56 protein-coding genes, 6 tRNA genes and 1 pseudogene (1 of these 63 running past the window's edge) are annotated in these 57,671 nt (G+C 34.3%); 41 read left to right on the top strand and 22 right to left on the bottom strand.

All coding sequences use genetic code 11. The features are described 5' to 3' along the window. The 3 genes from B8977_RS12635 to B8977_RS12625 form a co-directional block, all read right to left on the bottom strand. Positions 1 to 474, bottom strand: partial view of an SRPBCC family protein gene (locus tag B8977_RS12635; RefSeq protein WP_084018085.1) — the 5' portion only. Its footprint begins 57 nt before the window's first position; 474 of the gene's 531 nt are visible here — the first part of the coding sequence; the start codon lies at positions 472 to 474; its stop codon lies off the left edge, out of view. 42 nt (positions 475 to 516) lie between these two features. Further along, on the bottom strand, positions 517 to 2,211 hold the full coding sequence (locus tag B8977_RS12630; protein WP_084018084.1) for an amino acid permease: 1,695 nt from the start codon (positions 2,209 to 2,211) through the stop codon (positions 517 to 519). 93 nt (positions 2,212 to 2,304) lie between these two features. Next, positions 2,305 to 2,820, bottom strand: a complete 516-nt coding sequence (locus tag B8977_RS12625) for a GNAT family N-acetyltransferase (RefSeq protein WP_084018083.1) — start codon at positions 2,818 to 2,820, stop codon at positions 2,305 to 2,307. 375 nt (positions 2,821 to 3,195) lie between these two features. Between B8977_RS12625 and rpsA the strand changes: the two genes are divergently transcribed. After that, positions 3,196 to 5,007: a 30S ribosomal protein S1 gene (gene rpsA / locus B8977_RS12620; protein ID WP_084018082.1), complete on the top strand. Its 1,812-nt coding sequence runs from the start codon at positions 3,196 to 3,198 to the stop codon at positions 5,005 to 5,007. Between the two features lie 261 nt (positions 5,008 to 5,268). Here the strand turns inward: rpsA and B8977_RS12615 are convergent, their stop codons facing one another. Beyond that, positions 5,269 to 6,393 carry a DNA polymerase III subunit gene (locus tag B8977_RS12615; protein WP_084018251.1) on the bottom strand — a complete coding sequence of 375 codons (1,125 nt, stop codon included), beginning with the start codon at positions 6,391 to 6,393 and terminating at the stop codon, positions 5,269 to 5,271. Between the two features lie 56 nt (positions 6,394 to 6,449). Between B8977_RS12615 and B8977_RS12610 the strand changes: the two genes are divergently transcribed. From B8977_RS12610 to B8977_RS12560, 11 genes are all read left to right on the top strand, one after another. Further along, positions 6,450 to 7,763, top strand: a complete 1,314-nt coding sequence (locus B8977_RS12610) for a hydroxymethylglutaryl-CoA synthase family protein (RefSeq protein WP_084018081.1) — start codon at positions 6,450 to 6,452, stop codon at positions 7,761 to 7,763. A gap of 18 nt (positions 7,764 to 7,781) precedes the next feature. Beyond that, positions 7,782 to 9,884, top strand: a complete 2,103-nt coding sequence (locus B8977_RS12605) for a prolyl oligopeptidase family serine peptidase (RefSeq protein ID WP_084018080.1) — start codon at positions 7,782 to 7,784, stop codon at positions 9,882 to 9,884. A 6-nt stretch (positions 9,885 to 9,890) separates the two neighbouring features. Then, on the top strand, positions 9,891 to 10,868 hold the full coding sequence (locus tag B8977_RS12600; protein WP_084018079.1) for a DUF3667 domain-containing protein: 978 nt from the start codon (positions 9,891 to 9,893) through the stop codon (positions 10,866 to 10,868). A gap of 74 nt (positions 10,869 to 10,942) precedes the next feature. Next, positions 10,943 to 11,155 (top strand): hypothetical protein, encoded by a 213-nt coding sequence (locus B8977_RS12595; protein ID WP_084018078.1) that lies wholly within the window; start codon positions 10,943 to 10,945, stop codon positions 11,153 to 11,155. 17 nt (positions 11,156 to 11,172) lie between these two features. After that, positions 11,173 to 11,493: a thioredoxin gene (trxA, locus tag B8977_RS12590; protein WP_084018077.1), complete on the top strand. Its 321-nt coding sequence runs from the start codon at positions 11,173 to 11,175 to the stop codon at positions 11,491 to 11,493. 106 nt (positions 11,494 to 11,599) lie between these two features. Beyond that, positions 11,600 to 11,673, top strand: a tRNA-Asp gene (locus tag B8977_RS12585). Positions 11,674 to 11,855: 182 nt separating this feature from the next. Further along, positions 11,856 to 13,070 (top strand): site-specific integrase, encoded by a 1,215-nt coding sequence (locus B8977_RS12580; RefSeq protein WP_084018076.1) that lies wholly within the window; start codon positions 11,856 to 11,858, stop codon positions 13,068 to 13,070. A gap of 131 nt (positions 13,071 to 13,201) precedes the next feature. Beyond that, on the top strand, positions 13,202 to 13,975 hold the full coding sequence (locus B8977_RS12575; RefSeq protein WP_143736515.1) for a hypothetical protein: 774 nt from the start codon (positions 13,202 to 13,204) through the stop codon (positions 13,973 to 13,975). Between the two features lie 159 nt (positions 13,976 to 14,134). Next, on the top strand, positions 14,135 to 15,481 hold the full coding sequence (locus B8977_RS12570) for a DUF3987 domain-containing protein (protein WP_084018074.1): 1,347 nt from the start codon (positions 14,135 to 14,137) through the stop codon (positions 15,479 to 15,481). Positions 15,482 to 15,609: 128 nt separating this feature from the next. Next, positions 15,610 to 16,479, top strand: coding sequence for an AAA family ATPase (locus B8977_RS12565; RefSeq protein ID WP_084018248.1), 870 nt, complete (start codon positions 15,610 to 15,612; stop codon positions 16,477 to 16,479). Beyond that, positions 16,460 to 17,497: a DUF3871 family protein gene (locus tag B8977_RS12560; protein WP_084018073.1), complete on the top strand. Its 1,038-nt coding sequence runs from the start codon at positions 16,460 to 16,462 to the stop codon at positions 17,495 to 17,497. The genes B8977_RS12565 and B8977_RS12560 overlap by 20 nt, the downstream gene beginning before the upstream one ends. A 30-nt stretch (positions 17,498 to 17,527) precedes the next feature. On the opposite strand, the gene B8977_RS12555 is transcribed toward B8977_RS12560, so the two are convergent. After that, a complete protein-coding gene (locus tag B8977_RS12555) occupies positions 17,528 to 18,940 on the bottom strand; it encodes a hypothetical protein (RefSeq protein ID WP_084018072.1) in 1,413 nt (470 codons plus the stop codon). Next, positions 18,933 to 19,964, bottom strand: coding sequence for a nucleoid-associated protein (locus B8977_RS12550; RefSeq protein WP_084018071.1), 1,032 nt, complete (start codon positions 19,962 to 19,964; stop codon positions 18,933 to 18,935). The genes B8977_RS12555 and B8977_RS12550 overlap by 8 nt, the downstream gene beginning before the upstream one ends. A gap of 352 nt (positions 19,965 to 20,316) precedes the next feature. Between B8977_RS12550 and B8977_RS12545 the strand changes: the two genes are divergently transcribed. The 3 genes from B8977_RS12545 (at position 20,317) to B8977_RS12535 (ending at position 22,715) form a co-directional block, all read left to right on the top strand. After that, positions 20,317 to 20,697, top strand: a complete 381-nt coding sequence (locus B8977_RS12545; RefSeq protein ID WP_084018246.1) for a hypothetical protein — start codon at positions 20,317 to 20,319, stop codon at positions 20,695 to 20,697. A gap of 422 nt (positions 20,698 to 21,119) precedes the next feature. Continuing rightward, positions 21,120 to 22,304, top strand: a complete 1,185-nt coding sequence (locus B8977_RS12540; RefSeq protein WP_084018070.1) for a hypothetical protein — start codon at positions 21,120 to 21,122, stop codon at positions 22,302 to 22,304. 81 nt (positions 22,305 to 22,385) lie between these two features. Beyond that, positions 22,386 to 22,715 carry a hypothetical protein gene (locus B8977_RS12535; RefSeq protein WP_084018069.1) on the top strand — a complete coding sequence of 110 codons (330 nt, stop codon included), beginning with the start codon at positions 22,386 to 22,388 and terminating at the stop codon, positions 22,713 to 22,715. Here B8977_RS12535 and B8977_RS12530 read toward each other — a convergent pair. Beyond that, entirely contained in the window at positions 22,712 to 22,927 is a 216-nt protein-coding gene (locus B8977_RS12530; protein ID WP_084018068.1) for a helix-turn-helix domain-containing protein, read from the bottom strand. The genes B8977_RS12535 and B8977_RS12530 overlap by 4 nt on opposite strands. An 83-nt stretch (positions 22,928 to 23,010) precedes the next feature. On the opposite strand from B8977_RS12530, the gene B8977_RS12525 reads away from it, so the two are divergent. From B8977_RS12525 to B8977_RS12505, 5 genes are all read left to right on the top strand, one after another. Then, positions 23,011 to 23,217 (top strand): hypothetical protein, encoded by a 207-nt coding sequence (locus tag B8977_RS12525; RefSeq protein ID WP_084018067.1) that lies wholly within the window; start codon positions 23,011 to 23,013, stop codon positions 23,215 to 23,217. Continuing rightward, positions 23,210 to 23,686 (top strand): J domain-containing protein, encoded by a 477-nt coding sequence (locus tag B8977_RS12520; RefSeq protein WP_084018066.1) that lies wholly within the window; start codon positions 23,210 to 23,212, stop codon positions 23,684 to 23,686. The genes B8977_RS12525 and B8977_RS12520 overlap by 8 nt, the downstream gene beginning before the upstream one ends. 15 nt (positions 23,687 to 23,701) lie before the next feature. Next, positions 23,702 to 24,127 carry a hypothetical protein gene (locus B8977_RS12515; RefSeq protein WP_084018065.1) on the top strand — a complete coding sequence of 142 codons (426 nt, stop codon included), beginning with the start codon at positions 23,702 to 23,704 and terminating at the stop codon, positions 24,125 to 24,127. A 7-nt stretch (positions 24,128 to 24,134) separates the two neighbouring features. Further along, positions 24,135 to 24,590, top strand: a complete 456-nt coding sequence (locus tag B8977_RS12510) for a hypothetical protein (RefSeq protein ID WP_084018064.1) — start codon at positions 24,135 to 24,137, stop codon at positions 24,588 to 24,590. A gap of 62 nt (positions 24,591 to 24,652) precedes the next feature. Continuing rightward, positions 24,653 to 25,042, top strand: coding sequence for a hypothetical protein (locus tag B8977_RS12505; RefSeq protein ID WP_143736513.1), 390 nt, complete (start codon positions 24,653 to 24,655; stop codon positions 25,040 to 25,042). Positions 25,043 to 25,184: 142 nt separating this feature from the next. Here the strand turns inward: B8977_RS12505 and B8977_RS12500 are convergent, their stop codons facing one another. Further along, positions 25,185 to 26,201 (bottom strand): helix-turn-helix transcriptional regulator, encoded by a 1,017-nt coding sequence (locus B8977_RS12500; RefSeq protein WP_084018062.1) that lies wholly within the window; start codon positions 26,199 to 26,201, stop codon positions 25,185 to 25,187. Positions 26,202 to 27,015: 814 nt separating this feature from the next. Between B8977_RS12500 and B8977_RS12495 the strand changes: the two genes are divergently transcribed. From B8977_RS12495 to B8977_RS12440, 14 genes are all read left to right on the top strand, one after another. Next, positions 27,016 to 27,088, top strand: a tRNA-Lys gene (locus B8977_RS12495). A 5-nt stretch (positions 27,089 to 27,093) separates the two neighbouring features. Beyond that, a tRNA-Glu gene (locus tag B8977_RS12490) sits at positions 27,094 to 27,165 on the top strand. A gap of 7 nt (positions 27,166 to 27,172) precedes the next feature. After that, positions 27,173 to 27,257, top strand: a tRNA-Tyr gene (locus B8977_RS15120). Between the two features lie 2 nt (positions 27,258 to 27,259). Then, a tRNA-Asp gene (locus B8977_RS15115) sits at positions 27,260 to 27,330 on the top strand. Between the two features lie 11 nt (positions 27,331 to 27,341). After that, positions 27,342 to 27,413: transfer RNA gene (locus tag B8977_RS12485), tRNA-Pro, on the top strand. 19 nt (positions 27,414 to 27,432) lie between these two features. Further along, a complete protein-coding gene (locus B8977_RS12480; protein ID WP_084018061.1) occupies positions 27,433 to 27,693 on the top strand; it encodes a hypothetical protein in 261 nt (86 codons plus the stop codon). Continuing rightward, positions 27,656 to 28,192 carry a ribonuclease H-like YkuK family protein gene (locus B8977_RS12475; protein WP_245828555.1) on the top strand — a complete coding sequence of 179 codons (537 nt, stop codon included), beginning with the start codon at positions 27,656 to 27,658 and terminating at the stop codon, positions 28,190 to 28,192. Before B8977_RS12480 ends, B8977_RS12475 begins: the two co-directional genes overlap by 38 nt. A 213-nt stretch (positions 28,193 to 28,405) precedes the next feature. Beyond that, on the top strand, positions 28,406 to 28,591 hold the full coding sequence (locus tag B8977_RS12470) for a hypothetical protein (protein ID WP_084018060.1): 186 nt from the start codon (positions 28,406 to 28,408) through the stop codon (positions 28,589 to 28,591). A gap of 477 nt (positions 28,592 to 29,068) precedes the next feature. Beyond that, positions 29,069 to 30,169, top strand: coding sequence for a slipin family protein (locus tag B8977_RS12465; RefSeq protein ID WP_084018241.1), 1,101 nt, complete (start codon positions 29,069 to 29,071; stop codon positions 30,167 to 30,169). 94 nt (positions 30,170 to 30,263) lie between these two features. Then, positions 30,264 to 31,010 carry a nucleotidyltransferase domain-containing protein gene (locus B8977_RS12460; protein ID WP_084018059.1) on the top strand — a complete coding sequence of 249 codons (747 nt, stop codon included), beginning with the start codon at positions 30,264 to 30,266 and terminating at the stop codon, positions 31,008 to 31,010. Beyond that, positions 31,007 to 32,071: a nucleotidyltransferase domain-containing protein gene (locus B8977_RS12455; RefSeq protein ID WP_084018058.1), complete on the top strand. Its 1,065-nt coding sequence runs from the start codon at positions 31,007 to 31,009 to the stop codon at positions 32,069 to 32,071. The genes B8977_RS12460 and B8977_RS12455 overlap by 4 nt, the downstream gene beginning before the upstream one ends. Before the next feature lie 41 nt (positions 32,072 to 32,112). Next, positions 32,113 to 33,489 (top strand): RtcB family protein, encoded by a 1,377-nt coding sequence (locus B8977_RS12450; protein WP_084018057.1) that lies wholly within the window; start codon positions 32,113 to 32,115, stop codon positions 33,487 to 33,489. Between the two features lie 72 nt (positions 33,490 to 33,561). Next, entirely contained in the window at positions 33,562 to 36,297 is a 2,736-nt protein-coding gene (locus tag B8977_RS12445) for a SusC/RagA family TonB-linked outer membrane protein (RefSeq protein ID WP_084018056.1), read from the top strand. Positions 36,298 to 36,299: 2 nt separating this feature from the next. Further along, a complete protein-coding gene (locus B8977_RS12440; protein WP_084018055.1) occupies positions 36,300 to 40,922 on the top strand; it encodes an MG2 domain-containing protein in 4,623 nt (1,540 codons plus the stop codon). 3 nt (positions 40,923 to 40,925) lie between these two features. Here the strand turns inward: B8977_RS12440 and B8977_RS12435 are convergent, their stop codons facing one another. Further along, positions 40,926 to 41,690, bottom strand: coding sequence for an alpha/beta fold hydrolase (locus tag B8977_RS12435; RefSeq protein ID WP_084018054.1), 765 nt, complete (start codon positions 41,688 to 41,690; stop codon positions 40,926 to 40,928). Positions 41,691 to 41,783: 93 nt separating this feature from the next. Here B8977_RS12435 and B8977_RS12430 point away from each other — a divergent pair, with 93 nt between their 5' ends. The 6 genes from B8977_RS12430 (at position 41,784) to B8977_RS12405 (ending at position 47,867) form a co-directional block, all read left to right on the top strand. Next, complete coding sequence (locus B8977_RS12430) at positions 41,784 to 42,296, top strand: hypothetical protein (RefSeq protein WP_143736511.1); 513 nt, start codon at positions 41,784 to 41,786, stop codon at positions 42,294 to 42,296. Positions 42,297 to 42,395: 99 nt separating this feature from the next. After that, positions 42,396 to 43,718, top strand: coding sequence for a M16 family metallopeptidase (locus B8977_RS12425; protein ID WP_084018238.1), 1,323 nt, complete (start codon positions 42,396 to 42,398; stop codon positions 43,716 to 43,718). An 11-nt stretch (positions 43,719 to 43,729) separates the two neighbouring features. Further along, positions 43,730 to 45,769, top strand: coding sequence for an insulinase family protein (locus B8977_RS12420; protein ID WP_084018052.1), 2,040 nt, complete (start codon positions 43,730 to 43,732; stop codon positions 45,767 to 45,769). Positions 45,770 to 45,841: 72 nt separating this feature from the next. Further along, on the top strand, positions 45,842 to 46,432 hold the full coding sequence (locus tag B8977_RS12415) for a hypothetical protein (protein ID WP_084018051.1): 591 nt from the start codon (positions 45,842 to 45,844) through the stop codon (positions 46,430 to 46,432). Further along, positions 46,429 to 47,601, top strand: coding sequence for a hypothetical protein (locus B8977_RS12410; RefSeq protein WP_084018050.1), 1,173 nt, complete (start codon positions 46,429 to 46,431; stop codon positions 47,599 to 47,601). Before B8977_RS12415 ends, B8977_RS12410 begins: the two co-directional genes overlap by 4 nt. A gap of 74 nt (positions 47,602 to 47,675) precedes the next feature. Further along, entirely contained in the window at positions 47,676 to 47,867 is a 192-nt protein-coding gene (locus tag B8977_RS12405) for a cold-shock protein (protein ID WP_084018049.1), read from the top strand. Between the two features lie 137 nt (positions 47,868 to 48,004). On the opposite strand, the gene B8977_RS12400 is transcribed toward B8977_RS12405, so the two are convergent. Next, the gene (locus B8977_RS12400; protein WP_084018048.1) at positions 48,005 to 50,134 is read right to left on the bottom strand and encodes a S9 family peptidase; all 2,130 of its coding nucleotides are present in this window, start codon (positions 50,132 to 50,134) and stop codon (positions 48,005 to 48,007) included. A gap of 79 nt (positions 50,135 to 50,213) precedes the next feature. Next, entirely contained in the window at positions 50,214 to 50,567 is a 354-nt protein-coding gene (locus tag B8977_RS12395; protein ID WP_084018047.1) for an arsenate reductase family protein, read from the bottom strand. 85 nt (positions 50,568 to 50,652) lie between these two features. On the opposite strand from B8977_RS12395, the gene B8977_RS15110 reads away from it, so the two are divergent. Next, complete coding sequence (locus B8977_RS15110; protein ID WP_159447497.1) at positions 50,653 to 50,814, top strand: hypothetical protein; 162 nt, start codon at positions 50,653 to 50,655, stop codon at positions 50,812 to 50,814. Between the two features lie 384 nt (positions 50,815 to 51,198). Here the strand turns inward: B8977_RS15110 and B8977_RS12390 are convergent, their stop codons facing one another. The 11 genes and pseudogenes from B8977_RS12390 to B8977_RS12340 all read right to left on the bottom strand — a co-directional run. Further along, positions 51,199 to 51,492: a hypothetical protein gene (locus B8977_RS12390; protein ID WP_084018046.1), complete on the bottom strand. Its 294-nt coding sequence runs from the start codon at positions 51,490 to 51,492 to the stop codon at positions 51,199 to 51,201. A 13-nt stretch (positions 51,493 to 51,505) separates the two neighbouring features. Further along, complete coding sequence (locus B8977_RS12385) at positions 51,506 to 51,847, bottom strand: hypothetical protein (protein WP_143736509.1); 342 nt, start codon at positions 51,845 to 51,847, stop codon at positions 51,506 to 51,508. Between the two features lie 108 nt (positions 51,848 to 51,955). Further along, positions 51,956 to 52,321 carry a hypothetical protein gene (locus B8977_RS12380; RefSeq protein WP_084018044.1) on the bottom strand — a complete coding sequence of 122 codons (366 nt, stop codon included), beginning with the start codon at positions 52,319 to 52,321 and terminating at the stop codon, positions 51,956 to 51,958. Positions 52,322 to 52,348: 27 nt separating this feature from the next. After that, entirely contained in the window at positions 52,349 to 53,017 is a 669-nt protein-coding gene (locus B8977_RS12375) for a hypothetical protein (protein ID WP_084018043.1), read from the bottom strand. A 90-nt stretch (positions 53,018 to 53,107) separates the two neighbouring features. Then, positions 53,108 to 53,569 carry a hypothetical protein gene (locus B8977_RS12370; protein ID WP_159447496.1) on the bottom strand — a complete coding sequence of 154 codons (462 nt, stop codon included), beginning with the start codon at positions 53,567 to 53,569 and terminating at the stop codon, positions 53,108 to 53,110. A gap of 12 nt (positions 53,570 to 53,581) precedes the next feature. After that, positions 53,582 to 53,863 (bottom strand): hypothetical protein, encoded by a 282-nt coding sequence (locus tag B8977_RS12365; RefSeq protein ID WP_084018041.1) that lies wholly within the window; start codon positions 53,861 to 53,863, stop codon positions 53,582 to 53,584. Beyond that, positions 53,864 to 54,664, bottom strand: coding sequence for an RHS repeat-associated core domain-containing protein (locus B8977_RS12360; protein WP_084018040.1), 801 nt, complete (start codon positions 54,662 to 54,664; stop codon positions 53,864 to 53,866). Between the two features lie 218 nt (positions 54,665 to 54,882). Continuing rightward, a complete protein-coding gene (locus tag B8977_RS12355) occupies positions 54,883 to 55,299 on the bottom strand; it encodes a hypothetical protein (protein ID WP_084018039.1) in 417 nt (138 codons plus the stop codon). 652 nt (positions 55,300 to 55,951) lie between these two features. Beyond that, positions 55,952 to 56,344, bottom strand: a pseudogene (locus B8977_RS15350) (RHS repeat domain-containing protein); the annotation flags it as partial. Between the two features lie 106 nt (positions 56,345 to 56,450). Further along, complete coding sequence (locus B8977_RS12345; protein ID WP_084018037.1) at positions 56,451 to 56,657, bottom strand: hypothetical protein; 207 nt, start codon at positions 56,655 to 56,657, stop codon at positions 56,451 to 56,453. 3 nt (positions 56,658 to 56,660) lie between these two features. Beyond that, positions 56,661 to 57,671: RHS repeat-associated core domain-containing protein (locus tag B8977_RS12340; RefSeq protein ID WP_143736506.1), on the bottom strand; the 1,011-nt coding region annotated here is incomplete at its 5' end.

Genomic DNA, 57,671 nt, shown 5'->3' with positions numbered 1-57,671 from the left:
GTTTTTTTCTGCCATTGGTATCATTATATTCATAGGATAATTCAGTTTTCCTGAATTGATTAATGTTACTTTGGTTTGATTGTCCGATAAAGATTCAGTTTCCATTGTAAAACTTGAGGTAACTTTCATAGGTTTTTCAAACCGGATTTCGGTTTCAATTCGTTTCCCGTCAATGATGTTTTTAATTTCTTTTTCGCCGTTCCCTGCTTTACCATTTCCACTCCAAGTATAAATATAACCAACCGTTCCGTCTGTTCCTTTGCTTCCTTCCACTCTATCCGTATCGGCTTTTGCCCATTTGTTGAATTGCTCCTGGTTTTTGAGCAATTTTAAAAAGTCAAATACTTTTTGGCGGGACGCGTTAATGATGATCTCACGATTGACAAAATGTTCCTTTTTCATAAAAAGGGCTATGATTAATAGCAAGGCTATGACGCCTGCTATTACAAGTAAAATTGCGATTATGGTTTTCATGGTATTTTTAGTATTCTAAAATTGTTGTTAATGTATATTATGCTATATCCTATTTTCTAAATTTAATTTACTGTTTCGATAACCATAAAGGAAATAAATAAGCAATCCCAAAGCCATCCAAATCAAAAACCATTGCCAGCTTACAATCGGGATTTCAATCATCAGGTAAGAGCAAGTCAAAACACCCATAATTGGAATCAATGAATAATTTCGAATGATCGTCAAAACTGTAATTACAATCGCCAAAATTAAAAAGACCAAAAACAAAATTTCCTGGTGGTTGGAAAAACTGAATTCTGTAATGGCAAGTTCAATTCTCGTTCTAAACAAATAAATAAATCCGGCCAATAAAATTGGGACAATAAATTTCCCGTTGATGTAAGGCAATTTAAATTTTCCAGGTTCTTTGATTTTCGGTGGCAAGAACAAAACACCACCTGAAACCAAAATAAATGCAAACAAAGTTCCGATGCTCGTCAAGTCGGTAACCAGATCACTTTCAATGAATAATGCGCCAATTCCGACAATAACTCCGGTTACAATTGTGGCGAAAGAAGGCGTTTGGTATTTCGGATGAATTTTCTGAAACTGTTTCGGCAAAAGTCCGTCACGGCTCATCGACATCCAGATCCTCGGTTGTCCGATTTGGAAAACCAATAAAACGGAAGCCGTCGCTACGACGGCACTTATGGAGACAATTTTCTCAATCCAAGGTGCTCGGTCTTCAAACACAAATGCAAGCGGATCATTGACGTTTAAGAAATTGGAATAATGTTCAATTCCCGTCAAGGTCAATGCAATCAAAATGTACAATCCGGTGCAAATCAGGAGCGAATAAATCATTCCTCGCGGCATGTCGCGCTGTGGATTTTTACATTCCTCCGACATCGTAGAAATTGCATCAAAACCGATATAAGCATAAAAGACGGAGGAAACACCTTTCAAAACACCTTCAAATCCATTCGGTAAAAACGGTGTCCAATTGTTTACGTCTACAAAAAATGCACCGGCAACTATCACAAAAATGATAACCGCCACTTTGAAAATCACCATGAAATTTGCTGATTTCTTACTTTCCTTGATGCCGATATATGCCAGCCATGTGATCAAAGCCACGATTATAAATGCAGGAAGGTTGAAAAATATTTTTACGTCACCAATCATTGGTGCGGTATTGTAAGCCTGAATCGCAAATTCGTAATTTTTGATTTGTTTGGCAGTCAATTCCGCTCCGGAAGCGAGCGCGGAAGTGGATTCAATAAAAGCGTTTTTGGCCGTCAGCGGATCAATGAGCATCCAGCTCGGAAGATGAATGTTGAAAACATGAACCAATAAATTATTGAAGTATCCGCTCCAGGAAATAGCGACAACGATATTTCCAATTGCATATTCTAAAATCAAAGCCCAACCGATTATCCATGCGATGATTTCTCCGAAAGCTACATACGAATAAGTATAAGCACTTCCTGAAACTGGAATTCTACTGGCAAATTCCGCATAACACAAGGCCGAAAATCCGCAAGTTACAGCTGTAATGATGAACAAAAATGAAATGCCGGGCCCGCCATTGTATGCTGCTGAACCGATGGTTGAAAATATTCCTGCACCGACAACTGCGGCTATTCCCATGAAAGTTAAATCCCTGACCGACAATATTTTCCGCAAACCATTGCTTCTTCCTTTTTCTTCATTGAGCAATTGTTCAATAGATTTTTTACGGAATAGATTGTTTTTCATGTGTGTAAATAAGATTTCGTAGAATGAAATTAGGTATTTTTTAGTCAACTTTAACAAAGTTTAGAACTTTGTCTCAATTTTATTAATTGTTTCTTACCTTAAAATCTTCTCAAACGCTTTCCGTGCACCATCTCTGACTTGGATTTCACCGCAATAGGAATAACCTAATTTTTCTAAGATTTTCAGCATGGCAAGGTTGTCAAAGTTTGTATCGACTTTGATGCTGAACACTTCATTTTTTTTGGCGAAATCTTCAAAAATCTGAAAGAATTTTGTGGCAAAACCTTTTCCGGCAACTTCATTTGAAACACCGACACGATGAACAACCAAAAAATCTTCATGGGTCATCCAAGCACCGTCAATCACATCATAAGTTGGTTCGTCATTGAAAATCAAAGCTGCGGTGGCGATAATTTTATCATCTAAAGTCAATATATAATTGTAGCCTTTTTCGATGTCACTTTCAACGGTTGAAATATTGGGATAACCGTCCTGCCATTGCTTGCTGCCGTCATTTTTCCTTCGTTCGATGGATTGTTGAAGGATTTTCCAGATTTCGGGGATGTCTTTTTCCGAGCCTTTGCGGAAATTGAGATTTTCTTGATTCATTTTGTAAAAATAATTTTATTTCCATTGTTTTGAAAATTATAACGGATTTGCGGAAGGGATGAAGGCATCTGTTTGAGCTCCTCCGTCTGCCATGGCGGACGGAGAGCGAGTGCCGACAGCCCGGTTCCGATGGCTTCCGGGATTTTCTATGTTAGTTGAATTTTCTGCCATCGGAAGCTGCCCAAAACATTTTTGAAAAATTTTAACTATTCAGATTTCCAATCATTTATATAATTAATTCAAGAAAAATTTATAAATTTGCACCCACTTTGGCGGATTTAGAAACAAAGTATTGAATTTCACAAGTTTAACCACTCTCAAAAACCATTTCCGCGCTGCTTTCGATGATTATTTTTGAGATACAAATTTTAAATTATGTCAAAAGAGACAAATCACGAAGAGTTAGAAGAACAAGTATTGGACTTAAGTACAAATTCTGACGAATCAAATTCAAACATTTCATTAGAAGAATTCGACTGGGAATCATTTGAAAGCGGACTGAATGCTGAGGATCGCAAAGAAAAAGCGCAGTTGGAAAAAATGTATGACGAAACTTTGGACAGCCTTGACGAAAACGCTGTATTCAAAGGAAAAGTTATCCGTTTGACAGACAAAGAGGCGATTGTTGACATCAACTTCAAATCTGAGGGTGTTATTTCATTGAACGAATTCCGTTACAACCCAAATTTAGCTGTAGGCGATGAGGTTGAAGTAATGGTTGACACACGTGAAGACAAAAACGGTCAGTTGGTATTGTCACACAGAAAAGCACGTTCATTGAACGCTTGGGATGCTGTGAACAAAGCTCACGATACACAAGAAATTGTAAACGGTTACATCAAAGCTCGTACGAAAGGTGGTATGATTGTGGACGTATTCGGAATCGAAGCGTTCTTGCCAGGTTCACAAATCGACGTGAAACCAATCCGTGATTACGAACAATATGTTGGTAAAACAATGGAATTCAAAGTGGTTAAAATCAACCCTGAATTCAAAAACGTTGTTGTATCACACAAAGCTTTGATCGAAGCAGATATCGAAGAACAGAAAAAAGAAATCGTTGCTCAATTAGAGAAAGGACAAGTATTGGAAGGAGAAGTGAAAAACATTACTTCTTACGGTGTGTTTGTTGACTTAGGAGGTGTTGATGGTTTGATCCACATTACAGACCTTTCTTGGTCAAGAATCAACCATCCATCAGAAATCTTGGAAGATGGTCAGAAAATCAACGTTGTTATCCTTGATTTTGACGAAGACAAAACAAGAATTCAATTGGGTATCAAACAATTAGAAAAACACCCTTGGGAAGCTTTAGACCAAAACTTACAAGTTGGTGATACAGTAAAAGGAAAAGTTGTTGTATTGGCTGATTACGGCGCATTCATCGAAGTGGCTCCGGGAGTTGAAGGTTTGGTACACGTTTCTGAGATGTCTTGGTCAACGCACTTGCGTTCTGCACAAGATTTCGTAAAAGTTGGTGATGAGGTTGAAGCTCAAATCTTGACTTTGGACAGAGACGAACGCAAAATGTCTTTAGGTATCAAGCAATTGGCTGCTGATCCTTGGACTGACATCACAACTAAATACCCAATCGGTTCTGAGCACAAAGGAAAAGTAAGAAACTTTACTAACTTCGGTGTGTTTGTAGAATTAGAAGAAGGTGTTGATGGATTGATCTACATTTCTGATCTTTCTTGGACTAAAAAAATCAAACACCCATCTGAATTCACAAATGTGGATGACGTGTTAGACGTAGTAGTTCTTGAATTAGACGTAGAAGCACGTCGTTTGAGCTTAGGCCACAAACAATTGACAGAAAACCCTTGGGACAAATACGAAAGCAAGTACGCTGTAGGTTCACGCCACACAGGTAAAGCTGTTGACGCATTTGACAAAGGTGCAACTATCCAATTCGAAGATGCTGACGTAGAAGCTTTCGCTCCTGCAAGAACTTTGGAGAAAGAAGACGGTTCACGTGTGAAGAAAGGTGACGAATTAGAATTCGTAGTGATTGAGTTCAACAAAGAATTCCGTCGCGTAGTAGTTTCTCACACGGCAACTTTCCGTGAAGAGGAAGAAAAACAAGCGAAAAAAGCAATGGAAAACCAAAACATCGAAACTTCGACTTTGGGTGACCTTGACGGATTAGCAGAATTGAAAAAGAGAATGGAAGGAGAAGGAAACTAATCCCAAATTTCCTTAAATGATAGAAACCGTCCTTGTAAAAGGGCGGTTTTTTTATTTATAGATATTTGACATTTTATTTGACTTCGTCGAACCGCTTCATTAGGTTTGGGCGTTTTTTCGGGCTGGCGGCACTCTCTTTTTTGTAAACTTCGCTGTGGCGAATTCACAAAAAGAACTCAGACACACGAGTGAAGCGAACTACCGAAGGAAATGCCTTCATCCCGGGTGCAATTCCGAAATAATTTGAATTTTCAAATTGATTTAACCTTTCTTATGCAAATACCTCGTCAATTTGATTGACAAATCCAGCAAAACGATTTTGGCATTTGCATTTCTCTCTATGTGGTAAGAAGACTCATTGATTTCGTTCAGAATATCTTCGATATTGGCACCATGAATGTATGGCGAAAACTTTCCCCAATTAAATCCGTCATTTTCCAATCGCATAAAAACCAAATTCTCAGCCTGATAATTCTGAAGTAATGCCTGACGGAAAACCTCGGAACAATAACTCAGAAACTGTTTCTGCTGCTCGCGCGACCAACCGCTGAGTTCATTTGCCCATTCTACCAGATTTTTCAAAACATTTGGATTCTTCGCCGCCATGAAAGCATTTCGCACCCACTGCACAAAATAAGCTTCAAACTCTGAATTTCCGGCTCCTAAATTCGACAAAGCTTCATGCAGACTCCCATTCGCAGAAATCGCCAAACGCAAAGCTTCAATTTCTGACAAATCTTTATTTTGTTTTAAATATTCTGCAATTTCATGATCTGACAAACGATCCAATTTAACCAACTGACAACGCGAAGTAATTGTCGGCAACAATAAATCTTCACGCTCCGAAACCAACAAAAACAAAGTTTTCTGCGGTGGTTCTTCGATGATTTTCAGGAGTTTATTGGCAGCAGCATTGTTCATCAATTCCGGCAGCCAGATGATCATAATTTTGTATCCACCCTCGTAACTGTTGAGTGAAAGCGTTTTTACGATTTCCTGCGCTTCATGTACGTTGATGTTTCCTTGTTTCTTTTCAATCCCCAAAAACTGAAGCCAGTCAAATATATTCCCGTAAGGATTTTCCAAAAAGAATTCTCTCCATTCTCTTACAAACTGGGCACTTGTCGGTTTGTCTTTTACGGAATCGGTCGAAGCTACCGGATAAGCAAAATGCAAATCGGGGTGTTGCAGAGAATTTACTTTTGTAAGCGCTGTTTCTCCTTTTTCCTGTGATAAAATTTCTCCTGCATAAGCAATTGCCATCGCCAACGCGCCCGAACCTTCTTTTCCTACGAAAAGCTGTGCATGACTGATACGTCCTTCCGCAACCGATTCTTTTAATTTTTGTTTAATTTCGTGCTGCCCGGCAATTTTATCCCAATTCATAACCCAAAAGTAAGGCATTAATTTATAAATTTGAATTTTATTGAAAGTTGAAAATAATGAAAGTTGGAATCGAAGCTGCGGCAATTTATCTCCCTAAAATTTACTTATCTGTTAAAGACCTCGCAATCAAACGAAATATAGAACCCGAAAAACTTGAATTTGGTTTAGGATTGAAAAAAATGGCAGTGCTCGATGCACACGAAGATACAGCCACATTATCCGCTAATGTTTTGTTTAAATTATTCAAATATTTTAATTTAAATCCCAAAGACATTTCGAGAATTTATCTCGGTACAGAAAGTGCTTTGGATGCGGCCAAACCGACAGCAACTTATGCTGTACAATTGGTTCAGGAAGTTTTAAAAACAAATTTTGGAGAAAATTCATTCCGACATATTGATGTTTTGGACATGACTTTTGCATGTGTAGGCGGTGTGGATGCTTTGCACAATTGTTTGGATTTTGTAAGGGTAAATCCCAACAAAAAAGCAATTGTAATTTCTGCTGATTATGCAAAATATGCATTGGATTCTTCAGGCGAATATACGCAAGGGGCAGGTGCAGTTGCGATGTTGATTTCGTCTAATCCGGAATTGATTTCTTTCGAAAATAATTGGGGAATTTCTACTGAAAGTGTTTTCGATTTTTTCAAACCAAGAAGATACCGCGAAGACGAACCGGTGGTTTCCGCTGTGAATTCAGGTTCAGATCAGATTGAAATTTTTACAGATGAACCGATTTTCGATGGGCAATATTCAAACGAATGTTACAAAGACCGTTTGCGCGACGCTTATTTTGACTTGAAAAAGCAATTAAATTCAGATAAATTATACGAAAATTGGAAATATTTAGCGTTTCATTTGCCTTACGCCTTTCAAGGAAAACGGATGTTTACAGATATTTTTGCTTTGGAAAATGAATTAGACAATTCAAATGAAAATCAAAAAATTATTTCAAAATCAGATGATTACGCAAATTTAATCCATGAAAAAATCAATCCGACACAATGGGCTTCTGCTGAAATCGGAAACATGTACACGGCTTCTATTTTCACTGCTTTGCTTTCTGCTTTGACTTTATCTGATGAAAATCTGGAAGGAAAAAAAGTCGGATTTTTATCTTATGGAAGCGGTTCCAAATCAAAAGTTTTTGAAGGTACAATCGAAAGCGGTTGGAAATCTGTCATAGAAAAATTAAATTTGAAAGCAGAATTAGAAAAAAGAGAATCAATCGATTATGAAACTTATGAAAATTTGCATCGAAAAAAACTGAAGCATTCGGCAGGAAAGATTCATGGTTTCAAATTGGAAAAAATAGAAAATGAAAATCCGAATTTACTCGGCGCACGCTATTATTCATTTCAACAATAAAATAAATACACACAAAATATGAAAAAACATCTTTTCACTTTATTAACCGCAGCGATTGCTATGAACCTCAATGCTCAATTAAAATATCCCGAAACCAAAAAAATCAAACACACCGACGAATACTTCGGTGCGAAAATCGAAGATCCATACCGCTGGCTCGAAGACGATTTGTCTGCGGAAACCAAGTCTTGGGTGGATGCCGAAAATAAAGTGACTTTTGGTTATTTGGATCAAATTCCACTTCGTGATCAATTGAAAAAACAACTGACAGAAATCTGGAATTATGAGAAAATTTCTGCCCCATTTAAAGAAGGAAAATTTACTTATTTCTACAAAAATAACGGACTTCAGCAGCATTATGTGATTTACAGACAAGCGGAAGGCGGGAAAGAAGAAGTTTTCTTGGATCCAAATAAATTCTCAAAAGACGGTTCTACTTCATTGGCCGGAATGAGCTTTTCTAAAGACGGTTCACTTTGCGCTTACCAGATTTCTGAAGGTGGTTCTGACTGGACGAAAATTATCGTTTTAGATGCAATTCAAAATAAAATTATTGAAGATACTTTGGTGAATGTAAAATTCAGTGGTGTTTCATGGAAAGGGAATGAAGGATTTTATTATTCAAGTTACGACAAACCCGAAGGAAGCGAACTTTCAACGATGACGGATCAGCATAAATTCTTTTACCACAAATTAAAATCTTCTCAGAAAAATGATGAATTGGTTTTTGGTGGTGAAAAATTACAAAGAAGATATATCAGTGGCGGCGTGACGGAAGACCAGAAATTTTTAGTGATTTCAACAGCGGTCTCGACAAGTGGAAATGAATTGTACATCCAAGATTTGACCAAAAAAGGTGCGCCGATAATTACTATTTTAGATAATTTTGATACTTCTACAAGTCTAGTAGATAATGTTGGAGATGAGCTTTATTTGTTGACAAATTTCAATGCGCCGAATAACCGTTTGGTTAAAGTAAATGTGAAAAATCCGAAGCCTGAAAATTGGGTGGATGTGATTCCTGAAACAGAAGATGTGTTGAACATTTCAACTGCCGGCGGTTACATTTTTGCACATTATATGATCGATGCATTAGATGTTGTACAGCAATACAAACATGACGGAAAAAAGGTAAGAGATATCAAATTGCCAGGAAATGGAAGTGCAGGCGGATTCTCAGGAAAAAAAGAAGAAAAGAAAATTTATTATTCTTTCAGTAATTATGTGATGCCGGGAACTACTTATGATTTCGATGTAGAAAGCGGAAAATCAAACTTATACAAAAAACCTGCAATTAAATTCATACCGGAAAATTACGAATCCAAACAAGTATTTTATACTTCTGCGGACGGAACGAAAGTTCCGATGATGATTTCGTACAAAAAAGGAATCAAATTGGATGGGAAAAACCCTACAATACTCTATGGGTACGGTGGGTTCAACATCAGCTTGACACCTTCATTCAGCGTTGCCAATGCTATTTGGATGGAAAATGGAGGAATTTACGCTGTTGCCAACTTACGCGGTGGCGGTGAATATGGAAAAAAATGGCACGATGGTGGAAGACAATTGAACAAATTAAATGTATTCAACGATTTCATTGCAGCAGCAGAATTTTTGAAAAAAGAAAAATACACATCAACTGATTATTTAGCTCTTTCAGGAGGTTCTAACGGAGGACTTTTGGTGGGAGCGACAATGACAATGCGTCCGGATCTGGTAAAAGTTGCTTTGCCTGCGGTAGGTGTTTTGGACATGTTACGTTACCACACTTTCACTGCTGGTGCAGGTTGGGCGTATGATTACGGAACGGCGAATGATAATAAAGAAATGTTTGATTATTTGAAAGCATACTCACCGGTTCATAATGTAAAAGAAGGCATTTGTTACCCGGCAACGATGGTTACAACGGGTGACCATGATGATAGAGTTGTTCCGGCGCACAGTTATAAATTCGCTTCTGAATTGCAGGCAAAACAAAAATGTGACAACCCTGTTTTGATAAGAATTGAAACCAAGGCAGGACACGGCGCAGGACGTTCGACTGAAGTGATCATCAACGAAGCGGCTGACAAATACGCATTTACTTTGTGGAACATGGGTGTAAAAACTTTGAAATAATTTCAGGTGGGACACCATAAATTAAGAGAAGATAAAACCTGTCTGAACTGCGGAAACGAAGTTCATGACAGGTTTTGTTCATATTGCGGACAGGAGAATACGGAAACGAGACATTCGTTTCATTATCTGTTTAGACATTTTCTGGAAGATTTTGTACACTATGACGGCAGCTTTTGGAAAACGGTAAAAACGTTGTTGTTCAAGCCGGGAAAATTGACCAATGAATATTTAAAAGGCAAGCGTGCAAGTTATGTTGCGCCGGTTAAGCTATATATATTTCTACTTTTTATTGCTGTTTTCGTTCCGGGAGTTATTTCTTTTTTCGAAAATCAGCCCCCTAATGAATTTATTGAAACATCTGAAAATGAATCTGAATTAGCAAGAGAAATCAATAATTCGGGTGTTACATACGGTTTGAAAGATTTTAAAGATGTCAAATCGGTTGCACAGCTTGATTCATTACAGAGGGTTAAGCCAGAGGGCGAAAGGCTGAATAGGTTGGAATACAAGATGATAAAAAAGATTGTTGAATTAAAAAAGAATGGTACCGACAAAGAATTTCAGGAGAAAGCATATGATATGATTTCGCGGAATTTTTCCAAAGTATTGTTCATTTACCTACCAATTTTTGCGTTTTGGCTCTGGCTGTTTCATGGTAAAAAGAGATGGTATTACTTTGATCACGGGATATTTACGCTTCATTATTTTTCTTTTTTGTTAATTTCCAATACAATTGTAGCAATATTCGGATTTCTTTTAGGATTGCTTGGAGATAATGATTTTGTTGATCTTACAACAATGATGTTTGTACTTATTTGTGGTTTTTACACATTCTTCTACTTTTTCAGGGCACACAGTAAAGTTTACGGTGAAAATAAATGGATTTCTAGGCTAAAAGGTTTTTGTTTATTTATTATTAATATGTTTTGCATTCTGATTGTGATGACCATTTATCTAATCATCATTTTGTTTAATGTACATTGATTTTATAAAGAAAGAGAAAACGAAAGGTTTTCGTAAATATTTTTTTTACTTACTTTGTTTAATGAATAACGGATATGCGTCAGGGAGACGAAGTGGCGCGACCATGGGGAGCGGCGTGGAGTGAAACGGAAGGCCGAAGCGATGCGAAGCCCGAAGCAGCCCGCCCGGACGCCCAAATAAATTTAGAAATGAGAATTTGGACTTTCAATGGTTTTATCGTCATATCGATATTTCCTATAAGGATTAGGTTGAGAATCATTAAATTTGATTTAATTTTGAATTATTAATTATAAAGAGAAAAAAAATGGCACTTGAAGTAACAGATACATCGTTTGCAAAAGACGTTTTGGAATCAGGAAAACCGGCAATGGTTGACTTTTGGGCAACTTGGTGCGGTCCCTGCAGAATGGTAGGCCCGACTGTAGAAGAGTTGGCTAAAGAATTTGAAGGTCAGGCAGTTGTAGCTAAAGTTGATGTGGATTCGAACCAACAAATCGCTGCGGAATACGGAATCAGAAATATACCTACTATCTTGTTTTTCAAAGATGGTCAGGTGGTTGATAAAGTTGTAGGAGTGGTTCCTAAAGCGCAATTGGAACAGAAATTAAAGGCTTTGATGAACTAAGATTTGTCTGAGTAAAAAACACAAACCCGAAAATATTTTTCGGGTTTTTTCATTTTTATTTGCAGAGTATAGAAATTGGTGTATATTTGCAGTCTCAAAATTCAATGATCCGGTAGTTCAGCTGGTTAGAATACCTGCCTGTCACGCAGGTGGTCGCGGGTTCGAGTCCCGTCCGGATCGCAGAAAGCACTTCAGAGATGAGGTGCTTTTTTTGTTTTTATACTATAACAAAGGCGTTACAGAGATTTAGCTCTTAAATCATACTTCCTTATTTTTCCTCCCATTTCTTACTTCTCAGGTACACCTGCGGGTACACCATTTTTTAACTCGGGTACACCCCCCTTTTTAATCTCTTTAATATTATGAATGCAATAGATTTAAAAATACTTTTCTTAATAAATAGAACCAAACTTAACAGACAAGGCAAAGCCCCTATCAGATGTAGAATTACATTAAGTGGGGTGAGAAAGATATTTTCTACTGGATTATTTGTAAATCCTAACCATTGGAAAAATGGACAGCAGAAAGCTCATCCACCCAATGATGAGAACAATTATATCAATACACAGTTAAGCCTGATTAAGAATGAAATTAGTCAGGCTTTTTTGTATCTGCAAGTGAACTCTTTAAACTTTGATGTAAATGATATTTACCTGAAGTACAAAGGAGAGAACATAAAAGCTGAAAAGACCTTGTTAGAAGCATTTGAAATACATAACAACAAAATGGAGAAACTTATAGGAATTGAGTATGCTCAATTAAGTTGGAGCAGGTACAACCTTACCAAGAACCATATTGCTGAGTTCCTGAAATTACAGTTGAAAAAGAATGATTACCTGCTAAAGGATTTGAATGAAAACTTCCTTCAGGAGTTTGAATATTTCCTCAAGACAGAGAAGAAGTTTCAGGCAAGTACAACTTTCAAAAGTTTACAAAGAACCAAGAAAGTAGTCAAAATGGCTGTATCTATGGGATTCTTAGACAAAGACCCTTTCCTACTCCACAGATTAGCAAGACCTAAAAAAGAAGTTGTATATCTGACTGCTGAGGAATTGGAAAGGCTTGAAAATCACAATTTCCCTATCACAAGAGTTGAACAAATCAGGGATTTCTTTGTTTTCTGCTGTTATACAGGATTAGCATTTACTGAAATGTACAATCTTGAGAAGAAACACATTGTAACTGGGTTTGATGGAAATCAATGGATTCAAATGCAGAGAAAAAAGACTCAAAAGCAAATTTCAATTCCTCTTCTTCCTAAAGCTCTATCTATCATAGAGAAATACCAAGAATATGATGATGTACGTGTGTTACCAAAAGCTAGTAATTCTAAGTTCAATTCTTATCTGAAAGAGATAGCAGGAATAGTTGGGATTGAAAAAAATTTGACTCATCATATTGCAAGGAAAACCTTTGCTACTACAGTATTACTGTATAATGATGTGCCTATGGAGATTGTGTCAGAATTACTTGGACATTCTAAAATCACCATCACGCAGGAGCATTATGGAAAGGTGGTTCAGAAAAAGGTTAGTGAACATATCCGTAACTTGAGTAAAAAGTTGGATAAAAAGTAAAATATATCATTGCCTTGCAAGTTTTGCAGAATTTGCATTAATTGCAGTATTATTTCTTTATAATGTATCAATGGAAAACATATCAAGATAGTCTATACATCAATCTACCCGAGGGCTCTATTGAATTTGATATGTACGAAGTTTCTTCTTTGGAGGATATAGGTTCAATAGAGTCTTTTAAAGAATTAACCAATTTTTTCAGAGGCACTTATTCTTCCCTACAGATTCCAACTCAGACAGCAAAATTATTGGATGAAGCTTTGGAAGATATTGATCTTGTTTCACTTCGTGAAGAATTTATTACTTTGGGTTGCGCATTACAATACGCCTACTGTAACAATATAGGGAGTGAAAATGATGAGGATTTAAAAACCCTTGCTCTAGAAAAAGAAGATATAAAAGGTCTGTTTAGAGCTTTAAGAAAATATCTTTTTTCTACTAGCCATAGTGAAGAATTACCTTCAATTACAATCAAGATAGATACAGGAGATAATATCAATATTAAAAATCCATTGGTATTGAAAACCATTTACGGAGCGCTTTGTGATAAATTCCTGTTGACTAGAGAAAATTATGTTCAACAAAAAGAAGGCATCTTATCCAAGACGCTTCAAATAAAACCAGATAAATTTTCAGAAAATGTTAAAGTAGAATTTATTAATGCAATCTATAATTTTATCTATTCTGAAAATAATCCCAATAGACCTAGAATTGATAAAGCCCTGAAAAAATCTACTTTAGAATTTATAGCAGCATTTTTTGCTTTGTTTGAAGTTCCAATAAATAATTCAGCTCCATTTGTCAATAACCCCTCTATAGGAAACATTTCTCAAATCTATGATAATGTTGATATTAAGAATCTCAAACATTATATAGAACGCCCTCCCTCAATCGAAATAAAGTAAAGTTTTTATGATTTTGAAACAGAAATCTGCCATTTTTTAAGGTTTTCTGTTTCAATTCTTTTTCAGGCATGTTTCGTTCGGAAATTTGCAGAAGAAGATTGGAAAGCCCAATCTCTTAAACTTTTTTATGGAGAAACAGAAATTAATTATTTGAAAAATATGATTAAAGAAATAGAAGAAAGTAAAAAAGCAAGGTTTGGGAGTTCGCCAGATCTTGCCATGACTGCAAGTCATAAAAATCTAATACCAGAAGAGGTATATGAAGACTTGCCAGAACTATTAAAAGAGATTTGCCTTGAATTTCAAGGAAGGGAGAGAGATATTATTTTATTATCGTGTGTTGGAGTTATAAGTGGATGTATGTCAAATGTATATGGAATTTATGATTCCAGAAATTATAGTCCTAATTTATATGTATTTATTATTGCTCCTCCAGCTTCAGGAAAGGGTGTGATGGAATGGTCAAAAATATTGGTTGAACCAATCCATGAGAAAATCAAAGAGGAGAGCAAAAGAAAAATAGCGGAATACAGGAATTCTGAAAATAATGAGGGAGTAAATGAACCCAAATTTCAAATAAAGGTTGTACCTGGAAATACAAGTGCGTCCAAATTATATACTCATTTGGAGAATGCTGAGGATGATTTAATCATATTTGAGAGCGAGGCAGATTCGCTTTCTAATATGTTAAAGCAAGATTGGGGAAACTTCTCTGATTTGCTCAGAAAAGCCTTCCATCATGAGACTGTATCAATCAGCAGATCTACTGAGGATAGATTTTTTGAAATCAAGAAACCTAAAATTTCAATGATTTTATCAGGAACACCTAATCAAGTCAGACCTTTGATCGAGTCTAAAGAAAACGGATTATTCAGTAGGTTCATTTATTATTCCTTTGAAGAAGCCGGCGGTTGGAAAGATGTCAGTCCAACTGCTAGTAGGATAAGTTATGATAAATTAATGGATGAAAAGTCCAAAGAAATTAAAGAATTGTATGAAAAGCTGAAAAAACAAAATAGCGTAGAAGTCAGAATGACTAAAAAGCAATGGGATTACTTCCAAGAAAGAATGTCATTGGCAAATAGCATTATCCAAGAGACAGGAAAAGACGATTTCATTCCTGTAGTCAAAAGATTAGGATTGATCGCTTTTAGATTAATTTGTCTGTTTACTGTTTTGGAAAAACAAGAAGAACTAGTTGAAGGAGATGTTATTTTTTATGCTGAAGATAAAACTGTCAAAGCAGCAATGAGAATTATAAAAATCTTATTAGATCATTCATTATCCGTTTTCGATCAGTTTGAAAAAAATGCTGTTTCAATGACAATGCAAGAAAGGGATTTATTAAGTAAGCTCCCAGACGAATTCAAGAGAAGCAGAGGACTTGAGATAGCACAAAAAGTTGGAATTCCAGAAAGGACTTTTGACGAAATTTTAAAAAAGTGGAATGATAAAATTTTAGAAAAAATAAGTCATGGAACTTATAAAAAAGTAAAAAGAAAATAATTTTTAATTTGCAGAAACTGCAAAACCTGCAAGTTCTGCAATGTTTAATATTTCTGTTTTTTCATAACACAATGGGGCCTTCTAAACGAAAGCCCCATTTTATTTATACGAACTTTAAATGTAAAATTATGCAACTAAGACAATCAGAAAGAAAAAGAGCTAAAATTAAAATGGCTCTTCAAGGAAGTGCAGGCTCGGGCAAGACTTATTCAAGCCTGCTCCTTGCACAAGGACTTACAAATGGTAACTTATCGAAAGTAGCTATTATAGACACAGAGAATGGAAGTGCTGACCTTTATGCCCATTTGGGTAATTACAATGTGCTTTCAATGACACCACCTTTTACACCTGAAAAATACATTGAAGCTCTAGAGGTGTGTGAAAAGGCTGCTATGGAAGTGATTATCATTGATTCTATTTCTCATTGTTGGGATGAGCTATTGGATTTTCATTCTAAACTGGCAGGTAATTCATTTACCAATTGGGCTAAAGTTACTCCAAGACAAAAAGCCTTTACTGATAAAATCCTTCAATCCAATGCTCATATCATAGCTACAATGAGGACAAAGCAGGATTATGTGCTGAATCAAAAGGATGGAAAGTTTATTCCTGAAAAAGTTGGATTGAAAGCAGTTCAGAAAGATGGCTTGGATTATGAGTTTACCCTTGTATTTGATGTGGATATTAAGCACTTTGCTACCTCATCCAAAGACAGGACAGGATTATTTATGGGTAAACCTGAATTTGTGATTAATCAAGGTACAGGGAAAAGGATTTTGGATTGGTGTAATACAGGCTCTAATGTAGCAGAAGTTACTTCTGAGCAGGTTTATGAAGAAATTCAGCAATGTAACTCTATGGCAGAGCTTCTGAAACTGTATAAGAAATATCCTGATTTTCAGGATACTTTAAGACCCGGTTTTGAAGCCAAGAAATCACTTTTGATTCAGTTAACTAACCCTAAAAACATTTCTCAAAATGGACAGCATCACATTTGAAAAAACTCCCAACATAATGAAGAAGCAAGATACCTTGGAGCTGCTCCCTGTGGGTTCTAGAGATAGTAGCCCTGTGGTTGTAGAAGGATTAAAAGCTCAAAATTCAAAACCTTTCATTGAAGCCAATACAGAAGAAGTGGATTTGTTGCACTTAAAGAAAGATTGTATCATTCCTGTTTTCAGCAAGGATAATGAAAAGACTCTGGCACATCAGGAATTTATTGAAATTGCTCAAAATTCCATTTCAAAAGCATTTCCTCATCACAGTATAGAATTACCTGAAATTAGGGTTTCTCATCAGATTAAAGGCAGGATTCCAGATGCAATTCATAAGCAGGCTAAAGACTTGTTGGAACATGAGAAAACCATTTATTATGAAAGAATGGCTTTTATCATCAGAATTCCAAGTATTTCTGAAAATATCAATGGGAATGAATTATCCTTGACTATAGGAGGGGTAAGAGCATATAATCAGGAAAATCTGTACAACAGGAAATCATTTGAAAAATTCAAGTTCTTCATTGGGTTTCAGAATATGGTATGTTGCAATCTATGTGTTTCAAGTGATGGTTTTGTGGAAGATTTAAGGGTTACATCCTATCAGGAGTTACAAGCTAAAATTTTGGAAATTATCCAAAACTACCAAGCAGAAACCCACCTAAACCAGATGAAAGGTCTATCAGAGCAATTTCTTACAGAACACCAGTTTGCTACTTTAGTTGGTAGAGCTAGGTTATATCAGCATTTACCTAAAAAACTGAAATCTGAAATTCCTGAATTGATGTTTACAGATGGGCACTTCAATACCATTGCTAAAGATTATTATCAGGATGATAGTTTCTGTAAGGATGATAATAGTAATATCAATCTGTGGAATGTGTACAATCTATTCACTCAAGCCAATAAATCCAGCTACATTGATACCTTTTTAGAGAGAAACTTAAATGCTTTTGAGTTTAATCAGAGTATTTGTAAAGCTATCAGTGGTAATTCTGGTTATCATTGGTTTTTGAGTTGAGTTAATCCACCCTGCTAAAGTGGGGTGGATTTACAGAGAAAGATATTTGAAATTTATATATTCTGAAGTACTAAATAATATGCAAGTAAGAATAATTATTGTGATTATCCATAAAAACAGAAGGTTGCATCTTTTTTTCTCATAAAACATAATGTCTTTATTAAACTCTGAATCATTATTTAGAATTTTATTTACGTCATCTTTGTTTAGAATATCTTCAAACCTTGTTTTCACCAAAAAATATTTTTCCTTCACTCTATTTAAATCTGAGTTTAAAATAATTAATGAAAAAATCATAAAAAAAAGCGAAAGTAGCAATAAGCCTAGACCAAATAAGGTAGCCTCTTTACTAATTGCTGTTGAAACATCTAATTTGTTAAATATTTTTACTACAAATGCGGTTAAATAAAAACTCACAAAAACAAAGACAGATTTTTGAAAATTTCCTAAGAATGTATCCAGAGAGGTATTTATTTTACTTGTTACTTGGTCAACCTGCTCATATATTTTATTTCGAGAATCCAAATATTTTGTCAAATTCCCTTTTATATAAAGCTGATTAGCTGATAGGATAGAAGGAAATGTCCTGTTGTCAATTCTTACATCATCCTTTTTTAAGTAAAATCCAATTATATTTCTTGCTATTCCTAACTTATCTTCAATTTTGCCTTTATCAGAATAAACCCACTCATATATTTTTTTGTATTCATTAATGCTTTCAGTTTTTAGGGTTGAAAATTCCAATTCATATTCATAGGTTTTATGTCCTTTGAGCTTCAAGAAAATTTTATCCTCTCTAATTTCTGAAACATCAAATAAATAAATCAACAAATAGACATAATGTAATTTTTTAATCACTTTGCAAAAATCATCTTGCTTTTCATAATCACTGAATGAAAAATTTTCAGGAGCAAATTTAAATTCTGAATAATTATAAAAAAGGCACTGAAAACTTATTTCTTGATTTTTTGAATTATTAACACCTGTATTATAACCTATTAAGTTTGATTTTTGAGAATTTTCTGAAAATTCATTAGTAATTAATATGGGCTTTGAAATTTGTTGAAAAGTCAATAAAATACTCTTTAAAGTCATTTTATTCAACGTTTCAAAAAATACACTCTCATTAAATATTACAATACTATTGTTAGTTGATTTGAATACTCTGATAGTTAGTTTGAGATTTGAAGTATCAATATATTCTTCAAATTCTATATCAACAAAACTGTTTTGAGATATTGAATAACCTGTTTCTTCTATTTCTAATGACCAATCATATTGTATAGAATTAAAATAAACATTTACATCATCATAAAAAGATTTGTTTAGTGAATTTGTTTTATCATTTACACCTACATAAGCAATGTATTCATATTGCTTAAAATTATCAATATTGCTTAGAATCTGATTTGGTGTGAATAATTGTATTAAAGAACTAACCATTTTCTCTCATTAAATCTTCAATTTTATCAAAACCTTCAGAAGATAATATTTGCACATATTTGTTTCCTTGTTCATCCTTCCAGGGCTTTAGAATATTTCTTAAATTGTCTACAAAATCATCCATACTTAAATATAGATTATTTGCTAGTTTAATTCTATGCTTCACTTTTTTATTTATTTTCTTTTTTACAATGGAAAACTGTGTATCAAATCCCTTTTTTGCAGGAAGCTCATTTAATTTATTTATTAGTGCATCTTTAGGAAAGTCAACATTTACTGGATCATAATTTTGGACTACATTGGAAATAACGTCTGAATAATTAAGGCTGTCATTGTTTTTATAATAACCAATGATAGTATTTCTTAATATAACGTAGTCAGCATAAAATTTATTTCTCAAAGGTGTAAGAGTAGCATCTATGGCATTTAATGATTTTTCAGTATTGTCATCATCAGTATATTGCTGTTGTAACTCAAGAAAATCATCCCACCAATATTTGCTGTTGTGTTTGTCAAAAACATAATTTTCTGATATTTTACCACGATTATTAAAAATTATCAATATTGCTTTGAAAACCTTTTTCTTTGTATTTAGCCCTCTGACTTTCTCAAAGTTAAGCTCATTTAAAATCTCATCATGTTCAACCTTACATATAATTATTTGTTTAGTACCATTAATGTCAAAATTTAGATGTAATAAACTACCTTTCTGAATTTCAACAGACATATTTCTGCTTGTCATCCACGCTTGAGTATTTATCTCTTTTTCAAGTAATCTTTTGGCATTTAATTCAGTTATATTTTCCACATCAGTATTATCCTCTAAAATCTTGCGTAATGAAGATTTCACTTCAGTATTACCATCTTTGAAAGAATATATCCTCCTGTTTGGGTTTGCTATAATTTCACTTAATAACTCTTCAACATAATCCTGCAAGTTTTGAGGGTTTAATTGTAAATTAATTGGTGTAACATTATTGTTGCTTACATCAACATGATGTAAAAAAAAGTTCTTTATTATCATAAAATATTATCTTAATAGGTGTTGAATTTAAAAATATAAATATAGTTTTCATCTTAAAAAGAGAGGATTACATAGCGCTGCTTTCCAAAAGTAAAAATTATTTAAGATATAACATTACGGAAAACCATAATCTGAAATTTTTATAAAATTTTTTGAAGGGGTTGTGCATTTGCTCTCTTCCTCCAACAAACACCCGCACTTATGTAGGAATGGGGAACTCCCCGTACCCAAATTATATAGAAAGATTTTTTCAGGCAGGAATATAAAACTTCAAGGTGATAGCTGAATATTTATTTCTTCAGAAATTCTATTGTGTTTGGAACAAATGTTTAACTCAAAATTTTTAAAACCAATGGTAACAATTGTTAACTACAAAGAAAGATTAAAGGATGATGAAACTTCATTTTTCGTACTGGAGCTACAGGGTGGCATTGAAATGACCCAATCAAAAGCTACAGGAATGTTTTATGCCACAGCTAAAAAAGCTATTATACCATCAACATTTGATGAGGTAACTTGTAAAGGGTTAATTGGAACACAAATTCCAGGCTCTATTGAGAAACAGGAATGTGAGCCTTATGAGTATGTAGTGCAGGAAACAGGAGAAGAAATTATCTTATCTCACAGGTGGGTTTATTTACCAGAAGAAACAAACCAAAGTGAATCTAAACCTATTAAAGCTGATGCTTCAGTTTTTTCTGAAAATGGAGTGTATGATGAAGCTTTTGTATAATTCTTAACCCAGTGACGAAGTGACCTTTTTTTCGAAAAGTATTTTTCTACGAATGTGATTTTACTTAAAATAAATCATTTTTTCATCTACAGAAAAAAGTTTTGACAAAAAAAGTCACTTTGTCACTTTTTAATTCAAATGAAACTAGCAAAAACTACAAAGTTTACAATTCTTGCAGTTTTGATTAAGGTGTGTGAAAGATTACAAAATCCCTGAAAATCATACTTAAATAGACCTATATAAAATATACATCTACATAATATTATAGCCTTTTTTTAATCTGCATTATAATGATTGCAGGGTTTAAATCCAATACTTATACGGATTTAGATCTAAAAACGGATTAATTCAATGGAGTAGTTACGTATTAGGATATAATGTTTTTTTTGTTCAAATAATTTAAATTTGGAATAAAATCAGGTATGATAGAAGAACTCAAATTCTTGGGGTATTATGTAGATAGTTTCAGAAGAAATCAGATTGACCAATCTCTTTCAAAAATTGAATCATTAGATAAAACAGTAATAGTGTTTGACCTGATTGGGAACTTTCAGTTAAACCTTTATTATAAAGAACATCATGATACCATAGTAAAAGAATTTAATGAAGCTGGTTATAATTTTACCTTTCTTCCAGGAACAGATTTTCCTGATAATACAGAAGATTTGATTTCTTATTTCATTCCACATCTGAATGAAAAGATCCATTTCAGTAGCCATCAACTTTTCCACCTTATAATGGCAAAGGAAAAAGATAATTTTAAATACTTCTCTTCTTGTGCTAAAGACAATAAATTACTCCTTGAATATTTAGGATATAAAGGCAATATAAAATCTGGATTTATAATTTGTTATGACTCTCTCATTCACGTAATTCAATACACCAATGAAGATATAATAAATAGAGTTGAAAGCCCTAAACAATTTATAATTGACTATGGGACAAAAAGTAAGTTAATAAATGATGAGAATTTATTCAATTCTCGTAGAAGAGTAAATCCGGAATTTGCAAGAGCTATTGATGAAAGTCTGGATGAGGAGACTTTAAATAAAATTAATTCTATAAACAAAGAAATTGATGCGTTAAAAGCATCTGGTAAATGGTTATATATTTTACCCTTGCTGAAAAAGACCTTAGAAGATTTGTCAGATGAGGTTGATTTGAACCTTATTGGTGGAGTTAAATTTGATGATGACTACAAAATTTATATTCCATACTTTAATAATTTGGAAATTAAACTTAATTCTCTTTCAAAAGCAGTCTATGCACTCTTCTACAATCATCCTGAAGGTATAAGAATCAGTGAGCTTTGGAAACACGAAAAGGAGTTAATGAGCTTTTATCTTAATATATCTAACCAAAATGATTTGGATAGGATGAATCAAAGTGTTAGAGATATAACTGAATTGGGTAATAAAACCATTTTCACTCACATTTCAAGGATTAAATCAGCATTTTATAATGCTATGGAAGAATCATATGCGAAAAACTATATAATTGATGGAGCTGTTTTTGGCAGTGATTTAAAATACATTCCTCTTATATATAATAATAGCTCAAATGATGAAATAGACCCAGATGATGTGTATGAGCCCCCATTTATTTAGAGTTGCAAATTTGCAACTTTCATAGAAGAGATTAACTTCATTTTACTTTTGCTATAAAAATAACAATTAAAATATAGCAATATGAAAAATTCACTTTTAATCACAGCATTCTTTCTCTTTTCATCTTTAGTATTTTCTCAGGTTAGGTATCAGACTGGTTATTACAAACCAAGCACAGGAACTTATATTGATGGGTATTACAAAACTCAAACCAATAAAACCAACCATGACAACTATTCCACTAAAGGAAATATAAACCTTTATACTGGTGAAGTGGGTACAAAACCAAAAGATTACTCAGTAGAAGCTAAAAATTATGGTTCAGGAAAAACTATCCATACGGGTCCTAAAGGTGGGCAATATTACATTAATAGTAATGGAAACAAAACTTATGTTCCCAAAAGAAATTAAAAGAATTCTTTTAGGTCAATCTCTAAAGCTGTAGCTATTCTGTGTAAAGTATAAAGGGTAGGATTGGTTCTTCCTGATTCAATTCTTGAGATATTAGTAGTATCAATTTTACCCTCTATTTTACCAACCAAATCAACCTGAGATAAGCCTTTAGACTCCCTTAATTCCTTGATTTTCTTACCTACAGCTTTAAGAATTTCAGATTTTTCCATACTTGACATATTTGGCAAGTCAAGTAATGTTTTATATTTGTTGAATTAAATGCCATATATGGCAATTTTAAAATTTAGATACTATGAGAATATTAGTGAAAATACTTTTAAGCATTGCAGTTGTTATTATAGGAGTAATTATCCAAGCTGTCATTTCTGAATCTGGAAATGACTCTACTGGGCTTATAAGACTTTTACCTGGTGCAATTATAATTTTTGGAATTATTGGTGTCTGGAAGTACTTGCCAAAGAAAGATACAGATAATAGAAATTTAGACAAAAATGTTTAAAGATTATTACTCTATTCTGTGTATAGGGAGAAATGCTACAATTGATGAAATAAAAAATGGATATAGGACAGAATGTAAAAAATGGCATCCTGACAAAAACCCAAATAAAGACACAACCCAAAAAATGCAGGACATTGTTGAGGCTTATTTAGTTCTCAAAGATGAAGAAGCCAAACAAAGATATGATGTTGAGTATGACAATTTTTACCATACACATCAATCTGAAGAAGCTGCTTCAAGTAAGACCAAACAAGGTTATGAATATTCAGAATATCAATTTCAAGATGAAATTTTAAAAAAATGGATGGAAAATGCAAAGAAGCAGGCTAAAAATTCTGTGAGAGAAGTTATTGATGAATTTAAGGGGGCTTCTACTGAAGCTTTTAATTATACAGTTTATTCATTTATAAAAATCTTACTTCCTATGGCAGTAGGTCTTTTATTGTTTAAAACCTGCACAAAATTTTAACTAAAAATCAAAAATATGAGAATATTAATTTACTCTTTTCTTCTATTTCTTCCAGTATTTTTAAATGCTCAATCCCTAAGTTATTCAAAATTAAATGATTATTTAGCTAAGCAGGATTATAACTACATCGAAGTAGATTTAAATTCTAAAGGGTTCAAATATGTAAAAACCACTGATGAACCTAATTATTATCAAAAAGGTTACTCCAAAACAAGTATAGAAGGCAAAGAAAACATTTCAATAGTTAGAAATGATGAAATGTTCAGTCTTGTATATCAACCTACTAAAGAAGCTTTTAATTCACTTACACAAATAATTCTTACTCTAGATTTTGTGTATTCTTACTCTTACAAAGACATCAAATATTATGAAAATGGAAATTGTAGAGTTGGAGTGAATTCAGAAAAAAGAATTTTATCCTTTTTCGTAAATCTAAAATAAGTACATTATGAAGACAATATTTATAATACCAATACTATTTGCTACTTTATCTTTTGGACAATCCAAAATGGAAAGGACTTTTCTATATGAAAATTTAATTGACTTTACGTGTGCTGGTAATAATTTAGAAGCATACACAGAACCTCCCTATCACAATGGTTTGGAAAGGGGAGATTATTCCGATGATGGGAATTATTTCACAACCCAATATAAATTAATTGATCAGGATAAGTTAATGGTTATTAATAATCTAAAGTATAAGGCAATAGAGAAGATTATTTTTATTATTACACCTGACATTAAAGGAAATATAATTAGTACAGAAACAATTCAATTTATCTTAAACCATTTAAATAAAAAAGCAAATATCATAACAAGTAATCAAGCTTGGAAAGATGGGAAGATGTTAATTTTGTTTGAAATGAAAAATGATTTGGGAGTCCTTACAATTTCTATATATTGATTGGTTTGCTTAAAAAAGAATTCAACCACTCTACTTGAGTGGTTTTTTTATACCCTAAAACTATGAAAACAGATATTTTACCCTTTCCTATAGGAATGGAATATGAAAACCTGGAATTTGACTTAGAAATTCTACCTGACAGGATAAAAGGATATGACAGTTACATTTATGTTGGAAAAGAAGTAAAGAAATTTCTGAATCATTCTACAGATAAAATTGAACTGATATTTTATTGTGATGAATTCCTACAGGCTGTAGTTATCTTCTTAGATGAAATTGATCCAAATCTAAAGCAGGAATTACTAAAATATTTTGAATTGGTAGAGGAAACTGATAACCTCAGCACTTATCAAAATGAGGAAATACAATTATACACTCTTAAGGAATCTAGAGCTATAGTGTATGGAAACCCTGATGTGATTTCATTGGTATTATCTACTCTATTATGTTAGGGGTTTTACTACAAGGTGGACTTATAGATATAATCACTAAGATTTAAGACCATAAATATCTGCATATTAGTCATATAAAATAAAATCAAAAGTCCCGTCCGGATCGCAGAAAGCACTTCAGAAATGAGGTGCTTTTTTTGTTTTAATTAGTTTCATAAATCCCCGAAGCATTCCTTAAAATTTTAGCCACACGTTTTCTGAGTTCGCGAGGTGCAAGCACTTCAATTGACGCTCCAAATCCTAGAACCAATCTTTCCAGTTCAAAATTAATGCCGACGCAAATCTTAAAAGTAATGCTTCCATCTTCATGTTTTTCCATAATTTCCTGCGAATGGTGAAATGGTTTGGTCAGCACATACGGCGCATTGCTCGAATCAATTTTCAGAATAATTTCTTTTACATATTTTTCGTCCAAAACGGTAACTCCTATTGTGTTTTTGTAATATTCATCTCCGTTGAAATTTTCATTGAGATGTTCTGATTTCAAATCAAAATCTACATTTTGAATTCTGTCCAGCGCAAAGGTTTTTACCTCGGAATTTGCATTTGTCTTACCCACCAGAAACCATCGGTTGTTATATTCTTTCAACAAAAACGGGTGAACGGTTATCTTTGAAGCCGCACGCGCTTTGTAAGATTGATACTGGATATTCAAAACACATTTTTTCAAAATCGCCTGGTACAAAACTTCCAAATGTTCCAAACCTTTCAATTGTTCATTTTTGTCCAAATGAATGATGGGCTGCCGATGTGTTTTTTCGGTATATATTTTATCTTCCAACCGGTGAATGATGTCGCCTAACTCATCAAATAAAGAAAAATCTTTGAACTGTTTAAGCATTTCAACCGTTTCTGAAAGCACATTCATATCATTTTCTGTGAGCGGAATGTCGGTGATGCAAAATGTCTCGTCCGCATATCGATAGAACTTTTTTTCATAAACTTCAATCGGCGCATTGTAGCCCAATTTGTCACTGCGCATCATCTGAATGTCAAGCTGAATTGTTCGTTTGCTTACGTTTACATCACGACCTTCATATTCGTAAAGCGCATCGGAACAAGCTTCGATAAAATCTTCCAAAGTCCACTTCCGATAATGGTTTTGCAGACATTTGTCAATCGTTTTGTATCGAATCAATGCATTTTTGTTGATGGCCATTTTGTTTAAATTTGAATTAAAAATAAGGAAATAATTTTTCCGCAATAAAAATGTGTAGTGAAGCAGAAATCTTTGTTTTTATTCTAAATTGAAATCTAATTAGTTCCAAATTAAACTAAATCCCGCATCTTTGCATCAGAAAAAATGACAAAAATTAGAATACATAATGCCATGCAATCACTGATAAGTCAGTGTGATTACCGTTTAGAACCGAAAGGATTCTGGAACGAAAACGGACGTTATGTACTCAGTTTATATAAAATTTTGATGTAAAATATCTAAAAATAAGTTGAATTCTGAAGCGTCCGATTGTATATATCGGGCGCTTTTTGTTTTAAATGAAAAAAATATGAGAAATTTTTTAAGTGAATTTGAAAAAATATAAAAACGTAGCGTGAGTTACCAAGCAAATGTGAGACAGACAGTTGCAAAATTCAAGACAATCTGCAGCAGGCGGACAGGAGTTTTATTGTTTAAAAATTAATGTAAATTATTGATTTTCAATAATTTAATTCAAAATTTTATTTGCATAATTCAAAAACTCATTTAATCTTTGCACCGTCAAAAATGACAAATCAAATTGTCATAAGTAGAAAACAAAAATTAATTTATCAAGATTAAAAAATAACAAGATGAGATTATCACTAGAACATAAAACATATCAGCCGAGTTGGGTAAAACCCTTTGGAATTGATTGTAATGGAGAAAATCCATTTGTGTGGGAGAAAACCAGAATCAGGTGAAATAGATATATTTCATTTACGATAACTGAGCGTCTCCCAAAAAGAGACGCTTTTTTTATGCAATAAATTTAGATATAGTAGCTCAGTTGGTAGAGCTGGAAGCTTTTAACTTTCAAGTCGCAGGTTCGAACCTTGCCGGTATCACAACTGCTCCGTTGGTCAAGCGGTAAAGACGGTTGACTTTCTATCAGCAATCAGGGGTTCGACTCCCCTACGGAGTACAAAATTGGGAATGCGTCAAAGCTGGAGAGTTGAGTTGGTCTGTAAAACCAATGCAATAGCTGAAAAGGTTCGAATCCTTTCATTCCCACCAAAGGTTCATTGAGGTAATGGCAACCTACCCGGCTGTCTCTCGGGAGCCACGAGTTCGATTCTCGTATGAACCGCAAAATAAATTCTGGGAAGATAACGGTGGTTGTTTACCCGCCTTGGACGCGGGAGGTCGCAGGTTCGAATCCTGCTTCCCAGACAAATTAAAAATTAGAATTATGAAAAATATACTAAGTATCGTATTGATTGCATTTGCAACTTTAATCTCGTTTACTCGAAGCTGTAAAAACACAAGCAAAGCGATAAAATCAATCGACAATGCAAGTCCAGCTTACATCAAGTACGCAGACAATGTGGAAATGAACAATGCAAGTACAAAAAATGCAGCAAAAGTTGTCAGTGATGTGAAAACATCATCCGATTTGTACAAAATATTTGCTGATGCAAAAAAAGACAGTATCAAAAAATCGTCACCATAAAACAAAAATTACCATGAAAGCTCAAAATGAAATCTGGAGAAATTTAAGCGGAATTGTATTTACACATCCGCTTAAAGAATTATTGGAAGAAGCCATTCAAAGAGAATTAAAAAACGGATACGAATTGAAAGTATGTGTGGGATCCGATTCCCATGTTTATGGAAATGAAGTTCACTATGCAACCGCAATTGTGGTCATCAGAAAAGGAAAAGGAGCATTTGCTTTTATCCGTAAAGAAAGAATTGTCCAGAAAATAGGCATCAAAGAACGGATGTTGAATGAAGTCGCAAAATCCGTAGAGATCGCTTACGCAATTCATGAAATTTTGGACAAATACGACATCCAAATGGAAGTCCACGCCGACATCAATACCGATTCTGATTTCAAATCCAATATCGCTTTGAAGGATGCGATGGGTTACATTTTGGGAATGGGCTACACCTTCAGAGCCAAACCTTATGCGTTCGCAAGTTCATCTTGCGCCGACTTAGCCGTGTGAATGGGGCCGTTTCGGCGGCTCTTTTTTTAATTTAAAATTATTTTAAAGAATTTTTATCCACGCAAAATAATTGCGTAGATAAGTGAAAATATTTGTCAAGAATTTAAAATGAGAAGTTCTTTTAAAAAAGATTAAAAATATCAAGCAAGTCTTGTTGAGCGTTTCTGTACAGCGCCATTGTGCGGTTTTCTGCCGAAAGGCATCGTCAATCGTATGCAATTTGACTTGAAGGTTTTAGGGGTTTTCCAAAAAACTTCACAACCTGTCGGTCGTGGGTTCGATTCCCATCTTCAAATTCTGATTGAAGTAGCTCAGTTGGTTAGAGTAACAGTTATGCAGGTTCGAATCCTGCTCCCGGTGAAAATCGGGAAGGCGGAATGGTTGACGCACCGAACTTAAAATTCGGCTTTTGCAGCTTGAAAAACTGCTCTTGATGTTGGAAAACAAATTGAAAGATTCGGTAATTTCTTGGAAAAATGAATGTGTTCATAATTTCAACTGCTTACAATCGCAAATTGAGCCTGAATCTTTTTTGCACAAATGAAACAAATGCCATTCTTGGTTTTACGAAACTGGATTCTATATGAATTCAGCCGGATAGAAACAACAATCGCAGGCGTTCATTTCTCAAAAAGATTCCGCCGCAAGGACGATGAATTTTTCATTTGTTTTCCTTTTTGAAATGAAATAAATGAATTGCGTGAGGGATAGAAGCGGCATCCTTTTGCGAAATGAAATGAAGCAAAAGATACAGCGGATAGCCCGACCGCACCGCAGAGCTTTGCGGCGCGGCGGGGTCACGCCAAAATAATTAAAAAAATGTTTAATCAGAATTCTGAATTTAAAATGAGGAATTCGTTTACTAAAATGAAAGTTATGTTATGGATTAAAATTAATGCTTATCAAATCGCTTTGGTCATCCAAAACGGTGATTTGAAAGCTGTGTTGAAAAAAGGTCTATACCTGAAACCATTTGGCGCAACGATTTATCGTTTCGATATGACAAAAGCGTTTCATGCACCTTTGAACTGGGCAATTTTGGAGAAAAATGATCAGTTAATGGAAATGTTGGAAATCATAGATGTTGCTGACAATGAATTGGTTGTCGAATACCGCGACGAACGTTTCATAAACATCTTGACAACTGGAAGATATGCTTATTGGAAAGGTGTTTTGAAACAAAATTTCGAACGATACAATATAGACGAATTGGAAATTCCAAAGGCTTTGAGCCGTAAGTTAATTCAGGCTCCGGCATTTGCAAATTATGTTCGTTCTTTCGAAATTTTACCAAACGAAAAAGCGGTTTTATATGTGGACGATGCTTATAGCGGGATTTTGGAAAGTGGAATTTATTACTACTGGAAAAATGCGCAGTCTGTGAAACTGGAACGGACCGATATGCGTCAGCAATTGGTCGAAATTGGCGGTCAGGAGTTATTGACTGCTGATAAAGCTGCTTTGCGAATCAATTTTGATTTGACTTACCGCGTGACAAATGTCGAAACTGCTTTGGTAAAAAACAAAAGTTACGAAAAGCAATTGTACACGTTGATGCAATTAGTATTGCGTGAATATGTGGGCGAATTGACTTTGGATGAATTGTTGGAAAACAAAGAAAAAGTTTCTGAAAGCGTTTTGAAAAGCGTGGGTCAAAAAGCCTATGATCTGGGCGTTGTGGTATTGTCTGCCGGAATTCGGGACGTGATTTTGCCGGGTGAAGTGAAGGAAATCATGAATCAGGTTTTGGTCGCGCAGAAAAAAGCGCAAGCTAACATCATCACACGACGAGAAGAAACCGCTTCTACACGAAGCTTATTGAACACCGCTAAATTGATGGAAGAAAATGAAATGCTTTTCCGTTTGAAAGAAATGGAATATGTGGAAAAAATTGCCGAGAAAATCGGTGAGATTTCCTTGTCCGGAAACGGCGGAATGGTCAATCAGTTGAAAGAAATCTTCAGCGCAAAACCTTAAATAAATCCCGGGTTAAATTTTAATTCGGGGTTTTATTTTAGTACGTAAAATAATTGCGCAGTGAATCACAAATCTTTGTCAAAAGAAATTAAAAATGAGAACTAAAATACTTGAAAAACTAAATGAAATAGAAAAGGAAAAAGGTGTTGAAATCCTTTTTGCCGTTGAGTCAGGAAGCCGTGCTTGGGGTTTTGAATCTCCAGATTCTGATTATGACATCCGCTTTGTGTACAAACATAAATTAGATTGGTATCTTAATCTTTCGGAGAAAACGGACACCATAGAATTTATGACAGAAGATGATTTGGATGGCTCGGGTTGGGATTTGAGAAAAACGCTAAGATTGTTAAATAAGTCAAATACATCATTTTTAGGTTGGCTCTTTTCACCAATTATTTACAGAGTCGATGAAGATTTTATGGAAGAATTGAAAAAATTAACCGAAAAAAGTTTCAATCCAATCGCAGGATTTCATCATTACCACAGTATGTGTAAAAATTTTGAAGAAATTTTATGCACAAACGAACTCACCATAAAAGGATATTTTTATGCAATACGAACCGCACTTTGTGCCAATTGGATTTACAAAAAAGAAACTATTCCGCCTGTTTTATTCAGAGAATTATATCCAATAATTGATGTGAAATTTCATTCTAAATTGGATGAGTTAATCGAATTAAAATCAAAATTAATTGAAAAAGAAAAAGTTGAAATACCTTTAGAACTAATAGAATTGGCAAAAAAGATTTTTGCCGAAAATGAAAGCGTGAAAGACAAGCTCAAATCTGGTAAATCCAATGCAGAAGCTTTAAACGAATTCTTTTTAAAACAACTGTTATGACCATTGAAGAACTCAAAAAATCAGGAAGTATCATTTTTGAATGTATAAGCGGAAGCCGAGCTTATGGTTTGGCTACTGCCACTTCCGACACAGATATCCGAGGCGTTTTTGTATTGCCCAAAGAACAGTATTATTCATTGAATTACATTGATCAAATGAACAATGAAACCAATGATGTTGTTTATTATGAGTTGAACAAATTTGCTTCGTTGTGTGCCAAAAACAATCCGAATATATTGGAACTTTTGAATACGCCCGAAGATTGCATTTTGCACAAAAACCCTTTGTTCGAAAAATTCGAAACAGAAGATTTTCTTTCTAAATTAAGTTATGAAAGCTTTGCAAATTATGCTTTTACACAAATCAAAAAAGCTCGTGGGCTGGAAAAGAAAATTGCCAACCCGATGGAAAAAGAGAGAAAAACAGTACTGGATTTCTGTACCATTTATTTTGATGGAAAAACTTTAGCCTTGAAATATTATTTAGATAAATTTAATCTGAAACAAGAATTTTGTGGATTATCCAAATTGCCACATTTGCGAGATTCATTCAATTTATTTTATGATGAAAATTCAAATTATTCAGGAATAATCCGTTCAGAAAACTCAAATGAAGTGAACTTAAGTTTAGTTGCAAAAGAAGAAAAAGCTTTAACAATGCTTTATTTCAATCGCGAAGCTTATTCAACTTATTGTAAGCAATATAGAGAATATTGGGAATGGGTGGAAAAAAGGAACGAAACCCGTTATGAATCGACAATTTCACATGGCAAAAATTACGATGCTAAAAACCTGATGCACACCTTTCGATTGTTAAACATGGCAAAAGAAATTGCAGTCGATGGTAAATTGAATGTGAGAAGGACTGACAGAAATTATTTACTTGACATCAAAAATGGAAAGTTTGAATATGATGATTTGGTTGTTGAAGCTGAAAATTTAAAAAATGATTTAGAAGAATTATTTTCAAAATCGGAATTGAAAGAAAAACCTGATTTAGAAAAAATGAATCGCCTCATTTTTGAAATAAGAAATGAATTTTACAATTCCTACGCAAAATAATTGCGCAGTTAATCACAAATCTTTGTCAAAAGAAATTAAAAATGGAAACAAAAATTACAGGAAATGATTTAATAGAATTAGGATTTCACCAAGGCAAATGGATGAAAGACGCCTTAATTCATATCAATGAAAATAGATTAGAAGGAGAAAATATGATGAATTATCTGGAACAATTCAGATTGCCTGCTGAAATTAAACCTTTTGAAAAGGCCGTTAAATTTGCTATCAACATCCGCCCTGAAAATGAACTGGAAACTGAAAATGTAAACTCGGTTTTGGCTACCATGAATGAAATCATGAAAACGCCAACTATTGTGGGCGGTGCAGTGATGCCTGATGCTTGTCCGACCGGTCCAATCGGAACGATTCCGGTTGGCGGTGTTGCGGTTGCGAAAAATGCAATTCATCCCGGAATGCACAGTGCCGATATTTGTTGTTCGGTGATGCTGACCGATTTTGGTGATGCAGACCCTAAAGCTGTTTTGGATGCGGCGCACAGCGTGACGCATTTCGGACCGGGCGGTCGAGAAAGAGATGCGCAGTTTCGATTTCCGACAGATTTATTGGCAGAAATTCAAACTAATTATTTCCTGAATGACGAAAAAGCAATCAAAGCTGCACGTGGACATCTCGGTACTCAAGGCGACGGAAACCATTTTTTATTTGTTGGAATTTCCAAAAAAACCGGAAATACGATGTTGGTGACACACCATGGAAGCAGAGGTTTTGGTGCGAATTTGTATCGAAAAGGAATGCACGTTGCTGAAAAATTCAGAAAAGTGCTTTCGTCTGAAACATTGAAACAAAATGCCTGGATTCCATTTGAAACCGAAGAAGGTCAGGCTTATTGGGATGCGTTGCAAATCATCAGAAAATGGACAAAATTGAACCATGAAGTGATTCACGACGCTACTCTGGAAAAATTAGAAATTGCAAAACAAAACCGATTCTGGAATGAACATAATTTCGTTTTCCGTGACGGCGATTTGTTTTACCACGCCAAAGGTGCAACGCCGCTTGATCCGAAATTTATGCCCGACATCACTGGTCCGAGATTAATTCCATTAAATATGTCAGAGCCGGTTTTGATTGTGGAAGGCGAGACTACTGCAACCAACTTAGGTTTTGCACCGCACGGTGCCGGAAGAAACATGAGCCGAACGCAGCACAAGCGTTCATTGAAACATTTGACTACCGAACAAATTTTTGCTGAAGAAACTAAAGGTTTGGACATTCGGTTTTTCTCCAACGAAATCGATATTTCAGAATTGCCAACGGCTTACAAAAGTGCAGAATCAGTAAGAAATCAAATGATGGAATTCGGCTTGGGGGCGGTTATCGATGAAGTAATGCCGTACGGCTGCATCATGGCAGGCGACTGGGAAAAGAATGCACCTTGGAAGAAAAGAAGAGGATAAAAATAATCCCAGGATTAGAAATCTTGGGATTATTCCTATATTGGTCTGTATATTTCTACTAAATCCAAACCTATGAAGCAGGGTTTCTTTTTATTTTTTCTAATTGTGCATATTGTAGCTTTGGGCCAATCAAACCCTTATAACGGATTTGTGTTGGACAGCATTGGCAATCCTGTTTATCAAGCCAATATTTGCAAGGCATATAATGGAAATATTTATGGAAGCCAGTGTGTGGTTTCAGATCGATTGGGAAAATACCGTATCCAATTGTCTCACGGAAATCAAATTGCGATTACTATAAAATATGATTCTATTTCATATACCAAAATGTATGAATATAAAGAAGATCCTTTTGACAGCTTCGGTTATTTGACTGAGATTGAACGAATTGAAAATGAATTAGAATGGACTTCAGGAAAAATAGATTCCGACGCAAATTCCGAAAAATTTCCAATTAAAAAAGAAAAAAAAGAGAATAACTACTATTACTCTCGTTATGGATTCAGCAAAATACTTATCGAGAATGATTCGGCGAGATTACTCCATGACGCTGAATATGTAAAAGGTAGATTAGGATTTGACTTCGATTTATCTTACAGTATTTCGGAACATTTAAATACGCCTAAACTCCAAAATGAATTTGTACAAGGACGTCCTGACAATGGAACATTAACGCAATTCGGATCACCTGAAGCTTTCAGCTGGGGACCTTCTCTACAGAATATTTCTGGTTTGAATTTTTATGATTCCAACAAAATATTTCGTGAAGCAGATGCCTTTAAGGTTGGTTTTAATGCTGCTTACGAACGAAAATCCCATTTTTTAAACTTCAATGCATCTACGCGACAAGAAGAAGGCTTGTTTGAATCGACGAAAGGGAATTTTTATTCATTTAAAATCAATTATAATTTTCCGTTATGGGGAGGCGTAATGAAAACCAATGTGGGCACTAATTGGGAAAAAACAGAAATGCCGTTAATAGGAAATAATTACATGAATGTACTTTACAGCGCATGGAATTCACCTTTCCATTTCAACCCCCATCCTGAAATTTTAAATGGTCAACAAAATTCAGCTTCAGACCAATATAACAATCCAATCTTTCTAATAAATTACAACCGTGACGTGAAAAAAGATAATAATATGAGCGCAGGATTGGATTATTCAGTAAAGCTTAAAAATTGGATCCTAAATGGCATATTTTCTTTTAGCAATTTCAATCAGAATATGGAATATGGACAAATTCCTCAAATGGCCTTGGCAGCAAATCCATCCTTTTTTAAACGTGATTTTTCAGAACAGATGACTAATTTGAGGCTGAGCGCAGTTTATAACAATCAAAATACATTAAAAATTCATCTGAATTGGGTTCATCAACTCAATTCTTTTCAATTGAGAAAAGATATTTTTACTGATTATTCTTCTTTAATTAATTTCCCAAATGATGGAATTTCTTCTGAATTATATAGTGTTAGCAAACAACGGTATAATTCCAATTTAGGCGTAAAATTGGATTATTCTAAATACCTGGAAGACATAGAGCTTCAAAATGTTTTAAGCCAGACACTTTATTATACCAACACCAACGATCAGTCTTTTGCCTATCAAGTAAATAATGTTTTGACCATAGATTCCCGGTATTTATTGGGTGATTTTAATTTGATTTTCGGATTAAAAAATGAAATTCATTATACTGAACCCGAACTGATTAGTCAAAATTTAAATTTCAATTCACTTAATCAAAACATTAGTAATTTCATGGATTACCAAGAGCCGTATGAATTATTTCTTCAAAGTAATTTAACTAATTTACAAGAAAAGAAAATGACTGAGATTATGCTGACAGCACAGATTGGACACATTTTCAAGTTAGATTTTAGTTTTTATCATTTTAAAATAAACAATGCCTATTCGCCTTTATTTAATGGAAATTCTTTTTCATGGGAAAATGTAGCAGATTATCACCAACAAGGATTTGAATTAAATCTCTCAAATGGTAATTTTCTTGATTCCGGTAACTTCAATTGGAATTTTAATTTGAATTTTCATGCCTATAAAAACAAAACTGATCGAATCCTGATTGATGCAGAAAGGGTTCCCTATTTTGGATTCAACGATATTTCTAAAAATTTTATAGAAGATCAGGCTGTCGGGGTAATTGTCGGAAGTGATTTTCAACGAGACGGAAATGGAAATGTGATGATTGGCTCAGACGGATTCCCGATAGTAGATGGTAATTTAAAAATCATTGCCGATCCCAATCCGGATTTTACGCTAAAGTTATTCAACGAAATAAAAGTCCATAATTTCTCACTCGCTTTTAATTTTGATTGGCAAAAGGGGGGGCAAATATGGAACGGAACACAAAGCACTCTCAATTATTTTGGCCGATCCCAACTCACAGCTGATTTACGGAATACCACCAATTATGTTTTTAACGGTATGAATTTAAACGGACAACCCAATTCTATTGCAGTAGATTTTACGAATCCGGCAAATGATCTTTCTGAAAACAGATGGGTTCGATATGGTGTAACGGGCACTGCGTCGGAAAATGTGGAAGATGCCTCTTATTTCCGCTTGCAAAATATTTCCTTGTCGTACGAAACAAAATTGAGAAAATACCATTATTCACCGTTGACAAAACTTACCATAAGTATTTTTGCTCGAAATCTATGGGTGTCAACTGATTATTCAGGAGTATTTCCGGGAACAGGATTATTGGGAAATGATCAGGGAATCGGAATGGATTATTTTAACTATCCTCTCTCCAGAACGTATGGAGTTTCACTTAACCTAAAATTTTAAACATGAAAAGATTGATTCTTTTATTTTTAGTCATTCCATTTTTGAGTTTTGGACAGAATTTTATTTCGGGCAAAGTAAGCGAGTTCAACGAAGTTCTTCCGGTGGAAAAAGTTTACATTCATACAAATAACACCATATTCCAACCCGGGGAAACAATTTATTTTAAGGGTTATATAACCGATGGGATGCAACGAAGTTCAAAAGAAAGTTCGGTTTTATATGCGGAAATTATTGACCCTTCGGGATCTGTCATTAAAAAGTTTAAACTGGATGTTCAGAAAGGCAGAGTGAGTGGAAGCTACGAAATTCCCAATGGTTCAAAAGGCGGTCTTTATAAGTTAAAGGCATATACCAATTGGCAAAAAAATACAAAATCAGATCTTTTTGAAAAGGATATAATGATACAACGAGTTATTTCGCCTCGGTTACTGATGAAGTTAGATATCGAAAAAGAAGCTTATGGAAGCGGGGATGAAGTTGTAGCAAACATATCCATAAGAAATTTACAAAACCTCCCAATCCGTAATCTTGATTTTCAATTCACAGTTACAATTGACAACAAAGAAATCACTAAAAAATCCGCTATCACAGATGAAAACGGTGCCTATCAAATAAAATTTCTTTTACCTGATAATCTGTCTGGAAATGACGGCTCTCTGAATGTTCAATTTGACTATGAAGCAAACAAAGAATCTATTTCCCGAACCATTCCTATTTTGCTTAATAGCCTTGACCTTCAATTCTTGCCTGAAGGAGGATTTGCATTGGCGAACCAACCTCATAAAATTGCTTTTAAAGCGCTCAACAAGTATGGAAATCCCGCTGATGTAAAAGGGAATATTTTAGATGAAAATGGAAATATCGTATGTTCATTCGAGTCCTTCCATCAAGGAATGGGTAGTTTTAACATGACGATGAAAGCAGGAATTAGATATTTTGCACAAATAACCTCTCCATATCAATCTATTGAAAACATTCCCCTTCCCGACTCCGAAAATAAGCCAGCTTCTCTCTCTTTAGAAAGAATCTCGGAAGATGAATTAAAAGTTACAATTCTCTCCGCTTCGAATCAAAAACTACAACTGGTTGGAAGAATCCTATCATCTATTCTGTATCAAAAAGAACTAAACTTAAATAATGGAAAAAATGAAATTCTAATTTCTACGGCTGAATTTCCCATGGGAATCTTACAATTTACTTTGTTCAAAGACCAACTTCCGTTTGCGGAACGGCTTATCTTCAACCATCAGGACAAAGGTCTGAAAATTGAAATTCAAACCGACAAGAAAGAATACAACACAAGGGAAAAGGTTGAGGCCAAAGTCAAAACAACACTGCCAAACGGAGATCCTATTTCTTCCAATCTTTCTGTAAGTGTGGTAAACGATAAGCTTCTTTCTTACTTGGATGACAAACAACATAACATCAGCTCGTGGTTATTGGCCGGAAGTGAATTGAAGGGTAATTTGTATGAACCTGAATTTTATTTTAACCCTGAAGAAGGTAAAAGAAAACAAGCGCTTGATTTACTTTTATTAACGAATGGCTGGCGAAATTATAATTGGCAGGATATTTTATCAGAAAAAAATATCCAAATCGCATTTCCTTCAGAAAATTTAAATTTAGTTGAGGGGACTGTTCTCAAATACAAATCCCGATATAAAACAGTTCCCTATCCAACAACTGTTTATTTGATTCTGGACGATTATCTTTATATAGAAGAAACTGATGAAAACGGCTATTTTAAATTTAATCTTCCCGCGCCTTTTAGCGAAGGGAGCATTTACGCAAAAAGAAGATCCGATGAAAATATTACCATTCAGTTTCCTGAACCGAAAAAAGATGAAATTTTAGAGATCAAACGAAAACCTAATGAATCCTACAAAGAACTTAGTCCTGTTCTAATTAAAGAAAATGAAAAAGAAGTGCAGGATATTTCCAAGGAAAAAAAGGGCGAGATAGGTTATAACAATGATGAGGATTGGGACTGGGATCAAGATGGTGAAGTCTCACTTGAAGCAGTAACTCTGCTCGGTGGTATTAAATTAGATCCCGCCCAAAGAATGGGCTCATATTCTATTGTAAGTCAATCCGAGCTTTCCCCTGTCACATCCATAGATGATGCCCTAAACGGTCAAGTTGCCGGATTACAAATTTCCGGAAGTGCTGGAGCTAATTCCCAGATTACAATTCGAGGTGTTGGCTCACTTTCGGGACAGAGCAATCCGCTTATGGTAGTAGATGGAGTTGTTTACTCTAACTCGAATTCCAATTTTACTCAAAACATTTCACCTTCTGCAATCAATTCTGTAACAGTTTTAAAGGGACTTGAGGCTACATCTATATATGGATCAAGAGCAAGTAACGGTGTAATTATCATCAACACAAAAGGTGGAATTTCCAATCCGCAAAATCTGAACATCAACATTGGGAAAAAAACCGATATTTTCGAGACATACTATTACAAGCGAATGGGAGATCGTTATCAGTCATTTGATTATGCCAAATCCTTTTATATTCCCAAATATTCTTCGATATCCACCGCAAATAAAGATGATTTCAGACAATGTATTTATTGGAATTACAATTTGACAACTGACGAAAAGGGAGAAGCTGAATTTTATTTCTACAATTCTGACGAAAGTACGGTTTTCCGCATAATCACCGAAGGCTTTGATGGAACTGGAAATATCGGGAGATCTGAAACTACTTATTCGACTCAAGACAAAATAGAAATGGACGTGAAATTTCCTCTGTATACAACCGAAGGTGACAAAATCCAAATGCCTGTGTGGGTCAAAAATAATTTATCAGAAAACATTGTTGCAAATTTAACCAATGATTTACCAAGAGCACTGACATTGCAAGATTACAAATTTAATTTGTTTTTAAAACCTGACGAAACTTTTACACAATATGTCCCAATGCTGGTAGAGAATGGGATGAAGGGAAAACACAAATTTAGAGTAAACCTTTTGACCGATACTTTCCGTCAATCCGTCACAAAAGATTTGGAGGTTTTCGAGCGTGGTTTTCCTATCCGTTATGCCAAATCAACGATCGACAAAACACGATTAGAATTTGATGCAAAAAATGTGATTAAAGGAAGTGAATCGGCTTATTTTACACTTTACTTAAATCCAATCGGACCGATTCTAAAAGGAATAGAACAAATCATCAGCCAGCCTCATGGCTGTTTCGAACAAGTATCATCTTCTACTTTTCCTAACATTTACGCTTTAAAACTTTTGGAATTTGATAAAGATGAAGAAAGTATAAAATTGGATAAAAAAGCACGTAAATATTTAGAATCTGGATATAAAAAATTAGCGGCCTACGAGGTAAAAGGTGGTGGGTTTGATTGGTACGGAAAACCTCCCGCTCATGAAACCTTAACTGCCTTTGGACTGCTTCAGTTTACTGAATTAAGGGATTTCGTTTCAGTTGATAATAAAATGGTCAACCGCACACGTGAGTGGCTAATTTCGAGAAAAGATAGCATAGGCGGATACCAACAAGGAGATGGAAAATATGGATTCAGAGGTGAAAAATATCTCATTGGAAACGCTTATATAAATTACGCTTTAAGTTTTTCAGGTGAAAAAAATATTGAAGAACAATATCAAATTTCCTTAAAAGAAGCAAAAAATTCAAAGGATGCTTATCGTTTGGCTCTGATGGCATTGACTGCTCACCAATTGGGGAAAACAGATAACTATGAAGAATTGATGGAGATACTTAAATCTAAAGTTTTTGGACAAGCAATAGATAAATTATCAGCGGAAGGTTCAATTACGTATTCGGGAGGAAAATCACTTAAAGTAGAGATTCTATCACTTTATGCACAGGCTTTGATGAAAAAAAATTCCATCTCGCTCGAGTTAAACCAAGTCATGAAAGAAATAATAGAACTAGGAAGTAATGGATATTTTGGTTCTACTCAGGCAACGGGGCTCGCACTAAAATCCATTTATCAATACAATAAATTGTACAACCAATCTGCGCCAAAAGGGAATGTCCTGTTTCTAAAAATAAATGGAGAAATTGTAGTAGATAAAACCATTTCGGAATACATTGAATTAAGTAAAAAAGAAAATAAATCCAGTTTTGAGATCAATGTATTAAAATATTTAAAACCAGAGAAAAATGAAATTATAATGGAAATTGCCGCACCACATTTGACTTTCGTAGATTTTAGTTACTGGTACAGAAGCAGCCTGCCTGACAATAGCAAAGACTCCAAAGTTCACTTGAAGACTTCCCTTTCAAAATCAAATGTACAAGTTGGAGAAATAACTCAGATGCATATAGAAGTGAAAAATCTCTCATCCAAAGAAATTCCAATGACCATTGCCCAAATAGGCATCCCGGGCGGACTTTCTGCAGAGCCAACATTACTCAAAGAGTTGATCGAAAAGGAAAAAGTAGATTATTATGAAATTATGGATAATTTCTTGGTTTTGTATTGGAGAAAGCTAAATCCAAATGAGTCTAAAATTGTTGACCTGGTTTTCAAAGCAGAAGTTCCGGGTGTATTTACAGGGGTTGCTTCTTCAGCATATTTATATTACACAGAAGAATTTAAACATTGGAATGAAGGATTAAAAGTTCATATTTTACCATAAATTTTACTCCCAAACATCCGACAAAAAATCAAATAAAAAATTCAACGTATGTTCCGGAACTTCCAAATGCGCCATATGGGCAGCTTCTAGTTCTGTTACAAGTATATTTGATTCTTCAGGAATTATTTTTTTCAGTTCTTCCGGATTGACCGCTTGGTCATATTTACCCATGACCAAACCTTTTGCTCCTTTGAAACTGAGTAAAACATTTGTTCTGTCGGGTCTTTCTCTCATTCCTAAAAGCGCAGCCGTTACGCCTTCAATAGGTGTTTCGCGCGCCAATTCTTTGGCAAATTCCATTTCTTCTTTTAGAAATTCTCTTTTCTTTTCTGCAAACAAATTCGGAATGCTCATTTTGACCAACGCATCAAAATTCCTTTGAGCCGTTTCAACCGCTTTTAGCCTTTGTTCTTTCTTTTCTTCCGAATCCGGCAGAGAAGTTGAATTCAACAAAATGAAACCTTTCAGTTTTTTAGGAAATAATTCCGTAAAAGCAAGAGTAACATATCCGCCCATAGAGTGCCCGATTAAAATTGGATCTTCAATTTTTAATTCATCCAAAACCGCGTTCACTTTCTCGGCCATGAATTCCATCGTGTGGATTTTCCCATAAGTTTTAGATTTTCCATGTCCGGGCAAATCAATTTTTACAACTTTATAAATTTTGGACAATTCATTTCCAATCGATTTCCACATTCTGAGGTTTTCCAAATAGCCGTGTAACAACACCACCGCTCTCCCCTCGCCTTTTTCTTCATAATTCAACATTGCTCACAATTAAGAAATTCATGTAAATTTACACAAAAGATTTTTGAAGTGATTTCCCGGATTTTAAGTTTTGGTTTTTTAGGTTTAATTTTAATGAGCTGCAATTTGGAGCCGAAAACACCTGTTGTGAAACCTTCAGAATTTGATCAAAAAGCTTACGCTGTGCAAATTAAAATCGAACGTGACAGTATTAAAAATCTATATAAAGATTCGAAATCAGTCAAAAAATCTGTTTCTGACAGCACAAAAACGATTGTTCAAAATCAACCGAAATTTAAAATCACAACTGATACTATTCAAGTTAAAATCCAAAATGGAAAAGCAAAAATCGATACCGCAAAAACTGCCGGACAACGTTTTGTTTTTGTTTTAAACTCGGATACTGCCAATAAATTGTCCCTGAAAATTACACCAAAAGATACCGTTGCCAATCTCAGAATTAACCAAATCATCGATTCCAAAAATAATTCTGATGGACCATTCGGGCGCGAATTGGAATATGCAATCAAAGAAAAAGGAATTCATAAAATCATCATTTCCGAAAGCCAGATGGCGGGAAAACCTTGGGCAGGAGCTTTCACGTTTGAGGTTAAATTAAAGTGGTAAAATCATTTTCCCTGAGTTAACTCATTATAAAAAAATACTTTGTTTCTGTAACGAATCGTTAAATTCGTGGACTAACATTTTATAAAAATGCGAAAAAATATGAAAAAAATTAGTCTTGCATTTGCTTTCATGGGGATCGTAGGAGGGAGCTCCCACGCTCAGGAAATCAAATTTGAAGAGTATGATTTGCCTAACGGACTTCATGTAATCCTTCATCAGGATCATACTGCTCCAGTGGTAGTTACGTCGGTAATGTACCATGTAGGCGCAAAAGATGAACAACCGGATAGAACCGGATTTGCGCACTTCTTTGAGCATTTATTGTTCGAAGGAACTAAAAATATCGACAGAGGAGAATGGTTCAAAATCGTTTCTTCCAACGGTGGAAAAAACAATGCCAATACTTCTGACGACAGAACTTATTACTACGAAGTCTTCCCTTCAAACAACCTTCAGACAGGCCTTTGGATGGAATCAGAACGTATGCTTCACCCAATCATCAACCAAATTGGTGTAGATACTCAAAATGAAGTAGTTAAAGAAGAAAAACGTTTGAGGATTGACAATCAACCTTATGGAAACATCTTGAAAGCTGTAAAACAAAATATGTTCAAAAACCACCCTTACCGTTGGACAACCATTGGTGAAATGGAACATTTAGATGCTGCAAAATTGGATGAATTCTTGGCTTTCTTTGACAAATTCTACGTTCCAAACAATGCCGTTTTGGTTGTTGCGGGAGATTTCCAAACAGACCAGGCAAAAAAATGGATTGCTGAATATTTCTCTGAAGTAAAAAAAGGAGCTCCTGTTGTAAAAAAACAATACGAAGAAGCGCCTATCACAAAAGAAATCCACGCAAGCTGGGAGGATCCGAACGTTCAGATTCCGATGGTGATCACTGCTTACAGAACACCTTCGATGAAAACGAGAGAAGCAAGAGTTTTAGATATGATTTCTTCAATTTTAAGTGGAGGAAAAAGTTCAAGATTGTACAAAAAATTAGTTGATACAGAGAAAAAAGCATTGGAAGTTGCTGCCTTGAATTTCAGTCAGGAAGACTACGGAACGTATTTGATTTATGCACTTCCTGTAGGAGAAACGCCGACTCAGGATTTGGTTGATGGAATTTCTTCAGAAATCAAAAGATTGCAGACAGATTTAATTTCTGAAAGAGAATACCAGAAATTATTGAACCAGTTCGAAAATCAATTTGTAAACGCAAATTCAAACGTAGAAGGTGTTGCGCACAGTTTGGCAACTTATTATCAGTTATATGGTGATGTAAACCTTATCAATACTGAAATTGATATTTACCGTTCAATTACGAGAGAGGAAATCAGAGATGCTGCTAAAAAGTACCTCAATGACAACCAAAGATTGGTGTTGCAATACGAACCGGAGAAAACTTCAACTAAATAAGAATTAGAAAGATGAAAAAATTAGCATATATACTTATTATGGTGTTATTATCTGCAGGAGCACAAGCTCAGACAGACAGGTCTCAGCCCAAGCCGGGACCGGCTCCAAAAGTCAACATTGGCAAGCCGCAGTCATTTGAACTTTCCAATGGATTGAAAGTAATGGTCGTTGAAAACCACAAATTGCCACGTGTAACGATGACTTTGAGCATTGACAATCCTCCTTTTTCTGAAGGAAACAAAAAAGGAATTGATGACATGATGGGAGGTTTATTAGGAAACGGTACCAGCAAAATCACAAAAGATGCTTTCCAGGAAGAAGTTGATTTCATGGGAGCAAACGTTGACTTCAGTGCTTCAGGAGCTTCTGCCGGTACATTGTCAAGATATTTCCCAAGAGTTTTGGAATTGATGGCACAAGGCGCAATCGACCCTTTGTTTACGCAAGGTGATTTCGACAAAGAAATCGCACGTTACATCGATGGCTTAAAAACAGAAGAAAAAAGTGTGACCTCAAACGCACAACGTGTGGAAAACGTTTTGGTTTTCGGTGCAAATCATCCTTATGGTGAATTTGTTTCTGAAGATAAATTGAAAGGTTTGAATTTAAACGACATCAAAACGCATTATAAAAATTATTTCATTCCAAACAACGCTTATTTAGTGGTTTTGGGTGATGTTAAATTTGATGAAGTAAAAAAATTGGTTGAGAAAAATTTCTCTTCTTGGAAAAAAGGAACGCTTCCTACCACTAAGTTTGATGCGCCTAAAAATGTTGCCAAAACGGAAATCAATTTTGTTGATATGCCAAATGCAGTTCAATCTGAAATTGCTGTTTTGAGTTCAGTTAACTTGAAAATGACAGACAAAGATTATTTTGCAGCTTTGGTTGCAAACCAGATTTTCGGAGGAGATTTCAACAGTTATCTCAACATGAATTTGCGTGAAGCACACGGCTGGACTTACGGTGCGCGTACAAGCATCAGAGGAAACAAATATGTTGGGAAATTCAAAGCCAACTCACAAGTTAGAAATGAAGTTACCGATAGTGCAGTGGTTGAAACCATGAAAGAATTGAAGAGAATCCGTACGGAAAAAGTTACGCCGGAAGCTTTGGCTACCGTAAAAGCAACTTTCATCGGAAACTTTGTGATGGATGCTGAAAAACCGGAAATGATTGCACGTCAGGCTTTGTTGACGCAAACGCAAGGACTTCCTGCTGATTTCTATCAGAACTACATTCAAGGAATCAATGCCGTTACTGCTGACGATGTGATGAAAGCTGCACAGAAATATTTTTCTGCCGAAAATGCCCGCATTTTGGTGGTTGGAAAAGCAAGTGAAATTTTGGCTGGATTAGAAAAATTACCTTATACCATCAATTATTTTGATCGTTTTGGTAACAAAACCGCAAAACCTGAAGCTAAAAAAGTGGATGCAAACGTTACTGTAAAATCAGTTTTAGATAAATACATCGCTGCAGTAGGTGGTGAGAAAACAAAAGCTGTAAAAACGGTTTTGATGAATTCCGAAGGTGAAGTTCAGGGAATGAAATTGAATGTAAAAACGATCAATTCTGCAGACGGAAAAATGTTGAACTTGGTTACAGGAATGGGGATGGAACTTTCAAAATCAGTTTTCAACGGAAAAACAGGTTATGAAAGCGCACAGGGACAAAAGAAAGAAATGGATGCGGAAGAAATCGCTAATAACCAATATTATGCGCAACCTTTTCCAGAGTTGACTTTGGCAAATAAACCAGGAATCAAATTAGGTGGAATTGAAAATTTCAGTGGAAAAGATGCTTATGTTTTAGTTGATGGGAAGAAAAAACATTTCTATGATGTAACTTCAGGACTGAAATTGGGTGAATCTCAAACTGTAGAAGCACAGGGACAATCGATGGTTCAGACTTTCACTTTTGACGATTACAAAGAAGTGAGCGGAGTGAAATTTCCACACAAAATTACCATGAACGTAGGTATGGAAATGGTATTTACTGCAAAAGAAGTGAAAATCAATGAAGGAGTTTCCGACGCTGATTTCCAATAAATAAGAATTAAATAGTTAAAGGACAATACGGCTCAGTTTTTGAGCCGTATTTTTTTTACCTTCGTTTCAACTATGAAAACAATTTTATTTATCCTTGCAGCAATTTTCTCTCTTTCGGTCATTTCTGCACAAACGAAACTGATCTCTCACAAAAGCCACAGCGGATCTGATGCTAATTTCGCGCTTGCATTAAAGGGGAATTTATTCAACATCAGTGAGTCAAATTTAGGATTGCCTACAACCATTCCTTCTTTGGATTCGGTTATTTATATTTCAGAAGAAAAAGTGGTCACAATCTCCTCTGAGAGGTTTGAAAATGGTCATGTTTGGCGTACAAAAAAAGATACGTTGAAAAATGATGAATTATTTTCCAAAAAACATTCACTTGACAGCATCAAATCCGAAATGAAAAAAACGCCCACCATTTACAATATAGACAGCATTGTTTTTGTGGGCTATGACAATCATACAAAGCTCTATAAAAAAGAAGCCAAGCAGAAAAGAAAACGAGAAAAGAAAAAAGAAAAATCCATAATTCCTGTTGGCCTGCAAAACAATGAGACACCTAACAAAGGTTTGATGATTTTAGGCATGGGGTTATTTTCGTTTTTGGTGACTTGGGTGGTTTATAGATTTTCAGGAAATTTTCGTCTTTCAGAATGAAATTTCAAGCAGAAAAAATCTTTGCATCATTTTTTCTTTTAGGAATTATATTCATTCCGCTCAACACTCTATCAAATGATTTTCAGTACCGGTTTTCGCATTTTGTCTTTCAGAAACCGATTGGATTTCTTCTAAATTTATTTGTAATAAACCCAACGGAAAGAATTGAAATTTCATCTGATTCGCTGGAATTCAACCTATTATTGATTTTAATTTTTCTAATTTCAATTTTGATTTCTGTGTTTATTAAAAATCAGAAATATATTTCATTGGCGAGAAGCATTCTTATATTTTACTTGATTTTCATTTTGCTGAAATATGGAATCGAAAAAATGATGGGAACGCAATTTTACACACCCGAACCAAACATTCTCTACTCCAATTTCGGAAATTTGGACAAAGATATTTTGTTTTGGAGCGTCACAGGACTTTCCAGAACTTATTGTATCATCACGGGAATTGTGGAAGTTTTGACTGGAATCTTATTGTTTTTCAGAAGAACAAGACTGATTGCATTGTTAATTTCGGTTTTTGTTCTGATTCAAATTCTGGTCATTAATTTCAGTTTCGATATTTCGGTGAAATCATTTTCTGCATTTCTTTTAGCAACAAATATTTTCCTTTTGTCTCCTTATTTGAAACCGTTGAAAAATATTTTTTTTTCGGAAAAATCGGAATTACTCAAAAATCCTGAAATTATCTTTGTAAAAAATTCATTTGCCAACCAATGGATTCAGCTTTTTCTGATTGGGATTTTTCTGGTTCAAATCTTTTATCCATATGTGATTTCAAAAGAATTAAATCAAAGAGCTTCCTTCCAGGGTGCTTATGAAATTACGGAAACCATTTATAAGAATGATACTCTTTCTCTTTCTGATTTTCCTTACAAAAGAATTTTCTTTCACAAAGACAATTTCATAATTCTTCAGAAAACCAATGATGAAATGCGTGACTTTTATTACGAGATTCAAGCTCATAAAAAACAAATTATAGCGAAAGATTATCACCAAAACGAATTTGCAATCGATTACCAATTTAATCAAAACAACTCGATTTTAAAATTAAATTTCAGAAAAGACAGCCTTCAATTTAAAGCGCAATTGCTTGATTGGAAAAGCCTTCCCGCATTGAAAAATGATTTTCATTTCCTTATCGAACACATAAAGTAATTTCATAAATAATTAATGGATAGAGCTATATCCATTAATTAGCCGTACATTTGCCCCACTTAATTATTAAAATAATGAATAAAGGAGTCGTAAAATTCTTCAATGAAACCAAAGGTTTCGGATTCATTACCCCAGAAGACGGAGGTGATGATGTATTTGTACACGTTTCAGGATTGAGAAGCAATGTTCGTGAAAACGACAAAGTTTCTTATGACTTGGAAAGAGGCAAAAAAGGCCTTAACGCAGTAAATGTTACAGTGATTTAATTAATTTCTATCATATTTATTGGTATAAAGGCTTCCTTTTCGGGAAGCCTTTTTTGTTTATTTATCTTTCTTAATGATTAAAATAAAAGCCTCATGGATTTTGAATCCATGAGGCCTCCAACTTATAAATTCATTGATTATTTCTTCAAATACAAATCAAAATAATCACTGATTTTCTGCATCAGATGCACTCTGTCTTTCCCGCGTACATTGTGCTCATAACCCGGATAAACGAAATAATCTATCTGAACACCATTCCTTACCGCATTTCGAAGGAAATCGATAGAATGTTGCCAAACTACCACATTGTCATCAGTTCCGTGAATCAATAAAAGTTTTCCTTGCAAGTTTTTCGTTTTGTCAAGCAATTTGCTTTGCGCAAATCCTTCTGGGTTTGTTTGCGGTGTGTCCATGTAACGTTCGGTGTACATAGCTTCATACAAACTCCAGTCCATCACCGGTCCGCCCGCAACACCTACTTTGAACACATCAGGTTTGTGAAGCATAAACGAAGTAGTCATAAACCCACCATAACTCCATCCGTGAATTCCCATTCGTTCGCCATCTACAAAAGATTTTGATTTCAGGAATTCAACTCCTTTCATCTGATCGGACATTTCGATTTGTCCTGATTTTCTGTAAATCGCCTGCTCAAAAGCCAGTCCGCGATTGCTGCTTCCGCGACCATCCATCACAAAAACCACATAACCATTCTGCGCCATGTAGTCGTACCAAAGATTTCCGCTCGCAGGGAAACGGTTTTGGTTCATTTGTGCATGCGGTCCATTGTACAAATACACGATTACCGGATATTTTTTGGATGAATTAAAATCTGTCGGATAAATCAATTTTCCATACAAATCCGTTCCGTCATCGGCTTTCAAAGTGACATTTTCCACTTTTGGCATTTGGTATTCAGCCAATGAATTTTTCGCAGTCAAAAGATTTTTAGTGAATTTTTTATCGGTTGAAATCACGTCTATTTTTCGCGGCATGGTTTCATTTGACCAATTGTCCAAAGCATAAGTTCCGGCAGAATTCACATTGAAATTGTGATAACCTTTTTCCGTATCAATTCTTTCTATTTTCCCATTTTCCCAATTCACCGCATACAAATGTTTTTCCATCGCGCCATCTTTGGTCGCAGTGATGAGCAATTGTTTTTGCTTTTCGTTTTTACCTGCGATTTCGTTCACAATCCAATCTCCTTTCGTAATTTGATTGATTAGTTTTCCATTCAAATCATAACGGTACAAATGCATGAAACCATCGCGCTGGCTCCACCAAACAAATTCTTTTCCATTTGGAAGGAAATACAGTTCATTTTGAGGTTCTACGTATTTATCGTGTGTTTCTTCAAATAAAGTTTTGATTAATTTTCCGGTTTGTGCATCGTATTGATTTAATTTCAAATGATTTTGTTCGCGGTTCAAAATTCCAACATAAATCGATTTTTCATCCGGATTCCAGGTTATCGAAGTGAGATATTGATCTTTCGGTTCGCCCGTTTGTAAAAATACCGTTTTGTTTGTTTTCGGATTAAATATTCCTAATGTAACCTGATGCGAAGCTCTTCCTGCAAAAGGATATTTGATATTTTTGTTTACTGCAGGCGTTGTGCTCCAGTCAATAATAGGATAATCTTCTACCATCGATTGATCCATTCTGTAAAATGCCAAATAATTTCCTTTTGGAGAAAAGAAAGTTCCTTTGTGGATTCCGAATTCCTCTCTGTGAACGGATTTTCCGTTTACGACTTCATAGCTTCCATCTTGGGTAATTTGATGTGTATTTTTATTTGAATCAATCAAAAACAAATTGTTATCTACCACATAAGCAACGGATTTTGTGTTGGTTTCAAATTCATCAACTTCTGCTGCAACGGGCGTTGTGTAAAGTTTTTCAGATTTTTTGGTGGCTTTGTTCCACAAAATATATTCATTTCCTTGTTTGAACCAAGCTTGATTTTCATCAATCCAATTCAACATAGGAACAACTTTCAGGTTGAATTCAGAAAAATCTTTGGAACGAACCAAAGTGTCGGTTTTCATGTCAGGAACCTGCCTTACAACAAGTGCACCGCCATAATTTGTTTTTACGCTTTCAGTAAATGAATTCTGATTGGGAATCCATTGCAGCTGTGAAAGACTTTCAATTCTAAGATTGGCTCCAAGCCCAAGAATGGCTTCTTCCATCGTTAGTTTTTTGGTTTGTGAAAAAGCCAAAATACCGCAAAGCGAGGCGGACAGTATTATTATTTTCTTCATTTTTCTAAATTAAATTTTATTCATTCAAGGAATCTATTTTCTATATTCTATTGTCTTTTCTATCAATTCACAATTAGTTTCATTTTTGGTTTAAATGTAACGCTAATCGTTCTAAATTTTTCTTTTCATTACCAATGAAAATCTCATTTCCATCTACCACAACGGGTCTTTTGAGAAAGGTATAATCGCTCAAAATATATTGCTGGTAATCTTTTTCATTCAAAACCTCATCTTTCAGTCCCATTTCCTTGTATTTTTTGGCTTTACGTGAAAACAATGCTTCGTAACTTCCAGCAATTGCTTTCATTTCGTCCAACTGTTTTACTGTAATTGATTCCGTTTTGATTTCTTGTTTTTCAAATCCTGACAAATTCAGTTCTTTCATGATTCTTCTGCAGGTATCACATGTTTGCAGGTAATAGATTTTTTTCATTTGCTAAAATTAATGAATTTAATTTCTGAAAATTCAATTTACCTTTTACTGTAAATGTAAACTTTCCAAAAAGTAAAATAATAACGTGGGTACAGAAGCGGCAACGAGTGTTACGGTTATGACAACGGATGTTGTGGATGAAATAACGGACGTAGCCATAACAAAAACGGATGTTACAGTCGTGATAACGGGAATTACGGTTGCAAAAACGAAGATTACAGTTACGAAAACGGACGTTACGAATTGAATAAGGGACGTTAAGGTTATGACAACGGGGGTTACGGAACCAATAACGGACGTTGCGAATGTGAAAACGAATGTTGGGGAAGCAAGAACGGACGTTACGAATTGAATAAGGGACGTTAAGGTTATAAAAATGAGGGTTGATCTAATATCAACACATTTGAAACACCAGATGAAGGAAAAAACGTTTTCAGAGGATTTAAAGAAATAAAATCAGAAGAAACAATCTTAGGGTTGTTTCTTTTTTCTAATTCTATATTTTATAATCTACTGAAAATCAATTTTTATCTTTCTTTTAAATATTCATATCAACATGTTTGGAACATTGCCTTCCGTTTTCATGATTAACTATAAAAACAACCCGAAGACTCTCTTTCATTCTGTATTCTTAAATAGGATTTCTTATTTGGCTTATAGTGTGAAGTACTGTTGCTAATCTATCAAAATCCACATAAGTAAGAGGTGTATTTTTTTCTGAAATGATAAGTTTCAAGTTGTCAATATCATCAAATATAGAACCCGTTTCACTAATGTTTTCTTCAAATGAGTCCCATTTATCAGCAGGTATGAACCTATACAAATCTGTATTTATTTCCATTGTTGAGACTGACTCTTCCTTTAATTTTTTTATTAGGAGAGAAAACAATTTTTCTAAATCTGAGACTTCTATTGTTCTACTCATATTATTCTATATTCTATTGAAAATCAATTTTATTATCAAGCTTATACTTTTTTTCTCCACAATTATAATAGAAATAATAAGTATTCTTTCTAGTTACCTCTATTCTCTTCTTATTTACAATAATTGTTTCAATAATAATATATAGATTATTATTCTCAACCCTAATTGGATAAACTAAAAGAGCACTTTTTCCTTTATTTAATTTTTTAAGGTTAGTGTAATTTATCTTTACATTTTCTATATATTGTTTTCTTTCATAAAAATTATTATTACCATCCAATAATATTGGCGCATCAATTAAGACTACATTAATTTCTTCTGATTTTTTTTGGTAATTATTTATCTCTTCTTTCAAAGTTATATAAATAAAGTCATCATGATTAGAAGCATCTTGAGCTTTTAGACTAATAAATAACAAAAAAAATAAATAACAAAGTACTATTTTTAGGATTCATCATAACTATTATTTTTTACCAAAATTCTCAAATGGAATTATTGCAATTACACCTGTTGAATTATAGACATTCACTGTTTTTCCACCCATATCAAATTGATATTTTACTTTGTCTCCAGCCCAAGAGACATCATCAGATGTTGTAAAGCCAATCGTACCACTAAGATTAAAACTTCCATTTGAATTAATCGTTTTTACTTGACCACTAGGGTGACTATGGAAAGGTTCAGGTGGTTTTTTCTTCATCAACAACACATCTAAACATCTGATAAAGAAAAATCCATTTCCATTAGTCTGAAGAATCAAAAGCAACGAAACAACCAAATGGTTGTCTCGTTTTTCAATACTTATATTTTCTAATTCACTTAAAATCAATCTTCTTTTCTTTTTAATTTACCAGGTCTACAAATGCGAAACATTACCATTTATTAAATAGAAAAAGAGTATAACCAAATTAATTAAAGAATGTGCTACAATACTAAAAAATAATCCATTCTTTAATCTGACAAAGAATAATCCCATTCCCACAATAAAAGTATATACTAAGTACATTAAATCAATTTTATAAGGATCCATGCTTGTGAGCATATATAAAAAAGAAATTATCGTTGCCACTAAGGCTATTTTAATTTTTGTTTTTATAAGTATTTTAAATAGTATGTCTCCATAAATAATTTGTTCAATAACTGGCATAAGCAATATATAAACAATGATATGATTGATTATTTTATCAAAATCAGTATTGATATTAAAACTGAGGAGATTACCTGTAAATAACTTATATCCGGCAAATAAAAAAGTAGGAATCAAAACAATTAAAATATTCCCTATTGCTCTACTGTTTATTTTATTTGTGAATTCTTGCTCTTTTAAGAAGTATTTTTTTATAATCCACCATTCAGCTAAAACAATGAGCAAATTGAAAAAATAGACAATGGAAAGTATATAAATAAAAGCTGTTTCTGATAATCTATCATATAATAAATAGGAGAAAAAATATCCTAACGAAAATGTTATTGCATAATTCAGTATAGAAAGAAATATTACCAGTAGAATTTTTTTAATATCCATTAATTTAAATTATTGATAATCAGATTTCCGTTTTCAGGAAAGTGGTAAATCAACATCTTTATGAGTAAGATGATTTTAAATACTTTAACATTAATTTTCTAAGGTAATGATTATCTTTTCATCTAATTGATTACTTACAAACCACCATTCATACTTTTCTACATTATCAAAAATTAAACGGATATTTTTTCCCTTCTTTTCAATTAGTAAGTGGTACTGGAATTGCGTCGAATCTTTAAAGCTAAACCCCATTTTTTCAAATGGAAAATAATTTTCAGCTAAGAAATCTCCTTTCATAATTTCTTTAATTTTAAACTCTGAAACTAATTTCTTTCCACTATAAATAAAACAGTTATTATAACCCTCTTTATCATATTTAAAATATAATGAGTCATAGGATATTTTATTTTTATCTAACAAGTAAAAAAGTTTTGGTATATCGGTTGATTTACCTTCAACATTATTTATTTTATATGTTTCATTTTTCAAAATCATATTAGTTGAACAAGATACTAACAAAAATAAGGATGAAATAGAGATTAAATGCTTCATATTTATAAGAGGTTATTTATTATAATATGGATTATTTGTTCCTTCCACAGGTGTAGGAACATAACCTGCCGCATCATTAACATTAACAGGGAGTACTTCTCTTGGCATTGGAACCATTCCCGTTTTCTGAACAATATTTTGGACTTTTTCTCGAGACTTATCCTTTAAAACAACAACAGAGAAATGTCTTTCATTACTCATTAAAACTTTCGTTGTATTTGTTATATAATTTTGTGTTTCAGGTTTAGCTAAAACTATTTGAATTTCAGCATTTGACATTCCTCCAGCTTTCAATTATTGAATTAATTGTTGAGTAATCATATTCTTTGTTTTAGGTTCAGAGGCAAATCTGTAATGAATAATTGTACCTATTCTCGCATTCTTCTCAGAAACCGAACTAAATGAATTTTTAAGTGTATTTGCCAAATGTTCCACATTATCAACTGTAGAAAAATTCCCATATTGGTAAGGAACAGAAGTATTTGTACAAAAACCTGCTGCGTTAGCACAATTAGATAAAGATTCATGTACTGAATTTCCTAAAATAGTTGTTAACCCATCATTAATCATTGACACTTCGCTAATTTCCGACAATCCAAAAGTAGAACCTTCGGATATTCCTTTCTTCAGTTCAGATACTTTTCCTAAATCTTCGACGGATATTCCTAATTGATTACTTAATGATTCAATGTCATCACCTTCTTCAGCTGCAAATTGAAGAGCATAATTTGTATTTCCATTTTTATCAGTAGAAGAAGTAATATTGACAATCCACATTCCATTCGGATTGAATGAATTCGTTGGATTATTTGCCACATAATTATATGGTGATGATTCAAAATAAACTTCCGCAAGTGGATCCATATTCATCCATCTGCCTAATGCTGGATCATAATTCCTTGCCCCGTAATCGTAAAGGTTTAACCCTAACTCATCCTGATATTCTTTACCATTATACTTATATTGGTAATCGGTTTTAAGGACATAAGTAGGTCTTGCGGTGTTCTCCATATTGTCTACAAGCTCATACTTTTGTTTGGGGTCGGCGTATGTGGAGTGCTTCAATCCGAATGGATAATAAGGGTTCTCTTCCATTATTTTTAACTCGTTTGAGACAGGGTCTTTTGTGTAACTGAGTCGGATATTCCCTAAATGGTTTTATTTTAATGAACGTCTCGTTTTTATAAAAATTAAATTCCTGATAATCAGATTTCAGTTTTCATTAAAGCGGTAAATCAACATGTTTGGAACGTTCCACATAAAGTCGGATCTTACAGCTTGTTGTTGGTTATTAGTTTGATTACATTACTTTTTTACTCCTCTAAACATAAACCCTTTACATTTTTTGCATAATATAAATCGTATATACCATTCTTTCTATCTGTACAGATTTTTGTTCCATTTTCAAAAGTATAACATACTACATCATAAACACTTACAGGAGTTACGGTTTCGCCGTTAATAGTCGGAAGTACCGAAGAATGAGAATACAAATCAAATATATAACTACTATTAATCCTAATCATATTACATCTTTCTGATTCCTCTTTTTTAGAAACTATTTTAAAAATTGCATTCTCCTTTTTAGCATAGATTATGAAATAATTATCTATCGAGTCTATTTGATAGACATTATATCTATCCGTAACTTCTTGACTTTTAATTGATTTCTGCTGACTATTACAGCTATTTCCAAAAAACATAATAAATAAAATAACAAAATAATTCATAATTAAAATTTTAGGGGTATGAAAATAATAAAGTTCCTGCTGGTGTTGTGAAATCTATCCTTCCTGCTCCTTGACCTGAATAATTAGTTATTACATTTCCATTTCTGTCATAATATGTTTCATTATAACCAACTTTTTGAGGGGCAGCATTTGAATGGGCTGTTGGATAAACCGAACCAGATTGTCCAGATCTTGGAGAAGAAATCCCTGACTTTTGAGATATTAAAGCTCCCTCATATGCTTCCGTAACTTCGTGTAAAGTCAAAGACCCTGGAGTTCCATTTTCACTATCCATTGTAGATAAAACTGTTGGATTTACTTCTTGATTTGCAGAAACTGTTGTTTCGGTTAATGGAAGAGTTCCTGTGGTTGTTACTGTATTTCCCATAAAAGCACCTCCAATATATAAGTTATTGGAAGATGTCATTTTAGTGTTCTCGGCAGCAACATTTACAGTAATTGAAGAATCGTCAATAGCATTAGTTAGGGTCTGAGCATCTTTGCTAAGTGGTCCGGTATCATTAACTCTTTCGTAACATACTTGTCCACTTGAGTCCATTGTTAAAATTAGTTCTGATTGGACGGAGGATTGTAATTCATTAAAAGCCGCTTGTGATTCTGTACCTGTGATAATTACATCATCTTTTCCAAAGCTTTCAGCTTTCATCCCATCAGGATCTATAAAGAAAACAGGGTTATTTAAGGCATACACATACGGAGATGTTTTTCTGCTCATTTCTGCAAGTGGATCAATATTCATCCATCTACCTAGAGCGGGATCGTAGTTTCTTGCTTGATAGTCATACCAATTCAATCCTAACTCGTCTTGCAGTTCCTTACCGTTATATTTATACTGGTAGTCAGTTTTCAGGACATAAGTAGGTCTTGCGGTGTTTTCCATATTGTCTACAAGCTCATACTTTTGTTTTGGGTCGGCGTATGTGGAGTGCTTCAATCCGAATGGGTAATAATGGTTCTCTTCCATTATTTTCAACTCGTTTGAGACAGGGTCTTTTGTGTATGATAACCTGATGTTCCCTAAGTGGCTTTATTTTAATGAACGTCTCGTTTTTATAAACTTTAAATTATTGATAATCAGATTTCCGTTTTCATGAAAGGAGTAAATCAATATGTTTGATACGTTACCGAATTCATCCATTTATCTCACCGAAGAAAAGAAAGTACACTACAGCAATCAAAAACAGTAATGTTATAATATATCCTACAACAATGTTTCTAGTGTTATATCGCTCTATAAGTTGTTCTTTATATCTTCCTTTAAATCCTTTAAATATCCAAAAGAATGCTGCCCCAATCCAAATTGTTGTCAGCCGGGCTGCAAAAGGTTCTCTAGCCATATATTATAATTTTCTTTGTGTTGCTTTTTTTAAATTTTTATCAAACATTGTTTTACCTGAGTAATTAAAATGAAAATCTGTTAATGGTCTACCCTGTCTTGATATAGTTGTTACATCAACATACGAGTTTTCCTTGCCAGAAATCTTTCTATTTAATGCATCTCCGAGTTTTCCCCATCCACTTGAAGGGCAGTCTCCGCAGCCCGGCATTTCTCTACCTCTTAAATCATCTTCATAATCTTGATCATTTTTAATCGCAACTTTAGCAGAATTAGGATAAGCAGAGGAGAAGTCTCCGAAGGTTGCTGCCATTGGTCCGGCAAAACTATTATCTGTACTTGTTTTTGATTCACTTGAAACCAAAGTACCCATATCTAGATTGTCTCCTACTGTTTTTTCAACTACACTAGTAGTTTGGTTTATAGTATTTGAGGAACTTACAATTTCTCCTTTTGAGTTGACTACTGTTTTTGAATCTATAGAAGTAGTTGAATGAGTTGTAGTAAGTTTAGAGTCTCCAAAGCTATTAAATTTAAATTTTGAACTTGAGCTATTGACGGTTACATTTTCTGTTATAGTATAATTTCCTGTTTTCTTATCATAGCTAACCGACTGCAAGGTATATTTTGTTTCAGGACCTCCTGACTCAACACGCATCCCATCGGGGTCTATATAGTAAACAGGGTTATTTAATGCATACGCATAAGGAGTATGTGAGATATAATCTTCAGCTAATGGATCCATATTCATCCATCTGCCTAATGCTGGATCGTAATTCCTTGCACCGTAGTCATATAAATTTAGCCCCAACTCGTCTTGAAGTTCTTTCCCGTTGTACTTATACTGGTAGTCAGTTTTCAGGACATAAGTAGGCCTTGCGGTGTTCTCCATATTGTCTACAAGCTCATACTTTTGTTTAGGGTCGGCGTATGTGGAGTGCTTCAATCCGAATGGGTAATAATGGTTCTCTTCCATTATTTTCAACTCGTTTGAGACAGGGTCTTTCGTGTATGA

It is taken from the genome of Moheibacter sediminis, from assembly GCF_900176425.1.
GTDB lineage: Bacteria > Bacteroidota > Bacteroidia > Flavobacteriales > Weeksellaceae > Moheibacter > Moheibacter sediminis.
The sequence above is the reverse complement of the archived record's forward strand: the minus strand, read 5'-3'. Positions and strand labels throughout refer to the sequence as shown.

Bases quoted from the DNA above. Each gene is read 5' to 3' on its own strand.
- trxA (WP_084018077.1), top strand. From the start codon at position 11,173: ATGGCACTTGAAGTAACAGATACATCGTTTGCAAAAGACGTTTTGGAA.
- B8977_RS12470 (WP_084018060.1), top strand. From the start codon at position 28,406: ATGCAATTTGACTTGAAGGTTTTAGGGGTTTTCCAAAAAACTTCACAA.
- B8977_RS12395 (WP_084018047.1), bottom strand. From the start codon at position 50,567: ATGAAAAAAATCTATTACCTGCAAACATGTGATACCTGCAGAAGAATC.
- B8977_RS12430 (WP_143736511.1), top strand. From the start codon at position 41,784: ATGAGCTGCAATTTGGAGCCGAAAACACCTGTTGTGAAACCTTCAGAA.
- B8977_RS12450 (WP_084018057.1), top strand. From the start codon at position 32,113: ATGGAAACAAAAATTACAGGAAATGATTTAATAGAATTAGGATTTCAC.
- B8977_RS12615 (WP_084018251.1), bottom strand. From the start codon at position 6,393: ATGAATTGGGATAAAATTGCCGGGCAGCACGAAATTAAACAAAAATTA.
- B8977_RS12425 (WP_084018238.1), top strand. From the start codon at position 42,396: ATGAAAAAAATTAGTCTTGCATTTGCTTTCATGGGGATCGTAGGAGGG.
- B8977_RS12405 (WP_084018049.1), top strand. From the start codon at position 47,676: ATGAATAAAGGAGTCGTAAAATTCTTCAATGAAACCAAAGGTTTCGGA.
- B8977_RS12480 (WP_084018061.1), top strand. From the start codon at position 27,433: ATGAAAAATATACTAAGTATCGTATTGATTGCATTTGCAACTTTAATC.
- B8977_RS12595 (WP_084018078.1), top strand. From the start codon at position 10,943: ATGCGTCAGGGAGACGAAGTGGCGCGACCATGGGGAGCGGCGTGGAGT.
- B8977_RS12460 (WP_084018059.1), top strand. From the start codon at position 30,264: ATGAGAACTAAAATACTTGAAAAACTAAATGAAATAGAAAAGGAAAAA.
- B8977_RS12610 (WP_084018081.1), top strand. From the start codon at position 6,450: ATGAAAGTTGGAATCGAAGCTGCGGCAATTTATCTCCCTAAAATTTAC.
- B8977_RS12530 (WP_084018068.1), bottom strand. From the start codon at position 22,927: ATGGAAAAATCTGAAATTCTTAAAGCTGTAGGTAAGAAAATCAAGGAA.
- B8977_RS12540 (WP_084018070.1), top strand. From the start codon at position 21,120: ATGATAGAAGAACTCAAATTCTTGGGGTATTATGTAGATAGTTTCAGA.
- B8977_RS12440 (WP_084018055.1), top strand. From the start codon at position 36,300: ATGAAAAGATTGATTCTTTTATTTTTAGTCATTCCATTTTTGAGTTTT.
- B8977_RS12475 (WP_245828555.1), top strand. From the start codon at position 27,656: ATGCAAAAAAAGACAGTATCAAAAAATCGTCACCATAAAACAAAAATT.
- B8977_RS12565 (WP_084018248.1), top strand. From the start codon at position 15,610: ATGCAACTAAGACAATCAGAAAGAAAAAGAGCTAAAATTAAAATGGCT.
- B8977_RS12345 (WP_084018037.1), bottom strand. From the start codon at position 56,657: ATGGCTAGAGAACCTTTTGCAGCCCGGCTGACAACAATTTGGATTGGG.
- B8977_RS12375 (WP_084018043.1), bottom strand. From the start codon at position 53,017: ATGGATATTAAAAAAATTCTACTGGTAATATTTCTTTCTATACTGAAT.
- B8977_RS12445 (WP_084018056.1), top strand. From the start codon at position 33,562: ATGAAGCAGGGTTTCTTTTTATTTTTTCTAATTGTGCATATTGTAGCT.
- B8977_RS12555 (WP_084018072.1), bottom strand. From the start codon at position 18,940: ATGGTTAGTTCTTTAATACAATTATTCACACCAAATCAGATTCTAAGC.
- B8977_RS12605 (WP_084018080.1), top strand. From the start codon at position 7,782: ATGAAAAAACATCTTTTCACTTTATTAACCGCAGCGATTGCTATGAAC.
- B8977_RS12580 (WP_084018076.1), top strand. From the start codon at position 11,856: ATGAATGCAATAGATTTAAAAATACTTTTCTTAATAAATAGAACCAAA.
- B8977_RS12400 (WP_084018048.1), bottom strand. From the start codon at position 50,134: ATGAAGAAAATAATAATACTGTCCGCCTCGCTTTGCGGTATTTTGGCT.
- B8977_RS12435 (WP_084018054.1), bottom strand. From the start codon at position 41,690: ATGTTGAATTATGAAGAAAAAGGCGAGGGGAGAGCGGTGGTGTTGTTA.
- B8977_RS12415 (WP_084018051.1), top strand. From the start codon at position 45,842: ATGAAAACAATTTTATTTATCCTTGCAGCAATTTTCTCTCTTTCGGTC.
- B8977_RS12520 (WP_084018066.1), top strand. From the start codon at position 23,210: ATGTTTAAAGATTATTACTCTATTCTGTGTATAGGGAGAAATGCTACA.
- B8977_RS12360 (WP_084018040.1), bottom strand. From the start codon at position 54,664: ATGGAAGAGAACCCTTATTATCCATTCGGATTGAAGCACTCCACATAC.
- B8977_RS12355 (WP_084018039.1), bottom strand. From the start codon at position 55,299: ATGAATTATTTTGTTATTTTATTTATTATGTTTTTTGGAAATAGCTGT.
- B8977_RS12410 (WP_084018050.1), top strand. From the start codon at position 46,429: ATGAAATTTCAAGCAGAAAAAATCTTTGCATCATTTTTTCTTTTAGGA.
- B8977_RS12500 (WP_084018062.1), bottom strand. From the start codon at position 26,201: ATGGCCATCAACAAAAATGCATTGATTCGATACAAAACGATTGACAAA.
- B8977_RS12575 (WP_143736515.1), top strand. From the start codon at position 13,202: ATGTACGAAGTTTCTTCTTTGGAGGATATAGGTTCAATAGAGTCTTTT.
- B8977_RS12535 (WP_084018069.1), top strand. From the start codon at position 22,386: ATGAAAAATTCACTTTTAATCACAGCATTCTTTCTCTTTTCATCTTTA.
- B8977_RS12505 (WP_143736513.1), top strand. From the start codon at position 24,653: ATGAAAACAGATATTTTACCCTTTCCTATAGGAATGGAATATGAAAAC.
- B8977_RS12390 (WP_084018046.1), bottom strand. From the start codon at position 51,492: ATGAGTAGAACAATAGAAGTCTCAGATTTAGAAAAATTGTTTTCTCTC.
- B8977_RS12420 (WP_084018052.1), top strand. From the start codon at position 43,730: ATGAAAAAATTAGCATATATACTTATTATGGTGTTATTATCTGCAGGA.
- B8977_RS12550 (WP_084018071.1), bottom strand. From the start codon at position 19,964: ATGATAATAAAGAACTTTTTTTTACATCATGTTGATGTAAGCAACAAT.
- B8977_RS12570 (WP_084018074.1), top strand. From the start codon at position 14,135: ATGATTAAAGAAATAGAAGAAAGTAAAAAAGCAAGGTTTGGGAGTTCG.
- B8977_RS12525 (WP_084018067.1), top strand. From the start codon at position 23,011: ATGAGAATATTAGTGAAAATACTTTTAAGCATTGCAGTTGTTATTATA.
- B8977_RS12455 (WP_084018058.1), top strand. From the start codon at position 31,007: ATGACCATTGAAGAACTCAAAAAATCAGGAAGTATCATTTTTGAATGT.
- B8977_RS12370 (WP_159447496.1), bottom strand. From the start codon at position 53,569: ATGAAGCATTTAATCTCTATTTCATCCTTATTTTTGTTAGTATCTTGT.
- B8977_RS12545 (WP_084018246.1), top strand. From the start codon at position 20,317: ATGGTAACAATTGTTAACTACAAAGAAAGATTAAAGGATGATGAAACT.
- B8977_RS12515 (WP_084018065.1), top strand. From the start codon at position 23,702: ATGAGAATATTAATTTACTCTTTTCTTCTATTTCTTCCAGTATTTTTA.
- rpsA (WP_084018082.1), top strand. From the start codon at position 3,196: ATGTCAAAAGAGACAAATCACGAAGAGTTAGAAGAACAAGTATTGGAC.
- B8977_RS12465 (WP_084018241.1), top strand. From the start codon at position 29,069: ATGTTATGGATTAAAATTAATGCTTATCAAATCGCTTTGGTCATCCAA.
- B8977_RS12630 (WP_084018084.1), bottom strand. From the start codon at position 2,211: ATGAAAAACAATCTATTCCGTAAAAAATCTATTGAACAATTGCTCAAT.
- B8977_RS12510 (WP_084018064.1), top strand. From the start codon at position 24,135: ATGAAGACAATATTTATAATACCAATACTATTTGCTACTTTATCTTTT.
- B8977_RS12560 (WP_084018073.1), top strand. From the start codon at position 16,460: ATGGACAGCATCACATTTGAAAAAACTCCCAACATAATGAAGAAGCAA.
- B8977_RS12625 (WP_084018083.1), bottom strand. From the start codon at position 2,820: ATGAATCAAGAAAATCTCAATTTCCGCAAAGGCTCGGAAAAAGACATC.